Annotated in this window: 53 protein-coding genes and 3 tRNA genes (2 of these 56 running past the window's edge); 19 read left to right on the top strand and 37 right to left on the bottom strand. The window is 65.8% G+C overall.

Going from position 1 to position 56,526, the window contains the following annotated elements; translation table 11 throughout:
• From U858_RS0127000 to polA, 3 genes are all read right to left on the bottom strand, one after another.
• Positions 1–93: the start of a dienelactone hydrolase family protein gene (locus U858_RS0127000; RefSeq protein WP_025140239.1), read on the bottom strand. It extends 696 nt beyond the left edge of the window; the window shows 93 of its 789 coding nt (coding positions 1–93); the start codon lies at positions 91–93; its stop codon lies off the left edge, out of view.
• A gap of 116 nt (positions 94–209) precedes the next feature.
• Positions 210–1,049, bottom strand: a complete 840-nt coding sequence (locus U858_RS0126995) for a ZIP family metal transporter (RefSeq protein WP_025140238.1) — start codon at positions 1,047–1,049, stop codon at positions 210–212.
• A gap of 89 nt (positions 1,050–1,138) precedes the next feature.
• Positions 1,139–3,856: a DNA polymerase I gene (polA, locus tag U858_RS0126990; protein ID WP_029954350.1), complete on the bottom strand. Its 2,718-nt coding sequence runs from the start codon at positions 3,854–3,856 to the stop codon at positions 1,139–1,141.
• An 88-nt stretch (positions 3,857–3,944) separates the two neighbouring features.
• Between polA and U858_RS0126985 the strand changes: the two genes are divergently transcribed.
• Positions 3,945–4,571 (top strand): TIGR00730 family Rossman fold protein, encoded by a 627-nt coding sequence (locus U858_RS0126985; protein WP_025140236.1) that lies wholly within the window; start codon positions 3,945–3,947, stop codon positions 4,569–4,571.
• A 52-nt stretch (positions 4,572–4,623) separates the two neighbouring features.
• Here the strand turns inward: U858_RS0126985 and U858_RS0126980 are convergent, their stop codons facing one another.
• On the bottom strand, positions 4,624–6,048 hold the full coding sequence (locus tag U858_RS0126980) for a M20 family metallopeptidase (protein ID WP_025140235.1): 1,425 nt from the start codon (positions 6,046–6,048) through the stop codon (positions 4,624–4,626).
• A gap of 61 nt (positions 6,049–6,109) precedes the next feature.
• A complete protein-coding gene (locus U858_RS0126975; protein WP_025140234.1) occupies positions 6,110–7,093 on the bottom strand; it encodes a tripartite tricarboxylate transporter substrate binding protein in 984 nt (327 codons plus the stop codon).
• Positions 7,094–7,220: 127 nt separating this feature from the next.
• On the opposite strand from U858_RS0126975, the gene U858_RS0126970 reads away from it, so the two are divergent.
• The gene (locus U858_RS0126970; RefSeq protein ID WP_025140233.1) at positions 7,221–8,156 is read left to right on the top strand and encodes a LysR family transcriptional regulator; all 936 of its coding nucleotides are present in this window, start codon (positions 7,221–7,223) and stop codon (positions 8,154–8,156) included.
• Positions 8,157–8,162: 6 nt separating this feature from the next.
• Here U858_RS0126970 and U858_RS0126965 read toward each other — a convergent pair whose 3' ends face one another.
• Complete coding sequence (locus tag U858_RS0126965; protein ID WP_025140232.1) at positions 8,163–9,023, bottom strand: LysR family transcriptional regulator; 861 nt, start codon at positions 9,021–9,023, stop codon at positions 8,163–8,165.
• Positions 9,024–9,129: 106 nt separating this feature from the next.
• On the opposite strand from U858_RS0126965, the gene U858_RS0126960 reads away from it, so the two are divergent.
• Positions 9,130–9,522 (top strand): 4-oxalocrotonate tautomerase, encoded by a 393-nt coding sequence (locus U858_RS0126960; RefSeq protein WP_025140231.1) that lies wholly within the window; start codon positions 9,130–9,132, stop codon positions 9,520–9,522.
• A 117-nt stretch (positions 9,523–9,639) separates the two neighbouring features.
• On the opposite strand, the gene typA is transcribed toward U858_RS0126960, so the two are convergent.
• The 8 genes from typA to scpB form a co-directional block, all read right to left on the bottom strand.
• A complete protein-coding gene (gene typA / locus U858_RS0126955; protein ID WP_025140230.1) occupies positions 9,640–11,463 on the bottom strand; it encodes a translational GTPase TypA in 1,824 nt (607 codons plus the stop codon).
• The gene (gene truB / locus U858_RS0126950) at positions 11,460–12,212 is read right to left on the bottom strand and encodes a tRNA pseudouridine(55) synthase TruB (RefSeq protein ID WP_025140229.1); all 753 of its coding nucleotides are present in this window, start codon (positions 12,210–12,212) and stop codon (positions 11,460–11,462) included. The genes typA and truB overlap by 4 nt, the downstream gene beginning before the upstream one ends.
• Positions 12,213–12,251: 39 nt before the next feature.
• Positions 12,252–12,653 carry a 30S ribosome-binding factor RbfA gene (rbfA, locus tag U858_RS0126945; RefSeq protein WP_025140228.1) on the bottom strand — a complete coding sequence of 134 codons (402 nt, stop codon included), beginning with the start codon at positions 12,651–12,653 and terminating at the stop codon, positions 12,252–12,254.
• A 23-nt stretch (positions 12,654–12,676) separates the two neighbouring features.
• The gene (gene infB, locus U858_RS0126940) at positions 12,677–15,736 is read right to left on the bottom strand and encodes a translation initiation factor IF-2 (protein ID WP_025140227.1); all 3,060 of its coding nucleotides are present in this window, start codon (positions 15,734–15,736) and stop codon (positions 12,677–12,679) included.
• 91 nt (positions 15,737–15,827) lie between these two features.
• Positions 15,828–17,306: a transcription termination factor NusA gene (nusA, locus tag U858_RS0126935; protein ID WP_025140226.1), complete on the bottom strand. Its 1,479-nt coding sequence runs from the start codon at positions 17,304–17,306 to the stop codon at positions 15,828–15,830.
• On the bottom strand, positions 17,303–17,806 hold the full coding sequence (gene rimP / locus U858_RS0126930; protein ID WP_025140225.1) for a ribosome maturation factor RimP: 504 nt from the start codon (positions 17,804–17,806) through the stop codon (positions 17,303–17,305). Before rimP ends, nusA begins: the two co-directional genes overlap by 4 nt.
• A gap of 324 nt (positions 17,807–18,130) precedes the next feature.
• The gene (gene rluB / locus U858_RS0126925) at positions 18,131–19,939 is read right to left on the bottom strand and encodes a 23S rRNA pseudouridine(2605) synthase RluB (protein WP_051593697.1); all 1,809 of its coding nucleotides are present in this window, start codon (positions 19,937–19,939) and stop codon (positions 18,131–18,133) included.
• 35 nt (positions 19,940–19,974) lie between these two features.
• Positions 19,975–21,186 (bottom strand): SMC-Scp complex subunit ScpB, encoded by a 1,212-nt coding sequence (gene scpB / locus U858_RS0126920; protein ID WP_025140223.1) that lies wholly within the window; start codon positions 21,184–21,186, stop codon positions 19,975–19,977.
• 66 nt (positions 21,187–21,252) lie between these two features.
• Between scpB and U858_RS0126915 the strand changes: the two genes are divergently transcribed.
• Positions 21,253–21,329, top strand: a tRNA-Met gene (locus U858_RS0126915).
• Between the two features lie 745 nt (positions 21,330–22,074).
• Here the strand turns inward: U858_RS0126915 and U858_RS0126910 are convergent.
• From U858_RS0126910 to U858_RS0126895, 4 genes are all read right to left on the bottom strand, one after another.
• Positions 22,075–22,974: a LysR family transcriptional regulator gene (locus U858_RS0126910; RefSeq protein ID WP_025140222.1), complete on the bottom strand. Its 900-nt coding sequence runs from the start codon at positions 22,972–22,974 to the stop codon at positions 22,075–22,077.
• A 122-nt stretch (positions 22,975–23,096) separates the two neighbouring features.
• Positions 23,097–24,104 (bottom strand): GTP-binding protein, encoded by a 1,008-nt coding sequence (locus U858_RS0126905; protein ID WP_029954348.1) that lies wholly within the window; start codon positions 24,102–24,104, stop codon positions 23,097–23,099.
• Positions 24,105–24,133: 29 nt separating this feature from the next.
• Positions 24,134–25,360 (bottom strand): zinc metallochaperone GTPase ZigA, encoded by a 1,227-nt coding sequence (gene zigA / locus U858_RS0126900; protein WP_025140220.1) that lies wholly within the window; start codon positions 25,358–25,360, stop codon positions 24,134–24,136.
• A gap of 126 nt (positions 25,361–25,486) precedes the next feature.
• Positions 25,487–25,562 (bottom strand) — tRNA-Asn (locus tag U858_RS0126895).
• Positions 25,563–25,775: 213 nt separating this feature from the next.
• Between U858_RS0126895 and U858_RS0126890 the strand changes: the two genes are divergently transcribed.
• The 4 genes from U858_RS0126890 (at position 25,776) to U858_RS0126875 (ending at position 29,520) form a co-directional block, all read left to right on the top strand.
• A tRNA-Thr gene (locus U858_RS0126890) sits at positions 25,776–25,851 on the top strand.
• 138 nt (positions 25,852–25,989) lie between these two features.
• Complete coding sequence (locus tag U858_RS0126885) at positions 25,990–26,649, top strand: response regulator transcription factor (protein ID WP_025140219.1); 660 nt, start codon at positions 25,990–25,992, stop codon at positions 26,647–26,649.
• The gene (locus U858_RS0126880) at positions 26,646–28,010 is read left to right on the top strand and encodes an ATP-binding protein (RefSeq protein WP_025140218.1); all 1,365 of its coding nucleotides are present in this window, start codon (positions 26,646–26,648) and stop codon (positions 28,008–28,010) included. The genes U858_RS0126885 and U858_RS0126880 overlap by 4 nt, the downstream gene beginning before the upstream one ends.
• A gap of 64 nt (positions 28,011–28,074) precedes the next feature.
• Positions 28,075–29,520 carry a DegQ family serine endoprotease gene (locus U858_RS0126875; protein ID WP_025140217.1) on the top strand — a complete coding sequence of 482 codons (1,446 nt, stop codon included), beginning with the start codon at positions 28,075–28,077 and terminating at the stop codon, positions 29,518–29,520.
• A gap of 109 nt (positions 29,521–29,629) precedes the next feature.
• On the opposite strand, the gene maiA is transcribed toward U858_RS0126875, so the two are convergent.
• From maiA to U858_RS0126860, 3 genes are all read right to left on the bottom strand, one after another.
• The gene (gene maiA / locus U858_RS0126870; protein WP_025140216.1) at positions 29,630–30,274 is read right to left on the bottom strand and encodes a maleylacetoacetate isomerase; all 645 of its coding nucleotides are present in this window, start codon (positions 30,272–30,274) and stop codon (positions 29,630–29,632) included.
• Positions 30,275–30,352: 78 nt separating this feature from the next.
• Positions 30,353–31,330 carry a 4-hydroxy-3-methylbut-2-enyl diphosphate reductase gene (ispH, locus tag U858_RS0126865; RefSeq protein WP_025140215.1) on the bottom strand — a complete coding sequence of 326 codons (978 nt, stop codon included), beginning with the start codon at positions 31,328–31,330 and terminating at the stop codon, positions 30,353–30,355.
• On the bottom strand, positions 31,330–31,806 hold the full coding sequence (locus U858_RS0126860; RefSeq protein WP_025140214.1) for a peptidylprolyl isomerase: 477 nt from the start codon (positions 31,804–31,806) through the stop codon (positions 31,330–31,332). Before U858_RS0126860 ends, ispH begins: the two co-directional genes overlap by 1 nt.
• Positions 31,807–31,857: 51 nt before the next feature.
• Between U858_RS0126860 and radC the strand changes: the two genes are divergently transcribed.
• The 6 genes from radC (at position 31,858) to U858_RS0126830 (ending at position 38,079) form a co-directional block, all read left to right on the top strand.
• Positions 31,858–32,535 carry a DNA repair protein RadC gene (radC, locus tag U858_RS0126855; RefSeq protein WP_025140213.1) on the top strand — a complete coding sequence of 226 codons (678 nt, stop codon included), beginning with the start codon at positions 31,858–31,860 and terminating at the stop codon, positions 32,533–32,535.
• A gap of 104 nt (positions 32,536–32,639) precedes the next feature.
• Positions 32,640–33,269, top strand: coding sequence for an arylformamidase (gene kynB, locus U858_RS0126850; protein ID WP_025140212.1), 630 nt, complete (start codon positions 32,640–32,642; stop codon positions 33,267–33,269).
• Positions 33,270–33,485: 216 nt separating this feature from the next.
• Entirely contained in the window at positions 33,486–34,334 is an 849-nt protein-coding gene (gene kynA, locus U858_RS0126845) for a tryptophan 2,3-dioxygenase (RefSeq protein ID WP_025140211.1), read from the top strand.
• Between the two features lie 226 nt (positions 34,335–34,560).
• Positions 34,561–34,827, top strand: a complete 267-nt coding sequence (locus U858_RS0126840; RefSeq protein ID WP_025140210.1) for a type B 50S ribosomal protein L31 — start codon at positions 34,561–34,563, stop codon at positions 34,825–34,827.
• Positions 34,828–34,951: 124 nt separating this feature from the next.
• Entirely contained in the window at positions 34,952–36,682 is a 1,731-nt protein-coding gene (locus U858_RS0126835) for a glycosyltransferase family 39 protein (protein ID WP_025140209.1), read from the top strand.
• Positions 36,679–38,079, top strand: a complete 1,401-nt coding sequence (locus U858_RS0126830; RefSeq protein WP_025140208.1) for an MATE family efflux transporter — start codon at positions 36,679–36,681, stop codon at positions 38,077–38,079. Before U858_RS0126835 ends, U858_RS0126830 begins: the two co-directional genes overlap by 4 nt.
• Positions 38,080–38,175: 96 nt before the next feature.
• Here U858_RS0126830 and paaK read toward each other — a convergent pair whose 3' ends face one another.
• From paaK to paaA, 9 genes are all read right to left on the bottom strand, one after another.
• A complete protein-coding gene (paaK, locus tag U858_RS0126825; RefSeq protein WP_025140207.1) occupies positions 38,176–39,492 on the bottom strand; it encodes a phenylacetate--CoA ligase PaaK in 1,317 nt (438 codons plus the stop codon).
• Between the two features lie 102 nt (positions 39,493–39,594).
• Positions 39,595–40,065, bottom strand: coding sequence for a hydroxyphenylacetyl-CoA thioesterase PaaI (gene paaI / locus U858_RS0126820; protein WP_025140206.1), 471 nt, complete (start codon positions 40,063–40,065; stop codon positions 39,595–39,597).
• Positions 40,065–40,853, bottom strand: coding sequence for a 2-(1,2-epoxy-1,2-dihydrophenyl)acetyl-CoA isomerase PaaG (gene paaG / locus U858_RS0126815; RefSeq protein WP_025140205.1), 789 nt, complete (start codon positions 40,851–40,853; stop codon positions 40,065–40,067). Before paaG ends, paaI begins: the two co-directional genes overlap by 1 nt.
• A 15-nt stretch (positions 40,854–40,868) precedes the next feature.
• Entirely contained in the window at positions 40,869–42,533 is a 1,665-nt protein-coding gene (paaN, locus tag U858_RS0126810) for a phenylacetic acid degradation protein PaaN (protein ID WP_025140204.1), read from the bottom strand.
• A 72-nt stretch (positions 42,534–42,605) separates the two neighbouring features.
• Positions 42,606–43,694: a 1,2-phenylacetyl-CoA epoxidase subunit PaaE gene (gene paaE / locus U858_RS0126805; protein ID WP_025140203.1), complete on the bottom strand. Its 1,089-nt coding sequence runs from the start codon at positions 43,692–43,694 to the stop codon at positions 42,606–42,608.
• A gap of 12 nt (positions 43,695–43,706) precedes the next feature.
• The gene (gene paaD, locus U858_RS0126800; RefSeq protein ID WP_025140202.1) at positions 43,707–44,213 is read right to left on the bottom strand and encodes a 1,2-phenylacetyl-CoA epoxidase subunit PaaD; all 507 of its coding nucleotides are present in this window, start codon (positions 44,211–44,213) and stop codon (positions 43,707–43,709) included.
• A complete protein-coding gene (paaC, locus tag U858_RS0126795; protein WP_025140201.1) occupies positions 44,210–44,974 on the bottom strand; it encodes a 1,2-phenylacetyl-CoA epoxidase subunit PaaC in 765 nt (254 codons plus the stop codon). The genes paaD and paaC overlap by 4 nt, the downstream gene beginning before the upstream one ends.
• Positions 44,975–44,989: 15 nt before the next feature.
• On the bottom strand, positions 44,990–45,274 hold the full coding sequence (paaB, locus tag U858_RS0126790; protein WP_025140200.1) for a 1,2-phenylacetyl-CoA epoxidase subunit PaaB: 285 nt from the start codon (positions 45,272–45,274) through the stop codon (positions 44,990–44,992).
• Positions 45,275–45,360: 86 nt separating this feature from the next.
• On the bottom strand, positions 45,361–46,350 hold the full coding sequence (gene paaA / locus U858_RS0126785) for a 1,2-phenylacetyl-CoA epoxidase subunit PaaA (RefSeq protein ID WP_025140199.1): 990 nt from the start codon (positions 46,348–46,350) through the stop codon (positions 45,361–45,363).
• Positions 46,351–46,522: 172 nt separating this feature from the next.
• On the opposite strand from paaA, the gene paaX reads away from it, so the two are divergent.
• Positions 46,523–47,458 carry a phenylacetic acid degradation operon negative regulatory protein PaaX gene (gene paaX / locus U858_RS0126780; protein ID WP_025140198.1) on the top strand — a complete coding sequence of 312 codons (936 nt, stop codon included), beginning with the start codon at positions 46,523–46,525 and terminating at the stop codon, positions 47,456–47,458.
• Positions 47,459–47,482: 24 nt separating this feature from the next.
• On the opposite strand, the gene U858_RS0126775 is transcribed toward paaX, so the two are convergent.
• Positions 47,483–48,115, bottom strand: a complete 633-nt coding sequence (locus tag U858_RS0126775; protein ID WP_025140197.1) for an NAD(P)H-hydrate epimerase — start codon at positions 48,113–48,115, stop codon at positions 47,483–47,485.
• 5 nt (positions 48,116–48,120) lie between these two features.
• Positions 48,121–48,666 (bottom strand): oligoribonuclease, encoded by a 546-nt coding sequence (gene orn, locus U858_RS0126770; protein WP_025140196.1) that lies wholly within the window; start codon positions 48,664–48,666, stop codon positions 48,121–48,123.
• A 61-nt stretch (positions 48,667–48,727) separates the two neighbouring features.
• On the opposite strand from orn, the gene U858_RS0126765 reads away from it, so the two are divergent.
• A complete protein-coding gene (locus tag U858_RS0126765; RefSeq protein ID WP_025140195.1) occupies positions 48,728–49,978 on the top strand; it encodes a M48 family metallopeptidase in 1,251 nt (416 codons plus the stop codon).
• Positions 49,975–50,937, top strand: a complete 963-nt coding sequence (rsgA, locus tag U858_RS0126760; protein WP_025140194.1) for a ribosome small subunit-dependent GTPase A — start codon at positions 49,975–49,977, stop codon at positions 50,935–50,937. Before U858_RS0126765 ends, rsgA begins: the two co-directional genes overlap by 4 nt.
• Positions 50,938–50,940: 3 nt before the next feature.
• Here rsgA and U858_RS0126755 read toward each other — a convergent pair whose 3' ends face one another.
• Entirely contained in the window at positions 50,941–51,672 is a 732-nt protein-coding gene (locus U858_RS0126755) for a CoA pyrophosphatase (protein ID WP_025140193.1), read from the bottom strand.
• A 123-nt stretch (positions 51,673–51,795) separates the two neighbouring features.
• Positions 51,796–52,176 carry a 50S ribosomal protein L19 gene (gene rplS / locus U858_RS0126750; protein WP_006218237.1) on the bottom strand — a complete coding sequence of 127 codons (381 nt, stop codon included), beginning with the start codon at positions 52,174–52,176 and terminating at the stop codon, positions 51,796–51,798.
• A gap of 255 nt (positions 52,177–52,431) precedes the next feature.
• Between rplS and U858_RS0126745 the strand changes: the two genes are divergently transcribed.
• Positions 52,432–53,304 (top strand): DMT family transporter, encoded by an 873-nt coding sequence (locus U858_RS0126745; RefSeq protein ID WP_025140192.1) that lies wholly within the window; start codon positions 52,432–52,434, stop codon positions 53,302–53,304.
• A gap of 12 nt (positions 53,305–53,316) precedes the next feature.
• On the opposite strand, the gene U858_RS0126740 is transcribed toward U858_RS0126745, so the two are convergent.
• Both U858_RS0126740 and U858_RS0126735 read right to left on the bottom strand, forming a co-directional pair.
• Positions 53,317–53,781 (bottom strand): hypothetical protein, encoded by a 465-nt coding sequence (locus U858_RS0126740; protein WP_025140191.1) that lies wholly within the window; start codon positions 53,779–53,781, stop codon positions 53,317–53,319.
• Between the two features lie 111 nt (positions 53,782–53,892).
• Complete coding sequence (locus tag U858_RS0126735; protein WP_025140190.1) at positions 53,893–55,263, bottom strand: PA0069 family radical SAM protein; 1,371 nt, start codon at positions 55,261–55,263, stop codon at positions 53,893–53,895.
• Here U858_RS0126735 and U858_RS35765 point away from each other — a divergent pair.
• Positions 55,262–55,507 (top strand): hypothetical protein, encoded by a 246-nt coding sequence (locus U858_RS35765; protein WP_157838861.1) that lies wholly within the window; start codon positions 55,262–55,264, stop codon positions 55,505–55,507. The genes U858_RS0126735 and U858_RS35765 overlap by 2 nt on opposite strands.
• Here the strand turns inward: U858_RS35765 and U858_RS0126730 are convergent.
• Positions 55,477–56,526, bottom strand: the 3' portion of a protein-coding gene (locus U858_RS0126730) for a sulfate adenylyltransferase subunit 1 (protein ID WP_025140189.1). The gene runs 249 nt beyond the window's last position; the window shows 1,050 of its 1,299 coding nt (coding positions 250–1,299); its start codon lies beyond the right edge, outside the window; it ends in the stop codon at positions 55,477–55,479. The genes U858_RS35765 and U858_RS0126730 overlap by 31 nt on opposite strands.

Here is a 56,526-nt window from a genome sequence, read left to right as displayed (position 1 = left end):
CACGGGCAGCTGGAAATCCCCGTGGACCAGCCCCTGCGTATCCGTGTGGATCACGGTGGGGGCGACGTTGCCTGCGGCGGCGGAAAAACTCATGGCGAACTCCTGTGTAGGGATCAACGCGGGACCGGCGTCCCGCGATTCGCCAACGAGGCATGCGCGACACGACCGGCCAGGATCAGGACAAAGCCGGGTATCGCGAACGCCGCGCCTCAGTGCGTGTGGACGTGCTCCGTGCGCGCCGCGCCGTGGCCGGCATCATGCTCGTGCTCGTGCCCGTGGTGCATCAGCGTCGTCACGCTGTAGATCAGCGCCACGCCCACGCCCACCAGCAACAGCTGCGGCACCGCATCGGCCAGGGATACCCGTTCGTGCATCTGCGGCATCAGGTCGGCCACCGAAATGTAGAGGAAGCTGCTCGCGGCAACCACCAGTACGTACGGCACCCAGCCCTGCGCTTGCTGCAGCACGAAGTAGCCTATTATGCCGCCCACGGCTGAACACAAGCTGGTGAAGAGGATCAGCGCAAACGCCCGGCGGCGCGCCAGGCCCGCGTTCAGCAACACGACGAAATCGCCCAGCTTGTGCGGCACTTCGTGCACGATGATCGAGGCCGCCGTCAGCACGCCCAGAAGCGGATCGGTCAGGAACGCCGCCGCCACCAGCACCCCGTCGCACAGGTTGTGCAACGAACTGCCGATCAGGATCAGCACCCCGCCGCGGCCCGCCTCGTGGCGGTCGTGGCCCGAATGGTGATGGTGCCCGTCGCCTTCGTGATGATGGCTGTGGCGCAGCAGCGCGATCTTTTCCAGCACGAAGAAACCGATCAGCGATGCCAGCATCAGCCCGAACAGCACGTGGGCGTCGCCCACCGCGCCCTCGAACGCCTCGGGCAACAGGTGCAGCAGCGCCACCGACAGCAGCACGCCCACCGACAGGCTCACCATGTGGTGCAGGTATTGGGCGAACACCTTGTAGGCCAGCCAGCTGGCGACAAGGACGGCAATGAGGCCACCGGTGACGGTAGCAAGCAGGACCCAGAGCAGCAACATTTGGGGGACGGTTTATTGGCGGGGGAAGCGCAACATTATATTGTTGCAACCGCAAAAGCGGAAATGGGCCGCCCTCGGCGGCCCCGCGCTCAGTGCGCCTGTTCCCAGTTCTTGCCTACGCCCACTTCGGCCACCAGCGGCACGCGCAGCTCGGCCACATTGCACATCAGGCGCGGCAGCGCTTCCTTGACCCGTTCCAGTTCAGCGTCCGGCGCTTCCAGCACCAGTTCATCGTGCACCTGCATGATCATGCGCGTCTGCAGCTTTTCGGCTTCCAGCCAGTCCTGCACCGCCACCATGGCCATCTTGATCAGGTCGGCCGCGGTGCCCTGCATGGGCGCGTTGATCGCCGCACGCTCGGCGCCCTGGCGGCGCGGCCCGGAGGCGCCCCGGATTTCCGGCAATTGCAGGCGGCGTCCGAACACGGTTTCCACGTAGCCCTGTTCGCGGGCCACGCGGCGGGTGTTTTCCATGTACATCGCCACGCCGGGATAGCGGGCGAAGTAACGGTCGATGTAGGCCTGCGCGGCATCGCGCGTGATGCCCAGGTTGGACGCCAGGCCGAACACCCCCATGCCGTAGATCAGGCCGAAGTTGATGGCCTTGGCCGCGCGGCGCTGCTCGGACGAGACGTCCTGCAATGACACACCGAACACTTCCGAAGCGGTGGCGCGGTGGATGTCTTCGCCGGCCGCAAACGCGCGTTGCAGATTGGCGTCGTCCGACACGTGCGCCATGATGCGCAGCTCGATCTGCGAATAGTCGGCCGACAGCAGCAGGCCCTGCTCGGCGATGAAAGCCTCGCGCACCCGGCGTCCGGCTTCGGTGCGCACGGGAATGTTCTGCAGGTTGGGATCGGACGAGGCCAGGCGGCCGGTGATCACCGCGGCCTGCGAATAGCGCGTGTGCACGCGGCCCGTATCGGGGTTGATCATGCGCGGCAGCTTGTCCGTGTAGGTGGACTTCAGCTTGGACAGCCCGCGGTATTCCAGCAGCACCTGCGGCAGCGGGTAGTCCTGCGCCAGCTTGCTCAGCACTTCCTCGTCGGTGGACGGCGCGCCGCCCGCGGTCTTGCGCACCACCGGCAACTGCATGCGGCCGAACAGGATCTCGCCCAGTTGCTTGGGCGAATTCAGGTTGAACGGCTGCCCGGCCAGTTCGTAGGCCTTTTGCTCGAGCTGCAGCATTTCCTGGCCCAGCTTGTGGCTCTGGCGGCCCAGCTCGGCCGCGTCCACCTTGACGCCGTTGCGTTCGATGGTGGTCAGCACGGCGGACACCTGCATTTCCAGCAGGTAGATGCGTTCCAGCCCGGCATCGGCGGCCACCTGCGGGCGCAGCACCTGGTGCAGTTGCAGCGTGAAGTCGGCGTCTTCCGCCGCATAGTGGCCGGCCTTGTCCACCGCCACTTCGTCAAAGCCGATCTGCTTGGCGCCCTTGCCGCACAGGTCCTCGTACGACACGCCGCTGCGGCCCAGGTAACGCTGCGCCAGGTCGTTCAGGCCGACCCGGTTATGCGATTCCAGCACGTAGGCCTGCAGCATCGTGTCATCGGTGATGCCGGCCAGGCGGATGCCTTCGTTGGCGAATACGTGTGCGTCGTACTTGGCATGGTGCAGCAGCTTGGCGCGCGAAGCGTCCTGCAGCCAGGGGCGCAGGCGTTCCAGCACTTCGGCCTTGGGCAATTGCGTGGCGTTGTCCGGGCCGCGGTGCGCCACCGGGATGTAGCAGGCCACGCCCGGCGCCACCGCCATCGACAGGCCCACCAGCCTGGCCTGCATCTCGTCCAGCGAAGTGGTCTCGGTGTCCAGCGCCACCCGCTCGGCGGATTGCAGCTTTTCCAGCCAGGCATCGAACGCGGGCCAGTCGGCAATGATCTGGTAGTCCAGTTCCGTGGGGGCAACCGGCACTTCGACCGCCACGCGGGCATCGCCCGCCGGCACGCGCTCGGCATCGCCGGTCAGGTCGCGCAGCCAGGTGCGGAAACCATAGCGTTCGTAGAGTTCGGTCAACGTCGCTTCATCGCGGCCGCGCGGCGTCAGGTCGTCGACGCTGTCCACGTGGCCGGTCAGGTCGCAATCGCATTTCACGGTGAGCAACTGGCGGGTCAGCGGGAAATTGGGAATGGCTTCGCGCAGGTTGCTGCCCGCCACGCCCTTGATGCCCTCGGCGCCTTCGACCAGCTTGTCGATCGAGCCGAATTCCGAGATCCATTTGGCGGCCGTCTTGGGGCCCACCTTGGTCACGCCCGGCACGTTGTCGACCGTGTCGCCGACCAGCATCAGGTAGTCCACGATGCGGTCCGGCGGCACGCCGAACTTGTTGACCACGCCCGCTTCGTCCAGCACTTCGCCGCTCATGGTGTTGACCAGCGTGACGTGGCTGTTGACCAGCTGTGCCAGGTCCTTGTCGCCGGTGGACACGATGGTGTGCACGTCGCGCTCGGCAGCACGGCAGGCCAGCGTGCCGATCACGTCGTCGGCTTCGACGCCTTCGATGGCCAGCACCGGCCAGCCCAGCGCGCGCACGGCGCGGTGGATGGGTTCGATCTGGGCCGCCAGGTCTTCGGGCATGGGCGGACGATGCGACTTGTATTCCGGGTACAGATCGTCGCGGAAGGTCTTGCCGCGCGCGTCGAAAATACATGCGGCATACTCTGCCTTATAGTCGGCTACCAGCTTGCGCAGCATATTGACCACGCCGTACAGCGCCCCGGTGGGTTCGCCTTGCGCGTTGCGCAAATCAGGCATAGCGTGGAAAGCGCGGTACAGGTAGCTTGAACCGTCGACCAGCAATAGGGTTTTTTTCATGGTTACAAAGGCAGATATGGCAACAACTGCGGCAAATACGGCGGCAACGACGGCGGAAACGCCCGCCAACAAGCAAATTCCGCTGATTATGTCAGAGATACGGACGGCGGCAGACAAGCTCGCCCATATCGGGCCCGCAGTCAGCGTCTTTGGCAGTGCGCGCGTCAGCCGCAACTCGCCGCACTACGAAACCACCGTCGCGATTTCGGCCGCCCTGGCCGAGGCGGGTTTCGCGGTCATCGCGGGCGGCGGCCCCGGCATCATGGAAGCGGCCAACAAGGGCGCTTTCGAAACCGGCGGCACCAGCATCGGGCTGAACATCAGCCTGCCGCACGAAGCGCACAACAACGAATACCAGACTATAAGCCTGTCGTTCGAATATTTCTTTTCGCGCAAAGCCACCTTCTTCATGCACAGCTTCGCCTATGTGGCGATGCCGGGCGGCTTCGGCACCCTGGACGAGCTCTTCGAAGCGTTGACGCTGATCCAGACCGGCAAGGTCCCGCCCGCGCCCATCGTGCTGGTGGGCAGCGAATACTGGTCGGGCCTGGTCGAATGGCTGGGCGGCCAGGTGCTGGCCAATGGCATGATCGGCGCGCACGACCTGGATCTTTTCATCATCGAAGACGATCCCCGCAAAGTCGTGCGCAAGGTGGTCGAATTCCACCAGAAGGTCAACTCCGACGCGCAATACGCGCCGTCGCTGCCGGCCTGACAGGAAACGGGGCCAAAGCCCCGGCGGCCCCAGGCGGGGCCGCCGTCCTGCCCTACTTGCGCATGAAAGACGGCAGCACGTCCGCCGGAATCGGGCAGACGTAAGGCTGGCCGCGGCGCATGTCCAGCAGCTCTTGCTTGGCGCGCGCCAGCGCCTCGGGCTGGCGGTACAGGTCCGCGGCGGTCGCGGCGATGATCTTCGCGGCGTGCACCATGCCCTTGTGGGCCAGCGACAGCTTGCCCTGCGCCACCATCTGCCACGAATGGAATGGCGTGCCGTAGGCATAGCAGGCGCCCCAGCACTGCGCCGTGGGCGTAACCCAGCTAACGTCGCCGACGTCGGTCGAACCGTAGCTGATCTCGGTCTTGCCCGGCTCAAAGGGCGCCACGCCGCTGAACAGCGGCGTCGGGTTGCGCAGCACCGCGCCCAGGTTCTTGCCCGCATTGTCGATATCGTCGGGGGAAATCGCATCCCACATCCGGCGTGCGGCCTGCTGTTCGCCTTCCGTGTAGGACGGCCCCTGCAGCGCCTGCATATTGGCGTACATGACCTCGTTCAACACCCCATTGGGGATGTAGTTCGAGCAGGCCTTGTCGAAGACGATTTCCAGCTCGCAGCCGGTCATCAGCGCCGCCCCGCGAGCCACGTTCTTGACGCGCTCGTACAGCTCGGCCGCCTGCGAATTGATGGGCGCGCGCACCAGGTACAGCACCTCGGCGCGGGCCTGCACCACGTTGGGCGAAATGCCGCCGCTGTTGGTCACCGCGTAATGCACCCGCGCATCGGGCACCATGTGCTCGCGCAGGTAGTTCACGCCCACGTTCATCAGTTCCACCGCGTCCAGCGCGCTGCGGCCCAGGTGCGGCGAGTTGGCCGCATGCGCCGCCACGCCGCGAAAGCGGAAATAGGCCTGGATATTGGCCAGGGAAGAATGGTGAAAAATGCCTGTGTGCGAGGCCGGGTGCCAGGTCAGCGCCGCATCCAGGTCATCGAACAGCCCGGCGCGCGCCATGAAGGTCTTGCCCGAGCCGCCCTCTTCGGCCGGACAGCCATAGAAGCGGATGGTGCCGGGCAAGCCGTTGTCCTGCAGGAATTCCTTGACCGCCACCGCGGCGAAATGCGCGGCCGTGCCCAGCAGATGGTGGCCGCAGCCGTGGCCGTTGCCGTTGGGCGTTTCCGGCGACGGCTGGCAGGCGAAGGCGCCACTTTCCTGGCTCAGCCCCGACAGGGCGTCGTATTCACCCAGAATGCCGATTACCGGGCCGCCGCTGCCCGCCTCGGCCACGAAGGCCGTGGGAATGCCGGCCGCGTCGCGGGTGACGCGAAAGCCCGCGTCTTGCAACATGGCAATGTGCAGTTCGGCCGATTTGTGCTCGTCGTAGCGCAGTTCGGCCAGGCTCCAGATGCGGTCGCTCAGTTCCGCATAGCGTTCGCTGCGCGCGTCGATGAACGGCGCAAGTTTGTCAATGGCTCCCATCGCGTCTCCAGTGGCGGGTCTATAGGGTCTACCCCCGCTTTCGCGGGCGGCGTAAAACCGTTTACTCGTCCAGCTTGATGCCGGCAGTTTCAATGATTTTTCGGTTGGCGGCCAGCGTCTGCGCAATGCGTTCGCCAAAGGCCTGCGGCGTGCCGGTCAGCGGCTCGGCGCCCAGGCCCGCCAGGCGCTGCACCAGCGCCGGGTCCGCCAGCGCACGCTGTGCCGCGCCATTGACGGCCTGCACCACCGCATCCGGCGTGCCGGCCGGCGCGACCAGGCCAAACCAGGTCTGGCCCAGCGCGTTCAATTGCGGATAACCCAATTCGGCCAGCGTCGGCAATTGCGGCAGGCCGGCCAGCCGCGTGGGCGCCGACACGGCGATCGGGCGCAGCTTGCCCGCCTTGATCAGCGACTGGGCCGAGGCGTACTGGTCCTGCTGCACTTGCACCTCGCCGCCCACGGCCGCCGTCAGCGCCGGCCCCATGCCGCGATAAGGCACGTGCAGCACCTCAACCTTCAGGTCGGCATTCATGGCGGCCAGATTCAAATGGCCCAACGAACCGACGCCGGGCGACCCAAACGAATACTTGCCCGGATGGGCCCGCAGTTCGGCCAGGAATTGCGCGAAATCAGTCGCCGGAAACGCCGGGTTCACCATCCACACCACCGGCACGGTCGCCACCGCGCCCACCGGCGTCAGCTGGGTCGCCGGATCCACCCGCCTGGTGCCGTACAGCAGCGGGTTCACGGCCATCGTGCTGACCGTAGCCATGCCCAGGGTGTAGCCATCCGGCTCGGCCCGCGCCACGGCCTCGGTGCCGATCAGCCCGCCTGCGCCGGCGCGGTTTTCCACCACCACGCTCTGGCCCAGTTCCTTGCGCAGCCCGTCGGCCACCGCTCGCGCCAGCACATCGGTCGAGCCGCCGGGGGCGAATGGCACGATCAGGCGCACCGGCTGGGTGGGATAGGCGCCCGCTGCCAGGGCCCCGGCAGAAACGCCGGCGGCGACGGCACAGACGACAGCATGCAATAGGCGGAACGTCATGGAACAGCCCCTCCTGGGCGTGATCACGTGAAAAGCGTCATTCTGGGCAGGGCATATCCTTATTTCAAATACATTAATGCGTCGATATATTCGAAATTTGAATAGCTAAAACACCCCTGCCCCTGCCATGGACGTCGCTCCCGCCACCCTGCTGTCCCGCCTCCTGGCCAAGGGCCGCCTGCGCCACCTGCAACTGCTGGCGGGCGTGGCCGACCTGGGCAGCGTGCAGCAGGCCGCGGCCCAGATCGGCATGAGCCAACCCGCCGCCACCCATGCCCTGGCCGATATCGAAGCCCTGCTGGGCGTCCGCCTGTTCGAACGCCACGCACGCGGCATGCGCACTACCCGCAGCGGACAATTGATGGCGGAATGCGCCCGCGGCATGCTCACCACGCTGCGGGCCTCGACCAATTCGGTCGCGGCGCTGCGCGACGGCGCCGCGGGCAGCCTGCGCCTGGGCGCCATTCCCGCGGCCAGCGGCGGCCTGCTGGCCGAGCGCCTGCCGGCCTACATGCTGGCCCACCCCGACCTGCACGTGGAAGTCCAGGAAGGCAGCCGCGAACAACTGCTGCCACTGGCGGCGGCGGGCAACCTGGACATGCTGCTGTGCCGGCGCCCGGAAGCCATGCCCGCCGGCCTGGAATTCGTGCCGTTGCAGCAGGACACGGCCGTCATCGTCGGCACCGAAGGCCATCCGCTGCTGGCCGGCCCTACCCCGCCCACGCTCGCCCAGGTCGCCTCGCAGTTGTGGATCGAACCACGCCCCGAGCTGGCGATCCACGCCGTCTTCAGCGCCTTTTTCGAGCGCGCCGGCATCGTTCCCCGACTGTGCCGGCTGGCCAGCGCCGCACCGCCCATGCCTTTGCTGATCGCCGTGATGCAGGCGCAGCAGGCGCTGGCCATGGTGCCGCTGACGCTGGCCGACTGGTACCTGCGCCATGGCCACTTCCAGCGCATACGGATCGATTCGCCTGGCGCCTTCCAGCCCATCGGCGCCGTCGTGCGCGAAGACGGGCCCGGCCGGGAGTTCCTGGACTGGCTGATGGCGGCGCCCCACCCCTAGCCGATATCAGCGCATCGCCCGCACGATGGCCTCGCGCGCCAGTTCGATGAAGCGGTCTTCGCCCGGCCGTGGCGGCAGCAGGCGGAATTCAACCTCGGGCAGCGGCGGCAAGCCCGGCCACTGCGCGCGGGTGATGCCTGGCGCCAACGCCGACTCGTTCAGGCAAGCCACACCCAGCCCCGCCGCAATCGCCAGTTGCAGGCCCGCCACGCCAGACGCCACGTGCGCCACCGCATACGGTACGCTGCGCCGCGACAGCAGGCGCTCGGCATATTGGCGCAGCGCGCAGGTTTCCGGCAGCGCCAACAGCGGCAACGCTCCGCGCGTTGCCTGGGCGCCATCCGCCGCCATCCACAAGAGCGACTCGCGCCGCAGCACCGGCCCTTGCGGGCGGCCTTTGCCTGCGCCGCGTTCCAGGATGACCATCGAGATACCCACGTCGATCTCGCCGCGTTCATAGGCCGCTTCGATCGCGCCGCTTTTCATGATGGTGACGTGCATGCGCACCTGCGGATACTGCTCGTTCAAGCGCCGCAGCATGCCCGCCACATCACCCGGGCGAAAGTAGTCGGTGATGCACAGGCGCAGTTCGCCCTGCAACGCCACGCCGCGCAAGTCGCGATAGGCCTCTTCGCTCAGCGCCAGGATCGCGCGCGCATGCGCCAGCAGCCGCTCACCGGCCGGCGTGGCGGACACGCCCGATTTGCCGCGAATCAGCAGCGCCTGCCCCGCGCGTTCCTCCAGCTTGCGCATCTGCTCGCTCACCGACGATTGCGACAGGAACACCTTGGGCGCCGCCGCCGTCAGGCTGCCCGCATCCAGCACGGCGACCAGCGTACGCAACTGGTCCAGGTCGAATCCAGACATGGTCTATCCAACGGTTTATTCGATGGTTGAAATCGTAAATTCCCGCTTTTCCGATGTCAATCGGCTTCCTACACTGGCTCCATACCATCACCCACTGGAGCCTTCCATGCCTCACATCGTCGTCCATGTTTCCGGCCAATCCGATGCCCGCGTCAACCGCCGCATCGTCGACGCCGTCGCCGGCCTGACCCAGACCGTTCTGGGCAAGAAGCTGCCGGTCATCGCGATCACCTTGCAGCACATTCCGCATGATCTCTGGTTCATCGGTGCACAGCCCCTGTCCGAAGTCGGCAAGAACGCCTTTCACCTGGACATCAGCGTCACGGACGAAACCAACACCAAGGCCGAAAAAGCGCGCTTCATCCAGGAGATCTACGCGGCGTTCCGAGAGATCCTGGGCGAGCTGCACGAATGCTCGTACGTGCATGTGATCGATGCTCGCGCGGCGGCGTATGGCTACGGCGGCAAGACGCAGGAATATCGCCATCAGCATGCCTGAACCGAAGGCAACGTGATCCCGCCGCGCCGCGTCGGGACGTAAAAAAAAGGCCGTACACCCTTGGGGCGTACGGCCTTTTCGCTGCTTTGGCAGGCGGGGCAATGCCCCGCTTGGCGCTTAGACGGCGGATTCGCGCGCGGCGCGCTTGCGCTCGTTTTCCAGCAGGTAGCGCTTGCGCAGACGGATCGACTTGGGCGTGATTTCGACCAGTTCGTCGTCGTCGATGAATTCCACGGCGTATTCCAGCGACATCTGAATCGGCGGAACCAGGCGCACGGCTTCGTCGGTGCCCGAGGCGCGCACGTTGGTCAGCTGCTTGCCCTTGATGGGGTTCACGACCAGGTCGTTGTCACGGCTGTGGATGCCGATGATCATGCCTTCGTACAGCGCATCGCCCGGATTGACGAACATGCGGCCGCGATCCTGCAGCTTCCACAGGGCGTAGGCCACGGCGTCGCCGTTGTCCTGGCTGATCAGCACGCCGTTGCGGCGCTCGCCGATCGAGCCTTCCTTGACGGGCGCGTATTCGTGGAAGATGTGGCTCATCAGGCCCGTGCCGCGCGTCAGCGTCAGGAACTCGTTCTGGAAGCCGATCAGGCCACGGGCCGGAATCAGGTATTCCAGGCGGGTGCGGCCACGGCCGTCCGGCTGCATGTCCTGCAGGTCGCCCTTGCGGCGGCCCAGTTCTTCCATCACGCCGCCCTGGTGGGCGTCTTCCACGTCGATGGTCAGGGATTCAAACGGCTCGCACTTCACGCCGTCGATGTCCTTGAACACCACGCGCGGACGCGACACGGCCAGCTCGTAGCCTTCGCGGCGCATCGTTTCCAGCAGAATCGTCAGGTGCAGTTCACCGCGGCCCGACACTTCGAACACCGTGTCGTCGCCCGTATCACGCACACGCAGCGCCACGTTGGACTTCAGTTCGCGATCCAGGCGGTCGCGCACTTGGCGGCTGGTCACGAACTTGCCTTCGCGGCCGGCCAGCGGCGACGTGTTCACCATGAAGTTCATGGTCAGGGTCGGTTCGTCGATGCGCAGCATCGGCAGGGCTTCCTGCGTGGCCACGTCGGTCACGGTGCAGCCAATGCCCAGTTCTTCGATGCCGTTGATCAGCACGATGTCGCCGGCTTCGGCTTCGTCCACCACGACGCGCTCCAGGCCGTGGAACTTCAGGACCTGGTTGATGCGGCCGCGGCCGCCCTGGCCGTCAGGACCGAACTTGTAGGCCACTTCCATTCCGGGGCGCATGCGGCCGCGGTTGATGCGGCCCACGCCGATCTTGCCGACGTAGCTGTTGTAGTCCAGCGAGATGATCTGCATCTGCAGCGGGCCGTTGGGATCGTCGTCACGTTGCGGCACGTGTTCGAGAATGGCTTCGAACAGCGGACGCATATTGCCTTCACGCACGTCCGGGGTCAGGCCGGCGTAGCCCGACAGGCCCGAGGCGTACACCACCGGGAAGTCCAGCTGCTCTTCGGTCGCGCCCAGCTTGTCGAACAGGTCGAACGTGGCGTTGATGACGAAGTCGGTACGGGCGCCCGGACGGTCCACCTTGTTGACCACGACGATCGGCTTCAGGCCCAGGGCCAGCGCCTTGCGGGTCACGAAAATGGTCTGCGGCATCGGGCCTTCAACGGCGTCGACCAGCAGCAGCACGCCGTCAACCATGGACAGCACGCGTTCGACTTCGCCGCCGAAGTCCGCGTGACCCGGGGTGTCGACGATGTTGATGTGCGTGCCTTCGTATTCAACGGCACAGTTCTTGGCCAGAATCGTGATGCCGCGTTCTTTTTCCAGATCGTTCGAGTCCATGACCCGTTCGGTCAGCGCCTGGTTTTCGCGGAAGGTGCCGGATTGGCGCAGCAGCTGGTCGACCAGGGTGGTTTTACCGTGGTCCACGTGGGCGATGATGGCGACGTTGCGCAAGGCGCGAGTCATAGCGAGTCCTTTAAGGTCAGGGTGGAGGGCAGCAAGCCCTCCGGCAATTCGTTCAGTGCAAGCAATGCCTGCTTGGGGTCTGGCATCGCCTGCAAGGCATCCAGCGCAACGGCGCGTTCCAGAGAAAAAGGCCCGACGTGCGTGCGCCGCAGCGCCGCCAGGTGGGCGTAACAGCCCAGCGCGCGCCCGATGTCCTGGGCCAGCGTCCGGATGTATGTGCCTTTACTGCAAGCCACATCGATCTCTGCCTGCGTCCCGTTCAGGGACAGCAGCTCGATGCGGTAAATCGTAATCTGCCGCGGCGCGCGTTCCAGCTCGATGCCGGCCCGGGCGTATTCGTACAGCGGCTTGCCGTCGCGCTTGAGCGCCGAATACATGGGCGGAATCTGCTCGATCGTGCCCGAGAAACGTGACAGCGCTTCGCGCAGAGCCTGTTCGTCGACCACGAAGCCAGGCTCGGCGGTGGACACCACGTTCCCGGTCAGGTCGCCGGAATCGGTTTCTTCGCCAAATTGAAGCGTAGCGCGATACGCCTTGTCGGCGTTGAGCATCGCGCCGGAAATCTTGGTCGCCCGGCCCATGCAGCACACCAGCAAGCCGGTGGCAAAGGGGTCCAGGGTACCGGTATGGCCGGCTTTCGCCGCATCCATGGCACGTTTTGCGCGCTGCAAGGCGTGGTTGCTCGACAAACCTACGGGTTTGTCGAGCAACAGCACACCGTCGAGCGCAAGCCCGCGTCGTTTAGCCATCGTCGGAATCCGGAAATTAAAGCAGTGACGACAGCCCGATCAGGACTGGTCTTCAGGTTCGTCGGGCACGCCCGAGTGCGGGCCGGGCCGATTTGCGCGGTCGATGAGGATCGACATCTCGATACCACGGGCGATCTGCTCGTCGTGGAAGAAGCGCAAAGTGGGGACAGTGTGAATGTGCAGCAGCTTGTACAGCTGGGAGTGCAGCCAGCCGGCCTTCTCGTTCAGCAAGGTGGTCGCGGCTTCGGGCTCGGCGCCCAAAACCGTGAAATACACCTTGGCATGCGCGTAGTCGGTCGACAGTTCCACACCAGAGAGCGTGATCAGTCCCGCGCGAGTCGTATCGATCTCGCGCTGGATGATCCCGGCCAGATCCTTCTGGATCTGGTCGGCCAGTCGCAGATTGCGACCGGGGATGGCTTTGGACTTGTGACGGCTCATTAGCAATAATGCCTCGCGACGCTTTACAGCGTGCGCGCGATTTCCTTGATTTCAAAGACTTCCAGCTGGTCGCCCACCTGGATGTCGTTGTTGCCGCGCAGCGTAAGACCGCAATCGAAGCCCGACTTGACTTCCTTGACGTCGTCCTTGAAGCGGCGCAGCGATTCGAGATGCCCCGTCCAGTGAACCACGTTGTTGCGCAGCAGGCGTACCTGGGAATCGCGGCGCACGATGCCATCGAGCACCATACAACCGGCGATGTTGCCGAGACGCGAGATGCTGTAGACCTCGCGGATCTCGACCAGGCCGATGATCTCTTCTTTCTTCTCGGGCGCCAGCATGCCCGACATGGCTGCCTTCACTTCATCCACGGCGTCATAGATGATGTTGTAGTAGCGCACGTCGATGCCGTTGTTCTCGGCCAGCTTCTTGGCGCTGGCTTCGGCACGCACGTTGAACCCGATGACGACCGCGTTCGAGGCGATAGCCAGGTTGATGTCGGTTTCCGAGATGCCGCCCACGGCCGCGTGCACCACTTGCACACGGACTTCGTCGGTCGACAGCTTGACCAGCGACTGCACCAGCGCTTCCTGCGAACCCTGCACGTCGGTCTTGACGATAAGCGTGAGGGTCTGCGTGCCTTCGCCCAGGTTGTCGAACATGGACTCGAGCTTGGCGGCCTGCTGGCGGGCCAGCTTGACGTCGCGGAACTTGCCTTGGCGGAACAGCGCGATTTCGCGCGCCTTGCGCTCATCGGACAGCGCCATCAGTTCGTCACCGGCGGCCGGCACTTCGGTCAGGCCCTGGATTTCGACGGGGATGGACGGGCCGGCCGACTGGATCGGCTTGCCGTTTTCGTCCAGCATGGCGCGCACGCGGCCAAAGCTCGCGCCGGCCAGCACCACGTCGCCGCGCTTGAGCGTACCGCTCTGCACCAGGATCGTGGCGACCGGGCCGCGGCCCTTGTCCAGGCGGGCTTCGATGACCAGGCCCTTGGCGGGTGCGTCTTCGGGCGCCTTCAGTTCCAGCACTTCGGCTTGCAGCAGCACGTTTTCGAGCAGCGCGTCGATGCCTTCGCCGCTCTTGGCGGACACACCCACGAACGGCACATCGCCGCCGTATTCTTCCGGCACCACTTGCTCGGCAACCAGTTCCTGCTTCACGCGGTCGGGGTTGGCCGAGGGCTTGTCGATCTTGGTGATGGCAACCACCATGGGCACGCCGGCAGCCTTCGCATGGTGGATGGCTTCGCGCGTTTGCGGCATCACGCCGTCGTCGGCGGCCACCACCAGGATGACGATGTCGGTGGCCTTGGCGCCGCGGGCACGCATGGCGGTGAACGCCTCGTGGCCCGGGGTGTCAAGGAAGGTCACCATGCCGCGCTCGGTCTGAACGTGGTAGGCGCCGATGTGCTGCGTAATGCCGCCGGCTTCGCCTGCGGCAACCTTGGCGCGGCGGATGTAGTCCAGCAGCGAGGTCTTGCCGTGGTCGACGTGGCCCATGACGGTCACGACCGGGGCGCGCGGCAGCTGTTCGGCTTCCGACACGCTGGCGGTTTCGTCCAGGAAGGCTTCCGGGTCGTCCAGCTTGGCGGCGATGGCCACGTGGCCCAGTTCCTCGACCACGATCATGGCCGTTTCCTGGTCCAGCACCTGGTTGATGGTGACCATCTGGCCCAGCTTCATCAATTGCTTGATGACCTCGGCGGCCTTGACGGACATCTTGTGGGCCAGGTCGGCCACGCTGATGGTTTCCGGCACGTGGACTTCCCGTGCGATGAATTCCTGCGGCGCGGGCTCGTTGCGGCGATCGTTCTGCTGGTTGCGGCCACCGCGGCCGCCACTCTTGCCACCGCCCTTGCCACCTGCACGCCAGCCGTCACGGCTGGCGGGCGCTGCCGGCTTGTCGGCCGGCTTCTTGCGCGAGGCGTCGTCGGACCAGGTCGAGGCCACTTCGGCCGTCTTGATGGTCTTCTTGGTGCCGGGTGCGGCGGGCTTGGCGTCCTTCTTGGCGCCAGGCGCGGCGCCGGGCTTGCCGGCGGGCTTGTGCAGCGTGCCCGAGATCGGGGCTGCCGGTGCGGCGGCGGGCGCTTCGGGTTCCGGCGCACGCAGCACCTTGCGGGGACGGTTCAGCATCTCGCGCAGGGCAGCGGCTTCGGCCTCGGCGGCACGGCGCGCTTCGTCGCGGCCAGCGCCAGTGGCGGAGGCGGCAAGCGGAGGGCCGGCGCGGCGATTGTCGGCGCGGTTACCCACCCTGGCGGCGGGTGCAGCGGCTTCGACCGGCTTGGCGGCGGATTTGACGGATTCGGACTTCGCGGCAGGCTGGGCCTGGGCGACAGGCGCGGCGGCCTGGGGGGAAGATGGTTCGGACGTATTAGCTAGCACAACGGGTTCCGGCTTGGCTTCTTCAGCCTTGGGCTCGGTGGATTCAGTCTTGACTTCGGGCTTGGCCACATCGGCCACGGGCTCGGCAGGAGCGGGCGCCGGCGTCGGTTCCGGTTCAGGCTGGGCCTGGACTTCGGGGGCTTGCGCCTCGACGGGGGCGGGCACTTCGGCCGCGACGGATTCAACAGGCGCGGGCGCTTCTACCGGCGCGGGCGCTTCTACTGCAGCGGGCGTTTCCGCCACAGCCGAGGCCGAAGCCTCTGCCTGGACGGGCGCGGTTTCGCGCGGCTCGACCGGGGCGGGCGCCTCGGTCACGGCCGGCGCGGACACCTGCTGCGATTCTTCGACGGCCGCTTCGTCTTCGGCGCGAGCGCCTGCGGCCTGCTCCAGGGCGATTTCGGAGGGATCACGCTTGACGAACACGCGCTTCTTGCGAACCTCGACCTGGATGGTGCGCGAGCGGCCGGTGGCGTCAGCCTGCCGGATCTCGGAGGTTTGGCGGCGCGTCAGGGTGATCTTCTTGCCTTCGGTCGCGCCATGAGCGCGACGCAGCGATTCGAGCAATTTCGCCTTGTCGCTGTCGGTGACGGAATCGTCAACCGATTTGAGGTCAACGCCAGCCGAGCGCAGCTGATCCAGCAGCACATTGGCAGGCATTTTCAGCTCGGTAGCGAACTGGGCGACGGTGTTACTCGACATTAGGCTCTCTCTTCCCTATATGCAGCTATTACAAACAACGTGAACTTGCGGCGGACATGACGGCATCCGCCGCAGACCCGTGTCCTTATGGTTATTCTTCGTCGAACCAATGGGCGCGGGCACGCATGATGAGGTCGCTGGCTTCCTGCTCGGTCAGGCCGGCGATTTCCGCCAGCTCGTCCGTTGCCAATTCGGCCAGATCATCACGCGTATGCACTTGACGCTCGGCCAGCTTGGCAGCCAGTTCCTGCGTCATGCCTTCGAGTTCCAGCAAATCCTGTGCCGTTTCAAGACGCTCTTCCTGGGCGATGGCCTCGGTCAGGAGCGCATTGCGGGCACGGGCGCGCAACTCGTTGATGGTGTCTTCGTCAAACGCCTCGATTTCCAGCAGTTCCTGCATGGGCACGTAGGCGATTTCCTCGATACCGGTGAAACCTTCGTCGATCAGGATGTCGGCGACTTCCTCGTCGACGTCCAGCTTGCTCATGAACGTGGCGCGTAGGCCCGAACGCTCGACTTCCTGGCGATTCAGGCTTTCTTCCGGCGTCATGATGTTGATCTGCCAGCCGGTCAGCTCGGACGCCAGGCGCACGTTCTGCCCCTTGGCGCCAATGGCCTTGGGCAGGTTTTCTTCGTCGACCACGACGTCCATCGCGTGCTTGTCTTCGTCCACCACGATGGACTCGACGTTGGCGGGCGCCAGGGCGCCGATGACGAACTGCGCGGGGTCTTCCGACCAGAGCACGATATCGACCTGTTCGCCGCCCAGCTCGTTGCGCACGGCGGTCACGCGCGAACCGCGCATGCCCACGCAGGTACCGATCGGGTCGATGCGCTTATCGTATGCCACCACGGCGATCTTCGCACGCACGCCGGCATCACGGGCAGCCGCCTTGATCTCGAGCAGGCCCTGTTCGATTTCGGGCACTTCGTTCTCGAACAGCTGGCGGATGAACTCGGGCGAGGTACGCGACAGGATGACCTGCTGGCCACGGGCCGCGTGGTCGACGCGCAACACGAAAGCGCGGACACGGTCGGCGACCCGGAGGTTTTCCTTCGGGATCATTTCGGAACGCGGCAGGCGCGCTTCGATCTTGCCCGTTTCAATGATGGCGTCGCCCTTGTCCATGCGCTTGATCGTGCCGGACACGATGGTTTCGCCACGGTCCAGGAAGTCGTTCAGCACCTGTTCGCGCTCGGCGTCGCGGATCTTCTGCAGGATGGCCTGCTTGGCAGCCTGGGCGCCGATGCGGCCGAATTCGATGGGCTCGAGCGGCTCTTCGATGTATTCGCCTTCCTTGATGCCAGGCACGATCTCGACCGCGTCCGACAGCATTTCCTGCTTGTCGGGTTCTTGCAGGCCGGCTTCGTCCGGCACCACCAGCCAGCGGCGGAAACCTTCGTGGTCACCGGTTTCACGATCGATGGCAACACGAATGTCCGCATCATCCTTGAAGCGCTTTTTCATGGCCGAGGCCAGCGCGCTTTCAAGCGCTCCGAACACGACATCACGCGTGACGTTCTTTTCACGCGCCAAGGCATCGACCAACAGAAGAATTTCGCGACTCATCGCTTTTTGCCCTTGAAATCCAGAACGGGATCCAGTTTTGCACGCTCGATATCATCGACCGTGAAATTCAACACCTGGACTTCGTTCTTTTTTGCCTCAAATTCGAGACCGAACACGGTCTTGTGCATACCCGCCGCGGCATCCGGGGCTGCGGGCTCGCCCTCGGGCACGGTCAACGTGCCGGAGAAGACTTTGCGCCCGTCCAACGCCTCGCGCAGCTTGATCTCGATGCGCTCGCCTGCGAAGCGACGGAATTCGGTCTCGTTGCGCAGCGGGCGGTCAATGCCCGGCGAACCGACTTCCAGCCGCTTGTAGTCGACATTCTCGACCTCGTACACCCGCGACAATTGGCGGGACACCTGCTCGCAGTCTTCGATGCGCACACCGCCGACCCGATCGATCGTGACGCGCAAAAGGCCCAGCGCGGCACGCTCGACGTCGACGAGTTCGACATCCATGCCGGCAAGAGCCTCTTCGGTCAATGCGAATAAATCAGCCATATACTCAAAAAAAATGGGCTGTACGCCCAGCCCACCGTATTGCACAGTGCCCAGCCGCCACCCTACTGCACGTAAGGAGCAATGCTGGGCAGTGCCCTATATTGCGACCTAAATTTCGGCTTGCACCGCCACTTGCGGCGCACCAGCCCGCCCCACGCAACCCTTCCGCGGCCAAAAGCCAAGGCGCGAAAGCAAGAACGCGAAGCCATGAAAACCATTGATTTTACCAGATAAACTGGAAAAACGCCTGATTCGTCACGGGCTTACGTTTATGTGGGACACATCCGACAGGCGACGCCACCCTGGCGCCGCCCGGCAGGCGGCTCAGCGCCCTCTTCCACCTCGACCGCCCATCACACCCAGGCGGGATTCGTGGGCCGACGCGCCACGGGGCTGCCAGTCATCGCCCCGCGGCGAAGACGACGTATTGCGCGGTGCGCGCGGCTTGCCGCCGGCGCCCGGACCCTTATTGTTACCGCCACCAGCGTTACCGCCACCGGCGCGCGAGCCTTCGGCCTTGTTGCCGCCGCGACCCGCGCCCGCGGGCTTGGCGCCCCGGCCCGCATTGCCGCCACGAGCACCCGCCGGCTTGCCGCCCGGCTTGCCACCGCCAGCCGGCTTGCGACCGGCGCCAGCCGGCGCCTCGGCCACATTGCCGGCCGCCGTATTGGCCACGGGACCGTTGGCGGCGGCTGCGCGCGGACCGCGCGGCTTGCCACCGGCCTTGCCGCCACTGCGGCCGCCCGGCTTGCCGCCGGCGGCGCCTGCGCCCCGGCCACCCGCGGGCTTGCCGCCCTTGCGGTTGCCGTTGCCACTGCTATTGCCATTGGCCTCGCCGGCCAGCGGATGGCCGTTGGCGTAACCACCGGCGATCATCAGGCCGGTGCCAAAGGGATCGGACGGACACGCCGCCGCCTGGCCGGCGCTACCCGCGCGGCCACCCTGGATCTTGCCGCGGCGGCCGATACGGGCGCCGTTCATGCCGTTGCGGTCCAGCGTGCCAAAGCCCGGAGGCAAGGCGCTGTCGTGCGACTGGGGCTGCTTGGAACGGCGGCGGTTGCCACCGGCATCGTCGTCTTCGCGCAACAGTCCCAGCTGCACCATCAAGGCGGTGACCAGCGAGGCGTCCAATTCTTCCCAGCGGCCACGGCGCAGCGTGCGCGGCAGCACCACGTCGCCAAAACGGGTGCGGATCAGGCGGCTGACCGTGACGCCGACCGCTTCGAACATGCGGCGCACTTCGCGGTTGCGGCCTTCCTGCAGGGTCACGCGGTACCAGCGGTTGCTGCCGTCGCCGCCCAGGTAGTCCAGGGCGCCGAAAGCGGCCACGCCGTCTTCCAATTCGATGCCGTCGACCAGCGACTGGCGTTGGGCTTCGTCCATCTCACCCAGCACGCGCACGGCGTACTCGCGTTCGGTGCCGTAACGCGGATGCATGATCCGGTTGGCCATGTCGCCCGACGTGGTGAATATCAGCAGGCCTTCGGTGTTCAGGTCCAGCCGGCCGACCGACAGCCACTTGCCGGTACGCAGCTTGGGCAGGCGCGCGAACACGCTGGCACGGCCGCCCGGATCGTCATGGCTGACGATTTCGCCCGAGGGCTTGTGATACAGGATCACGCGCGGCGGCTTCTTGGTGTTGGTCCGCATGATGGGCTTGCCATTGACGCGGACCTGGTCGTTCGGGGCCACGCGCTGGCCGATATGGGCCGGCTCGCCGTTGACCGACACGCGGCCGGCGACGATCAGCTCTTCCATTTCGCGGCGCGAGCCGATGCCGGCATCGGCCAGCACCTTGTGCAGCTTGGGCATGACCACATCGCTGTTCAGGTACTTGCCCAGCCGCTGCTCCATACGGTCGGCGGTATCCAGGTACGACAATGCCTGCTCGGCTTCCTGCTCGCCGCCACGGGTATCGGCCGTATCAGCGACGGCCGCGGGGGCCTGCGCATCGGCGGCGGCAGCGGGCGCCTGCTCGGCGGCGGGGGCATCGCCACGGCGGCGGCGGAACGGCGTGCGCAGCTTGCGGCCACGGCCTCGGGCTTCGCCTTCGGCGGCCGGCTCGCGGGTGGCAGAGGCTTCCGGCTGGCCGTTGGAAACGGCATCATCCGGACGGGGATTATCGTCCTGCATTGCTGTATTCGTTGTCACTGGGACAGCTCCGAATTTCAAACTTGGGTAGGCTTGCCGGGGGCAGGCGCATCATCATCTGGGGACGCCGGTTCGCGATCAGCCTCGGGCTGATCGGAATCCGGCTCGGCAGGCTCCGCCATGGCGGAGCCGGTATCGGGCTCGAACGCGTCGGCGCCAGGCGCCAGGGGTTCGGCCTTTTCTATCGGTTCGGTCGGTTTCGCGCTTTCCGCGTGCTCGACACGCTCATTCACGGCGCCAGGGTCGGCGGCCGCATCGGAACGGTCAGTTTCAGCAGGATTTTCGGACAACCCGCCATGCGCCTCTTGGGCGGCATCCCCGTCCGGCGCCTCGGCTTGATCGAAGCGCCCGGCATCCTCGATGCCCACGGATGGCGCATCGGGCAAGCTTTCGGCTTGCGCCCGGACGGTGGAATCGTCTGCGGGAATCGCGTCTTCTTCTGGGCGCGAAAGCGGGGATTCTACGCTATCGCCCGCACCTATGGTTGCATCGTCGTCCGAAACAGACAATTCCGCAACCGGGATACTCCCTTGCTCGCCGGCCGGGCCTGCGCCAGCGTCGACCGCCGCTTCAGCATCCGCCACGGCGATTTCATGCTGCGCCTGGCCTTCTGCGGCAGCCGTGGCATCCTGCGCCTCAGCCTCGGCGGCCTCGGCCAGTTGCTGGACTTCGCCCAGATCCAGGCCGGCCAGGGCGGCGGCCGCATGCGCGGACTCCAGCGCCGGCAGCTCGTCCAGGGCACGCAGCCCCAGGTCATCGAGAAACTGGCGGGTGGTGCCGAACAACGCCGGCCGACCCGGGGCGTCGCGATGGCCGATCACCTCGATCCAGCCGCGGTCTTCCAGCGCCTTGACGATATTGGACGATACGGTGACGCCACGGATGTCTTCGATGTCGCCCCGCGTGACCGGCTGGCGCCAGGCCACGATGGCCAGCGTTTCCATCACCGCGCGCGAATACTTCGGCGGCTTCTCAGGATTCAGCCGCTCCAGGTAGCGCTGCATGTGCGGCCGGCTCTGGAACCGCCAGCCCGTGGCCAGCTGCACCAGTTCCAGGCCGCCATCGGCCCAGTTGCCCTGCAGGGTCTCCAGCAACGTGCGCAAGGCACTGTTGTCGAACTGCTCATCGTCACCGAACAGCTTGCGCATTTCGGACAGTTGCATCGGCTGCACCGCGCATAGCAGCGCGGTTTCCAGCACGAGTATCGCCTCGCTATCGTTCATCGACATTCAAATTCAATAAAAAGGGGCTAACTTGCGTTAGGGTGAAAATAAGGTTAATATTCTTTTCTCAGACGCGGGGTGGAGCAGTCTGGCAGCTCGTCGGGCTCATAACCCGAAGGTCGTAGGTTCAAATCCTGCCCCCGCAACCAAATTGATCAAGGCCTGGCGATTGCGCCGGGCCTTTTTCATTTGTGCTCGCGATTGCAAAATCAGGGATTGCGACAGATTCAAACCGGCAGCGAAATCGACAGCAATACCGGCGGCAATACCGGCAAGACCCGACACGCCACCCGATACCGATACGCCACCCCACGCAGCCGCCCGAACCCACCGCTGGGCGGTACGGCGACAGACTGCGCGGGTTTGCGAATTTCTCACGAGAATCCTGTGTTTACTGACAACCGCCGCGGGCTCGGGCCGCAGGGTTCGCGCCATGCAAGATGGGCTGAACGCATACCCCGGCCATCGGCGGGGCAATGTTTTAAGCAAAATCCGGAAAAGCTGGCATAACAAGCCAACAAGCCTGCGAAGCGCGCCGAGTCCGGCACTGTTTTCGCGGCAATCGATATTGCGCCAATCGAGATCAAAGGACCTGAATCGTCAGGCACCGGCCACCAGCGCGGCCGTTGCCGCCTGCCGAAGACCCTGGTGCGCCTCCCCTCGAGCATCCGGAGCCCCTGCCCCACGATGCCGCGGCTTATTAAGCCGGAATTACGATTCTTAGATGTTTTTCTAAGACTACATGCTTGCGGACATTGGCAAAAGCCCTGCGGTTCAGCGCCAAGCCAACCGGGAAAGCACGCAAATTATACCGCTATATACCCGTCCCTCAACCGGCGGCACCCCCAGGAGCGGCACTTCAAACACCCCAAACCCCTGATGCTGCGCCGTGCGTTAGGGCGCATCCCAGGGCGTGGACCCCAACCGCTCGACCAGGAAATCCAGCATCGAACGCAGGATCAGCGGCATCTGGCGGCGTGACACATAGACCCCGTAAATGCCCAGCTCCTGCGGCTTGGCCTGGGGCAGAATCACCTTCAGACGGCCTTCGGCCACATATTCTGTGGCGTAGTAAGTCGGCAACATGGCCACCCCCGCCCCCTCCAGCGCAGCCTGCACCAGCACTGACACCTCGTTGGCGCTGATATTGCCGCTGACCGGCACGTCCACCGGCACGCCGTCGCGCTCGAAGCGCCACAGGCTTTTGCCAAAGTAGGAGTGGGTCAGGCAATTGCGCAGGGACAGGTCTTCGATTCGGGCGGGCTCGCCTTCGCGCTGCAGGTAGTCCGGCGACGCGCAGACCACCGACCGGCACACGGCCAGCTTGCGGGCGATCAGGTTGGGGTCCAGGTCATTGGTGATGCGTACGGCCAGGTCGACCCGTTCCTCGACCAGGTTCACGGCACGGTCGACCAGCATCAGGTCGACCGACGTGCCGGGGTGCTGCTTGACGTAATCGGTAATCACCCGCGCCAGGTGACGCGAGCCGAACGACATGCTGGTGGTCATGCGCAGCAGGCCGCGCGGCGTGTCTTCGGGGGTGGACACGGCGCTACGCAGATCGCCCACCATATCCAGCATCTGCCGGCAGCGCGGCAGGGTTTCGGCGCCGGCCGGCGTGAGGCTCAGGCGCCGGGTCGTGCGATGCAACAACCGCACCCCGACCCACTGCTCCATTTCCGCCAGGTAGCGCGACACCATGGCCCGGGACATATCCAGATGAACCGCCGCCGCCGACAGACTGCCCCTGTCAGCGACCTCCACGAACACCTGCATCGCTTTCAAACGGTCCATGATTGTCTCGATTTGTGCACCAGACTTTACGGGTTATACCGTATTTCCGTGCATTTTCAGCATCTGAAATGACGCACACGCCACCGGCAGGCCGCCCCGCCCGCCTGGAATCGAAACGAACGCTACGCGGGAAACTGCCCCAAGGCGGCGCAGGCCGCCGCCCGCACGTCGACCGGATCCGCGCCCCTGACGATATAGACCAATTGCGACAAACGATCATCGCCCGGCCACTGGACCAAGGGGCGGATGGGATACAACTCGCCATGCACGCCATGCACCTCGCATGGCAGAGCCTCGCCCTCGAAACAGACCAGGCCCTTCATCCGCAGCAGCGCCGGCCCGTATTGTTCCTGCACACGAGAAACCCCCGCCAGGAAGGCGGCGCGGCCGATCGGGGCGACCAGCGTGATGGAAAAGCTGGCCACCTGCGCATGTCGCGCCGCCATCGGCTTTGAAAATGCCTGCAGCCAGCCTGCCAGCTCGACCCCATCGCGCCGCGACTGCGGATCCGGACCTTCCAGCAACACGCCCGCCAAAGGCGCATCGCCCCGCTGCACGCAGCGCCGGGCACCGGGATTGATTTCGGCCACGGCCCGCTCCACCTCGCGCAACTGCGCGGTATCGGCCAGGTCGGATTTGCTGAACACCACCGTGTCGGCCAGCGCCAACTGGCGCAGCGCTTCCGGCTGCGATTCCAGCTGTTGCGGCCCTTGCCGCACGTCCACCACCACCACTGCACCCTGGTAGACATAGCGCTCGGCCAGAAAGCGGTCATGCTTGAGCGTGAAGAGCACCGGGGCCGGGTCCGCCAACCCGCTGGTTTCGATCAGCACCCGCCGAAACGGCTTGATGCGCCGGCTGAGCGCCAGCATGAACAGATCGCGCAAGGTATCGGCTACCGCCCCGCTGACCACGCAGCACAGGCAGCCGCCTTCGATCAATACGATGTTGTCCGGCGCCAGGCGCACCAGATGATGGTCCACGCCGATATCGCCGTATTCATTGACGATGACGACGGCGTCGGCATAGGCGGGCTCGCGCAGCAGGCGATTGAGCAAGGTGGTCTTGCCGCTGCCCAGAAAACCTGAAATCACCGTTACGCCGATGCGTTTGTCGTCTTGCACGCCCATCACGTCGCGAGGCCTTGCCCCGCCCTCCCCTAGTGCGCCGCACCCCAGATGGGGAACGGATCCGGGATCGTAGCCAATTCCATCGCCGGACGGGTCATTTCTTCCTGCGTCATCAGGCAGGCCGTCAACCGCGCACGCAAGGCGGGCTCATCCATGCCGATGCCGATCAGCACCAATTCCTGGCAGCGGTCGCCATAGACCGGGTCCCACTCAGCGACGATGCGGGCGCGCGATTCGGGATCCTCGGGCCAGCGCTCAGCTGGCAGCGCGGCCCACCAATAACCCGCCGCGCCGTAGCGCGTCACCGGCCCGGCCTGCGACCAGGATGCCGCAATCGCCGGTCGCGTTGCCAGCCAGAAATAGCCCTTGGACCGCACCACGCCGGGCCATTCCTCGTGGACCCAATCCCACAGCCGCCGCGGATGGAACGGCCGGCGGGCGCGAAACACGAAACTGCCGATGCCGTATTCCTCGCTTTCGGGCACGTGGTCGCCGCGCAGTTCCTTGAGCCAGGCGGGCGCCTGCGCCGCCTCGTCGAAATCGAAGCGTCCGGTATCGAGCACGCGCGCCAAGGGCACGCGGCCGAATTCGCCGCGCACGATATCAGCGCGCGGATTCAGCTTGCGCAGGATGGCCTCGAGCCGCGCCAGATCATGCGCTGCCACCAGATCGGTCTTGTTCAACACCATGACGTCGCAAAATTCGACCTGCTCGATCAGCAAGTCCACCACCGTGCGCCCGTCCTGCTCATCCAGCGCCTGGCCGCGCGCGGCCAGGTTGTCGTGACTGGCGTAATCGCGCAGGAAATTGAATGCATCTACGACCGTCACCATCGTATCCAGTCGCGCGATATCGGACAGGCTGGACCCATCTTCGTCTCGGAACGTGAAGGTTTCGGCAACCGGCAGCGGCTCGGAGATGCCCGTGGACTCGATCAGCAGATAGTCGAACCGCCCCGCTTCGGCCAACTGGCGAATCTCGATCAACAGGTCTTCGCGCAACGTACAGCAGATGCAGCCATTGCTCATCTCGACCAGTTTCTCGTCGGCCCGCGACAGAGCCGCGCCGCCTTCGCGCACCAGCCGGGCATCGATGTTGACCTCGGACATGTCATTGACGATGACCGCGACGCGCCGGCCCTCGCGATTGTTCAGCACGTGATTGAGCAACGTGGTCTTGCCGGCGCCCAGGAATCCGGACAACACCGTCACGGGCAGGCGCCCGTCTTGCGGCCGTGCCGCGCTTTCTGTCTGCATGATGACCCACCCAGTGAAAAATGGAATGTTATTACATAACACCAACCTTTCACCAGAATGCCAAGATTCAAACCGAAAACCCAAACCAAAAGGGCCATTCACTTGCGTGAATGGCCCTGAATTCTTTGGCTCCCCGAGCTGGGCTCGAACCAGCGACCTGCGGATTAACAGTCCGTCGCTCTACCGACTGAGCTATCGGGGAACTGCTAAGAAACGAGATTATGAACGAAAATTTTGAAGTGTGCAAATCACGAAGTTTTTGTGGAAAGTTGCATCGCACGTTTCCCATCACCAAAAAACTCTGATATGATTTCGGTCTTTCCAGATCAGGCCCCATAAAAAGGCGCTGAATTGGGAAGAAAAAGATGTTTTGCTTGTCTCTTCTGGCATGTCCGGAAACAAAGCAAATGGTCTTGCCGGCATAGCTCAGTTGGTAGAGCAGCGCATTCGTAATGCGAAGGTCGTAGGTTCGACTCCTATTGCCGGCACCAGAATTCAAAAAGCAGCCCTCTCGGGCTGCTTTTTTCATTTCCGCGCACGGCAAGCCCTGCGCTGCGCCACCCGCCCGGGAACTCCCGCCCCGCCTCACGCATCCAACCTGCTGGAACCCCCATCAGGCTGGAACAACCATGCGCATCCTTCTTGTCGAAGACGACATCATGATCGGTGAAAGCGTGTTGGATTGCCTGCGCGCCGAGCACTACGCCGTTGACTGGGTCAAAGATGGCCAGGCCGCCGAACTGGCGCTGCGCACCGACCCCTACGATCTTGTCCTGCTGGACCTGGGCCTGCCCAAGCGCGATGGCCTGGCGCTACTGCGCGACCTGCGCGGCCGCAAGGACCGCACCCCGGTGCTGATCGCCACGGCGCGCGACGCCGTCAGCGATCGCATCGCGGGCCTGGACGCCGGCGCGGACGACTACATCGTCAAACCCTACGACGTCGATGAACTGCTGGCCCGCATGCGCGCCCTGATCCGCCGCAGCGCGGGGCGCGCCGAACCGATCTTCGAACACGACGGCGTCACCATCGACCCGCAGTCGCACGCCGCGACGGTCAATGGCATGCCCGTACCGCTGACCGCTCGTGAATGGGCGGTGCTGGAGCCCCTGATCGCCCGCCCCGGCATGATCTTCTCGCGCGCACAGCTGGAAGAAAAGCTGTACAGCTGGAAGGACAGCGTCAGCAGCAACGCGGTTGAGGTTTATATTCATGGCCTGCGCAAGAAACTGGGTCAGGACCTGATCCAGAACGTCAGGGGCGTCGGCTATGTCATTCCCAAAACATGAGCATTCCGCTTAGCTATTCGCTGCGGGCTCGCTTGCTGTTGTTCCTGCTCGCCGCCATTGCGGTGGGCGCGCTGGTGCAAGGCGCCATCGCCTACCGCAGCACGCTGCAGCAGGCCGACGACATTTTTGATTCGCTGCTGCAACGCACCGCGCTGTCGCTGGGTACCGGCGATGGGCTGTTGCGGATGGGTCCGGCCCACGCCAAGGGCAGCGCCACCCCCGTCGCCGACGACCTGATCATCCAGATCTGGACGCCGGACGGCGTACGCGTCTTCAATTCGCGTTCGCGCCGCCCCCTGCCCGACCAGATCATCCTGGGCTTTGCCGACGCCCAGGTCGAAGGCAGCACCTACCGCGTCTATTCACTGGCCACGCCTTTCCAGGTGATCCAGGTGGCGCAGGACATGAACGTGCGCAAGCGCATGGCCAGCGCCCTGGCCTGGCGCACGATCGCGCCGATCGCCGCGGCCGCGCCGCTGCTGATGCTGATCGTCTGGTGCGTAGTCAGCTGGTCGCTGCGGCCGGTCAAGCGCGCACGCGCCCAGGTGGCCGACCGACGGCCGGAAGACCTGTCGCCGATCGACGTGCCCGACCTGCCCGACGAGATCCGGCCATTGATGCAGGAGTTGAATCTGCTGCTGGAACGCATGCGCGGGGCCTTCGCACTGCAAAAACAGTTCGTCGGCGACGCGGCCCACGAACTGCGCTCGCCCCTGGCGGCGCTGAACCTGCAATTGCAATCCCTGCGCCGCGCAGGCGACGAAGACAGCCGGCGCGTGGCAGAACAGCGCCTGGCGGCCGGCATCGAGCGTGCCACGCGGCTGGTCGAGCAATTGCTGTCCATGGCACGCCACGAAGACACCGCCGAGCAGCCGCCCGCCGCCCCGGTGGACCTGGGCGACGTGCTGCGCCTGGCCCTGTCCGAGACTCTGGCGGCCGCCAATGCCAAGCAGATCGAGGTGGACCGGCAAGGCGCCCCCGAGGCCTGGGTGACCGGACATCGCGATGCGCTGGTCCTGCTGGCGCGCAACCTGCTGGACAACGCCATCAAATACACGCCCGCCGGCGGTCACATCGATATCCGCCTGGATGCGCAGGCGGGCCGCGCGATCCTGCTGATCGACGACAACGGCCCCGGCATTGCCGCCGCCGAACGCGAGCGGGTGTTCGACCGCTTCTATCGCGTGGAAGGCAACACCCAGCACGGCAGCGGCCTGGGCCTGGCGATTGCGCGCGCCATCGCCGACCGCCACGGCGCCGCCATCACGCTGGAAGACGCCCCTGGCGGCCAGGGCCTGCGGGCCAAGGTCGACTTTCCGCTGGGCAATGCGCCGACTTCGCAGTCCCACCCGCCAACTTAAGTTTCACCTAAGTGTCAGGCCCGAAGATAGCGCCATGTCCTCAAACATGAACGCAGGAGCCGACATGAAGACCTCGCAAATGACCCCCTCGCGCCTGGTGCTGGCGCTGCTGGCCGCCGGCGCGATTGGCGGCGCGGGCGCCACCGCCGCGTTTGGCGGCGTGTCGATGGCCGCCAATGCGCCGTCGCCCGTGGCCGCTGCCGCCCCCGCGATCAGCCCGACCAGCGCGCCCAATTTCGTACAGATCACGCACGACTACGGTCCTGCCGTGGTCAACATCAGCATCAGCGGCACGCGCAAGGTGTCCGATGACGACGATGATCCGTTCGCGCAGTTCTTCGGCCAGATTCCGGGCGCGCGCGGCGGCATGCCGTCGCGCGAGGTGCCGATCCGCGGCGAAGGCTCCGGCTTCATCGTCAGCAGCGACGGCATCATCCTGACCAATGCCCACGTGGTGCAAGGCGCCAAGGAAGTGACGGTCAAGCTGACCGACCGCCGCGAGTACCGCGCCAAGGTGCTGGGCGCCGACACGCAGACCGATGTGGCCGTCATCAAGATCGACGCCAAAAACCTGCCGGTGGTGAAGGTGGGCGACGTGAACCAGCTGCAGGTGGGCGAATGGGTGCTGGCCATCGGCTCGCCCTACGGCCTGGAAAACACCGCCACGGCGGGCATCGTCAGCGCCAAGGGCCGTTCGTTGCCGGACGACACCTCGGTGCCGTTCATCCAGACCGACGTGGCCGTGAACCCCGGCAACTCGGGCGGCCCCTTGTTCAACGACCGCGGTGAAGTGGTCGGCATCAATTCGCAGATCTATAGCCGCACGGGCGGCTTCCAGGGCCTGTCGTTCTCGATTCCGATCGACGTGGCGTACAAGATCAAGGACCAGATCCTGGAGCATGGCAAGGTGCAGCATGCGCGCCTGGGCGTGACGGTGCAGGAAGTGAACCAGGACCTGGCCAACTCCTTCAAGCTGGATACGCCGTCCGGCGCGCTGGTGTCCAGCGTGGAAAAAGGCAGCGCCGCCGAAAAGGCCGGCCTGCAGCCGGGCGACGTGGTGCGCAAGATCAACGGCAAGACCATCGTGTCCTCCGGTGACCTGGCTTCGCTGATCACGCTGGCCACGCCGGGCGAAAAGATCACGCTGGACCTCTGGCGCAACGGCGGGGCCAAGGAAGTGGTGGCCACCCTGGGCGGCATTCCCAAGGACCGCACGCAGGCCTCGGGCGAAAGCCGCGAAGTGCAGAAGGGTCAGCTTGGCCTGGCGCTGCGCCCGCTGTCGCCGCAAGAGCAGGAAGCGTCGGGCACGCAAGGGCTGTTGATCGAGCAGTCGGCCGGGCCGGCCGCCAAGGCAGGCATCCAGCCGGGGGACGTACTGTTGTCGCTGAACGGCGTGCCGGTGCACAACGTCGCCCAGGTCAAGGATGCCTTGTCCAAGGCCGGCAAGACCGTGGCGCTGCTGGTGCAACGCGGTGAAGACAAGATCTTCGTGCCGGTGCAGTTGGGTTGAACCGCGGGGGTTGAACCCCGGGACTGAACCGCTGATTTGAGCCGCAGCGCTGCACCGCGGCGTCACACCGACCGGCCGGGACTCCCTCTGGAACCCGGCCGGTTTGGCTTTATTCGGCGTCCGGCTGTTTGCCCGGCGCGGCCGCGTCGAAGGCGGCCAATTCGCGGCAGGCGGCGTCGATGCGCACCACCGTGGGCATGGCGCTCAGGTCGCATTCCAGGCGGCGCGCGTTGGCCACCTGCGGCACGAGACAAAGATCGGCAATGGTGGGCGTATCGCCATGGCAGAACTTGCCGGTGGCTTGGGAGCCCGTCAATTGCGCTTCCAGGGCTTGCAGCCCCTGATCCACCCAGTGCCGGTACCAGGCGTTCTTGGCGGCTTCGTCCACGCCCAGCGTGTGCTTCAGGTATTTCAGCACCCGCAGGTTGTTCAAGGGATGCGTGTCGCAGGCAATGCCCAACGCCAGGTCGCGCACCCGCGCGCGGCCGATCGGGTCCGCCGGCAACAGCGGCACCTGCGGATGGGTTTCTTCCAGGTACTCGATGATGGCCAGCGACTGGCCGATGACGGCGTCGCCGTCGATCAGCGTGGGCACCAGGCCCGTCGGATTGACCTTGCGGTAGCCGGGCGACAACTGCTGCCCGCCATCCTTCAATAGATGCACAGCCAGGTATTCGTACGGCAGGCCTTTCAGGTTCAAGGCAATGCGCACCCGGTACGCGGCCGAGCTGCGGAAATAGCTGTACAACTGCATGAAGTCTCCTTGGTTCTTGTCGCGCGCAACGCCCGCCGGGCGTTGCGCTTATCGAGGGGGCGCCGGAACGCCTGGCGCCTATTCCAGCGATTCGGTCTGCGCGACCTTGCGCGACAGGCCCTTGGGCAGCGGAAACGCCACGTTTTCTTCCAGGCCCGGCATGGTGCGTACCGACACCGCGCCCAATTCCTTGACGCGGGCAATCACCTGCTGCACCAGGATCTCCGGCGCCGAGGCCCCGGCAGTGACGCCGATGCGCTTGCGCCCGACCAGCCAGGCCGGATCGATGGATTGCGCGCCGTCGATCAGGTACGACGCCACGCCCATGCGGTCGGCGACCTCACGCAGGCGATTGGAATTGGAGCTGTTGGGGCTGCCCACCACCAGCACCAGGTCACACTCGGGCGACAGCACCTTGACCGCGTCCTGGCGGTTCTGGGTGGCATAGCAGATGTCGCTTTTCTTGGGCTCGACGATGCTGGGAAAGCGCGCCTTGAGCGCCTTGGAGACAGCCGCGGCGTCGTCCACCGACAGCGTGGTCTGCGTGACGTAGGCCAGGTTGTCGGGATTGGTGACTTCCAGGCCGGCCACGTCTTCGACGGTCTCGACCAGGTACATGCCGCCCTGGGCCTGGCCCAGCGTGCCCTCGACTTCCGGATGGCCCTTGTGGCCGATCATGATGATCTCGCGGCCGGCCGCGCGCATGCGGGCGACCTCGATATGGACCTTGGTGACCAGCGGGCAGGTGGCATCGAACACTTGCAAGCCGCGGGCGTCGGCCTCGGCGCGGACCGCCTTGGACACGCCATGGGCCGAGAAGACGACGATCGCGCCCGCGGGCGCATCTTCGAGTTCGTCGATGAAGATGGCGCCCTTGGCGCGCAGGTCTTCGACCACGTAGCGGTTGTGCACGATTTCGTGGCGCACGTAGATCGGCGCGCCGTGAAGTTCGAGCGCGCGCTCGACGATGTCGATGGCGCGATCGACGCCGGCACAGAAGCCGCGCGGCTGCGCCAGCAGGACTTCGGCGTCGGCGGCGGTGACGACCTGGCTCATCAGAGAACTCCCAACAGCGCCACGTCGACTCGCAACCGGACGCCCGCAAGCGGGTGATTGAAATCGAACAGCGCCGATTCCTCGTTGATTTCCTTGAGCACGCCCGAATAGCGCCCGCCGTTGGGCGCGGCGAATTCGACCAGGTCACCCGGCTCGAAGGTGGCGTCGGCGCCGGCATGTTCGGCCAGCATCTTGCGCGTGACGCGCTGGATCAGTTCGGGGTTGCGGTCGCCGTAGGCGTCAGCCGGTTCGATGGTGACGCTGAAGCGGTCGCCCTCGGCCTTGCCCAGCAAGGCGGTTTCCAGGCCCGGCGCCCATTGGCCGCTACCCATCTGCAGCGTGGCCGGACGGCCGTCGAAGGTGTCGGTGAACACCGAATCCTGGCCCGGCCCGGAGGCCAGCGTAATGCGGTAGTGCAGCGTCAGGTAGGAGTCCGGACGGACCAAAACGTTCACTTCATTAGAGGCGATGCTCACGATCTGCCACCGTGTTTAAACAGTAAGTAAACCCTGATTTTAGAGCCTCTTATGAAATTGTCTGTGCGGGTGTCCAAACAAGAGCGTCCCCGAGAGCGTCTGCTGCGTCACGGGGCCGCCGCGTTACAAAATGCCGAGCTGCTCGCCATCGGCCTGCGCACCGGGGTGCCGGGCCTGAACGTGCTGGACCTGTCGGGCCGGCTGCTCGAACGCTTTTCCGGGCTGCGCGGGCTGTTGGGGGCCACGCCGGAAGAATTGCTGGCCGTGCCCGGCCTGGGCACCGCCAAGGCCTGCTCCCTGGCAGCGGTGCTGGAACTGGCCAAACGCGCCGTCGAAGAAGAACTCACCCGTGACAGCACGCTGGACCACCCTGCCCGGGTGAAACAATATTGCAAGGTCACGCTGGCACACCGCCGCGTCGAACACTGCATCGCCCTCTACCTGGATAGCCAGTTGCGGCTGATCGCCAGCGGCGAACTGGCGCGCGGCACGCTGTCGCAGGCATCCGTCTACCCCCGCGAGGTCGTGCGCGAGGCGCTGCGGCACCACGCGGCGGCCCTGATCGTGGCGCACAACCATCCATCGGGCCTGGCCGAACCCAGCGCGGCCGACCAGGCCTTCACCCGGCACCTGAAGCAGGCGTTGGCGCTGGTGGACGTTTCGCTGGTGGACCACCTGATCGTCGCGGGCGACGAAGTGGCATCCATGGCGGAACTGGGCCGCTTGTGACGGCGCCCCCAGGGGGCTGCGTCCCGACCGGGATTTCGTTAGACTACGGCCCGAGATTGTTTTAGGCTTAACCTAATTTCCGCTTTCGCGATCCAGCGACTTCCATGAAACGCCTGTGGGACATTTCCCCGCCCGTCTCCACGGCTTCGCCCGTGTTTCCGGGCGACACGCCGTACCGCCAGCAATGGAAGTGGTCGCTCGCGCCCGGCTGTCCGGTCAACGTCAGCGAAATCACGCTGTCGCCGCACGTGGGCGCGCATGCCGATGCGCCGCTGCATTACCAGAACGGCGCCGCCGCCATCGGCACGGTGTCGCTCGAGCCTTTCCTGGGCCCTTGCCGCGTCATCCACGCGATCGACTGCGGCTCGCTCATCACCCCCGAACATCTGCTGCACGCGGCGGCCAACCTGCCCCCGCGCATCCTGGTGCGCACGGCCAAGCACGCCGCCCAGGAATGGTGGACCGACGACTTCTCGGCCTACGCGCCCCAAACCATCGAATGGCTGGCCGAACGCGGCGTCATGCTGATCGGGTTGGACACCCCCAGCATCGACCCCGCGTCCAGCAAGACCCTGGACAGCCATCACACCATCTTGCGCCACGACATGCGGGTTCTCGAGAACCTGGTGCTCGATGACGTACCGGAAGGCGATTACGAACTGATCGCCCTGCCGCTGGCTCTGGTCCAGGCTGACGCCAGCCCGGTGCGCGCCGTCTTGCGCGAACTGGGCTGAAACACCGGCCGTCGGGCAGGCCGGGCGCAACCAGCATTGCGGCGCGGCAAGCGCGCCCGTGCCTTGCGCCAGCCGCCCGCTTTGTGAAAGAAGCACGACCATGACACACCTATCCGATCCGCGCATGGCGCTTGCCTGCGCCTGCCTGCCGTTCTGCGGCTGGCGCAGCCTGCCCGCGTCCGCCCGCCGCGCCGCCCCGCCCTGCGGAGGCCAAGCATGAGCCGCCCCGAACGCCCCGAAGACATCGTCCGCGAAGAAAAGGCGCAGCTGGACTTCGCGCGCGACATGACCTACGGCGACTACCTGCACCTGGATGCGCTGCTGGGCGCCCAGCACCCACTGTCGCCCGAGCACAATGAAATGCTGTTCATCGTGCAGCACCAGACCAGCGAGCTCTGGATGAAGCTGATGCTGCACGAGCTGCGCGCGGCCATCGCCAACGTGGCCGCGGACCGCCTGCAGCCCGCCTTCAAGATGCTAGCCCGCGTCAGCAAGATCATGGAACAGCTGGTGCACGCCTGGGACGTGCTGGCGACCATGACCCCGCCCGAGTATTCCGCCCTGCGCCCCTACCTGGCGCGATCCAGCGGCTTTCAGAGCTACCAGTACCGCCAGATCGAATTCCTGCTGGGCAACAAGAACGCGGCCATGCTCAAGCCACACGCGCATCGCGAAGACCTGCTTGCCCAGGTGCGCCAGGCCTACGAAGCGCCGTCGCTGTATGACGAATCGCTGCGCCTGCTGGCCCGCCATGGCGTCTCGGTGCCGGCCGACCACCTGGAGCGCGACTGGACCCAGCCCTACCAGGCGTCGGACGGCGTCGAGCAGGCCTGGCTGACGGTCTACCGCGACACGGACCGCTACTGGGACCTGTACCAACTGGGCGAAAAGCTGACCGACCTGGAAGACGCCTTCCGCCTGTGGCGTTTCCGCCACGTCACCACGGTCGAACGCGTCATCGGCTTCAAGCGCGGCACCGGCGGCACCTCGGGCGTGGACTACCTGCGGCGCATGCTGGAAGTGGTGCTGTTCCCCGAGATCTGGAAGCTGCGCACGGAACTCTGATCGCCGGTGGTCCTGTCCCCATATAGAGGAGCCCGGGCGGCGCTGCGCAGCGCCGCCCGTAACCCCTGGCCGATCCAGCCGATCCCATGCTAGAATTCGCAGTTACTTTTCGGATACGTGGCAAGAACAGCGGCAGTCCATTGTGGCAACCCCAGTGGCACCCCGCGCGATCCTGCTGGCGACCCTAACTTTTGAACGGCTCTTGTCTGAGCCCTAGGAAAGCACCATGAAAGAAGGCATTCACCCCGAATACCGCGAAGTCGTCTTCGCCGACCTGCAAACGGGCAACAAGTTCATCACCCGTTCGACGGTCCACACGCGCGAATCCATCGAACTCGATGGCAAGACGTACCCGCTCTTCAAGTGCGACGTGACCTCCGAATCGCACCCGTTCTACACGGGCGCCCAGACGCGTATCGTCGAAACCGGCCGCGTGGAAAAGTTCCGCGCCCGTTTCGCCCGTACGGCCGGCACGGTCAAGTCCGCTTCCTGATCCTGTCGCTCCTACGGGAGTCACAGCAAAAAGGCAGCCTTCGGGCTGCTTTTTTTTCCCCGGGCCCTGCTCATCGTCACACCAGGGGCTGGCGCTTCCCGATCACTCGGTTACATTAACGCCCGTGTCCCCACTTTCTATTTCCACTCCGGCCCGGCTCACGTCGGTTGCCACCGCAAAGCTGCCCAGGCTGATTCTGCTTGGGCTGGCACTGGCCTATATCGTGGCGGGCCTGTTCATGCGCGACCCGTGGAAAACGGATGACGCGGTCGGCCTGGCCACGATGATCACCGCCATTCGCGAAGGCGGCATCACCTGGCTGCTGCCGCAAGTGGGGCACCTGGCCCATGCCGAGGAAGGCCCGCTGATCACCTGGGTGGGCGCGGTATCGATCTGGTTGTTCGGCCCGTTCATCGGCGACATCACCGCCGGCCGTCTGCCGAACCTGCTGTGGTTCGGCATTACCGCCATGAGCGTCTGGTACGGCACCTACCTGCTGGGCCGCCGCAGCGAAGCCCAGCCGTTGGCCCTGCCGTTTGGCGGCGAACCCGAACCACGCGACTACGGCCGCATGCTGGCCGACGCCGCGCTGCTGCTGCTGCTGGCGACCGTCGGCATCCTGCAGCGCACCCATGAAACCACCGTCGTGCCGGCCATCATGGCGTGCCAGGCCCTGGCGTTCTATTCCATGGCGCGCACGGTGGATCGCCCGATCTCCGGCGCCACCACGCTGGGGATCGCGGTCGCGGCCAGTTTCCTCACCCGAGGCTGGATCGGCGCCTTGCCGGTCATGGTCGCCGCCCTGCTCGCCTTCTATCCGCGTGGCCCCTTGTGGAAGCACAAGCGTTGGCTGCCCTGGGCCGCGCTGGTCGCCGCCGCGCTGATCCTGGCCTGGTGGATACCGGCAAGCCATAGCAGCGAATACTGGATCCGCAACTGGAAGAGCTGGAACCTGTCGTCGTTCGCGGTGCCCCCGTGGCGCGACGTGGGCCGCACCCTGCGCGATCTGCCGTGGTACCTGTGGCCCACCTGGCCACTGGCGCTCGTGGCCATCTGGCGCTGGCGCGCCTGGATCTACGCCCCGCATATCTGGCTGCCGCTGATGCTGCTGATCTGCGCGGCGCTGGTGCTGTTCGGGCTGGACGAAGCCAGCGATTCCGAATACGTGCTGATGGCCGTGCCGTGCGCGGTGCTGGGCGCATTCTCGCTGCCGACCCTGCGGCGCGGCGTGGTCAATACGCTGGACTGGTTTGCGGTGATGTGTTTTTCGCTCACGGCCGCCACCGCCTGGCTGGGCTGGATTGCCCTGCACTTCCAATGGCCTGCCCAGATTTCGCGCAACATCGGCCGCCAGACGACCGGCTACGAGCCGGTGATTTCCTGGGGCGCGTTTGCCCTGGCGGTCGTGTTCACCCTCAGCTGGATCGCGCTAGTGGTCTGGCGCCTGCGGGTCAAGCCGCAAGCCCTGTGGCGCGGCACCGTGCTGTCGGCCGGCGGCCTGACCGTGACCTGGATCCTGCTGGTGCTGCTGTGGCAGCCCGCGGTCGACTACGCCCGCAGCTATCGCACGGTATCGGGAGAGCTCGCCCAGGCCGTGGCGCAGAACACCCGTCCTGGCGAATGCGTGCGCGGACTCAGCCTGGGCAGCGGCCAGCGTGCGTCGTTCCTGATTTTCAATAACCTGACGTTCACCTTCGACTCCAAGTGCACGCTGGTGCTGCAGCAGACCACCAACCAGAGCCTGCGCGACAACACCGCCGCTTATAGCGACAGCGCGGACGTGCTGTGGCAGGGCGGACGTCGCGCCGACCGCCAGGAGGTGTTCCGCCTGCTGCGCGTCGGCCCCAACCGATGACCCCTTCCCTCGCGGCGCCGATCTCTTTCGGTGCCACCCTGCGCGGCATCGCCAAACAGGCCTGGCCGGTGCTGATCAGCCAATGGGCCGGCATCTCGTTCGGCGTGCTGGACACCGCCATGACCGGCCACGCCAGCGCCACCGACCTGGCGGCGATGGCGCTGTCCGCCTCTATCTACATCACCATTTTCGTGGGCCTGATGGGCGTCGTACACGCGCTCATTCCCATCCTGGCGCAGCACTTCGGCGCGGGCAACAACCTGGAAGTCGGCCGCAGCTGGGGCCAGGGCGTCTGGCTGGCGCTGGGCCTGTCGGTGGTGGGCGCCATCCTGATGCTGTTCCCGGACCTGTGGCTGTCCATGTCGGGCAATGTCGACCCCGCCGTGCGCGACCGCATCGCGTCGTACCTGCGCGCACTGGTGCTGGCGCTGCCCGCCGCCCTGGTGTTTCGCACCATCTACGCGCTGGGCACATCGGTGTCGCGGCCCAAGCTGGTCATGGCGATCAACCTGACCGCCATCGGCTTCAAGGCCTTCTTCAATTGGCTGTTCATCTACGGCAACCTGGGCCTGCCCGCCATGGGCGCCACTGGCGCCGGGCTGGCCACCGCGCTCGTCTCGTGGATGAGCCTGGGGCTGGGCCTGTGGGTCGTCACCCACGACCGCTACTACCGCCGCTTCCACTTGCACGTGGGCCGACCCGACTGGAAATCGCTCAAGGAACTGCTGCGCCTGGGCATCCCGATGGGCGGTTCGTACCTGGTGGAAGTGTCCGCTTTCACCTTCATGGCGCTGCTGGTCGCTCGAGAAGGCACGTACGTCACCGGCGGCCACCAGATCATGTCGAACCTGGCGGCGCTGTGCTACATGATGCCGATGGCGCTGGGCGTGGCCACCGCCGCGCTGACGGCGCAGGCGATCGGCGCCGGCAACCTGGCGCACGCGCATCGTACCGGCATGGCCGGCCTGGTATTGGGGCTGATGGGTGCGCTATTGACCGCCGTGGTGCTGCTGGCGGGCCGGCCGCTGATCCTGGCCGCCTACACGGGCGATCCCCAGGTCGCCGCGGTCGCCACCACGCTGCTGGCGGTGCTGCCGTTGTTTCACCTGTTCGACTCGATGCAATGCATCAACTCGTACTTGCTGCGAGCCTACAAAGTGGCCGTGGTGCCGCTGCTGCTGCAGACGGTGGCCCTGGCCGGGGTGGGCCTGGTCGGCGGCTGGTGGTTTGGCTTCGGCCCGGGACGCGGCGGCCTGGACGGGCTGCGCAACGTCCTGGTACCGGGATCACCGCAAGGCGCCGGCAGCATGTGGCTGATGGCGATGGTGGGGTTGGCGCTGTCCGCGGCGCTGCTGCACTTCTGGTACCGGCACATCGTGCGCACCGTCGCGAAATAGGCAGGACCCGCCAGAAAAAAAGGCAGCCGATGGCTGCCTTTTTCCATTGCGCATCAGCGCCGCTGTGCCGCCTGTGCGCGGGGCGCTGCGCCCGCCTCAGCCCTTGGGCCGCTTGTCGATCACGCGGCGGGCCTTGCCCGTCAAGGTGCGTTCGACGTGGCCCGATTCCGACACCTGGATGCGGGCGCTGACGCCGATGTGCGTCTTGACCGCATGCTGCAATTGCTTGCCCAGGGCGGCGCGTTCCGCATCCGACAGGGTCGAGAATTCGGCGCGCACTTCGGTCAGGATCTCGAGCTCGTCCATATTGCCCGAGCGTGACAGCACCAGTTGGTAGTGCGGGGCCAGTTGCGCGATCTTCAGGACCAGTTCTTCGACCTGCGTCGGGAACATGTTCACGCCGCGCACGATCAGCATGTCGTCGCTGCGGCCGGTGATCTTGCCGATGCGGCGCATGCTGCGCGCGGTGGGCGGCAACAGGCGCGTCAGGTCGCGGGTGCGGTAGCGGATGATCGGCATCGCTTCCTTGGTCAGCGACGTGAACACCAGTTCGCCCGGCTCGCCGTCCGCGACGGGCTCGCCCGTGTCCGGATTGATGATCTCGGCGTAGAAATGGTCTTCCCAGACGACCGGGCCGTCCTTGGTCTCGACGCACTCGCTGGCCACGCCGGGGCCCATCACTTCGGACAGGCCGTAGATGTCGACGGCGTCGATGCCGGCTTCGGCTTCGATGTCGGCGCGCATCTGGCCGGTCCAGGGCTCGGCGCCGAAGATGCCGATGCGCAGCGAACTTTGACGCGGATCAATGCCCTGGCGACGCTGTTCTTCGAGAATATTGCAGAAATAGGAGGGCGTGACCATGATGATGTCCGGACGGAAATCGTTGATCAGCTGCACCTGCTTTTCAGTCTGTCCACCCGACATCGGGATGACCGTACATCCCAGCCGCTCGGCGCCGTAATGCGCGCCCAGGCCGCCCGTGAACAGGCCGTAGCCGTAGGCCACGTGCACCGTGTCGCCGGGCTTGCCGCCGGCCGCACGGATCGAGCGCGCCACCAGGTTGGCCCAGTTGTCCAGGTCACTCTTGGTGTAGCCGACCACCGTGGGCTTGCCGGTCGTGCCGCTGGACGCGTGGATGCGCGAGATGCGCTCGCGCGGCACGGCGAACATGCCAAACGGATAGTTCTCGCGCAGTTCTTTCTTGGTGGTGAACGGGAACTTGGCAATGTCGGACAGCTGCTTCAGGTCGTCCGGATGCACGCCGGCCTCGTCGAAGGCCGTCTTGTAGTGCGGCACATTGTCGTAGGCATGCTTGACCGACCACTTCAGGCGTTGCAGCTGCAGCGCCCGCAGCTCGTCCTGGCTGGCATGCTCGATGGGGTCCAGCCCCGGCTTGCTCATGGTGTTGGACATGGTTATCTCTCTCCTGGAATTCTCTTTACGCCGGTCCGGGCGACGCGGATTCGCTCCGCGCGCGCCTCGTCCGGCGGCCTTGTCTTGGGGGGATGGGCGGGTTCAGCCTTCAGCCGGCGTGCCGACGATCTGCCCCTTGATCCGGTACGAACGGCCGCGGAACAACGCCACGTTGCGGCCATCCTGGTTGGTCACGGTGACGTCGTAGACGCCGGTGCGGCCGGCCAGCGAACGCTCTTGCGCCACCGCCGTCAGCAGGTCGCCTTCGAAGCCGGGCGCCAGGTAGTCGATGGTGCAGCCCGAGGCCACGGTGCTGACGTTGCGCGAATTGCAGGAAAAGGCAAAGGCGCTGTCGGCCAGGGCGAAGATGAAACCGCCGTGGCAGGTCTTGTGGCCGTTGAGCATGTCGGGACGCACCCGCATGGTCAGGCGGGCGTAGCCCGGTGCCATTTCCTCGACCTTCATGTCCAGGCCTTGCGACGCAGCGTCGCCGGCATACATCACCGTGCCCACGGCCTGCGCCAGTTCCTGGGGATCGGCCGGCGCCTCGACGGGCGGAACGTGCGTGCTCATCATTGCCCTTTGAACTGCGGTTCGCGTTTGCCCAGGAAGGCCGCCACGCCTTCGGCGTAATCGGCGCTGCGGCCCAGTTCGCGCATCATGTCGCGTTCCAGGTCCAGCTGGGTCGCCAGGTCGTTGCCCAGGCTGGCCTGCAAGGCCCGCTTGGTGAAGGCCAGGCCCTTGGTCGGGGCGCGCGAGAAATGCTGCGCCAGTTGATCGAGCGTGGCGTCGAATGCGTCGTCGGCCACGCATTGCCAGATCAGGCCCCAGGCTTCGGCCTGGCGCGCGCTGAGCTTGTCGCCCAGCATTGCCAGCCCCATCGCGCGGGCACGTCCCACCAGGCGCGGCAAAACGAACGTGCCGCCCGTGTCGGGGATCAGGCCCAGCTTGCAGAACGACTGGATGAAGTTGGCCGATTCCTTGGCGATGACGATGTCGCCCGCGAATGCCAGGTTGGCGCCCGCCCCCGCCGCCACGCCGTTGACCCCCACCACCACGGGCAAGGGCAAGGCGTTCAGGCGGCGCACCAACGGGCCGTAGAACTTGTCGACGGTCTCGCCCAGGTCGGGCGGCGTGCCGTCCGGCGCGGGCTTGCGCTCGCTCAGGTCCTGGCCGGCGCAAAAGCCACGGCCGGCGCCGGTCAGCACCAGCACGCGCGCGCCTTCCGTTTCGACGCGCGTCAGGGCGTGGGCGACTTCGCCGTGCATGTTGGCGGTGAAGCTGTTGAGCTTGTCCGGGCGGTTCAGCGTCAGGCGCGCAATGCCGTTGGCAAGTTCGAACTGGATGTCTTGATAGTTCATGTCCGGGTCCGCCGCTTAGATGTGACGGCGGGTCTGCACCACGCGGAAGCGGTTCGACACGAAGGCCGTGTCGGACAGCGCCGCATTGGCGGCCGGGTTGGCGCCGGTGCCGTGGAAATCGCTGAAGGCGGCCGTCTGGTTGACGAAGACCGCGCCCGTCAGGTTCAACGACAGCGACACGCCGGATTCTTCGGCGGCGTCCTGCACCTGTTCAGCCACCTCGTTGTTGGTGGTGTAGGCCGACAGCGACAAGGCGCCGTGCTGGATCACGCTGTCGCGCGCCAGCTGGATGCTGTGCGCGGTGGAATCCGTGGCCACCACGAAGGCGATCGGGCCGAACCATTCCTGGCTGATGGCCGCGTTACCGGCTTCGGTGCGCAACACCAGCGGCGTGCGCACGCGGGCATTCTCGAACTGCGGGTGTACCAGCGTGCGGCTGTCGGCCACCACGGGCATGCCCAGCGCACGGGCCTTTTCGATGCGTTCCACGATGCCTTCGTTCTGGATCGCACCGGTCAGTTCCACAGCCTTGGCGGCGTCGGCGCCCAGCTTGTCGACCGCGGCGCCCAGGGCGGCGGCGACCTCATCGAAGCTGACCCGGCCTTCGGGCGTCTGGATGCCGTCGCGCGGCACGTAGATGTTCTGCGGCGCCGTGCACATCTGGCCCGAATACAGGGCCAGCGAGAACGCCAGGTTGCGCGCCACGCCCTTCAGGTCGGCGGCGGAGTCGATGATGACCTGGTTGACGCCGGCCTTCTCGGTGTAGACCAGCGCCTGGCGGGCGTTGTTCTCGAGCCAGTCGCCGTTGGCGGTGCTGCCGGTGAAGTCGATGATCTTGACGGCCGGGTCCAGTGCCAGTTGACGGGCGGTGTCTTCGTCGGCGGCATGCGCGGCCAGTTGCACCACGTCGGGATCGAAACCAGCTTCCTGCAGCACTTCGCGCGCCACCTTCACGGTGAGCGCCAGCGGCAGGATCGCGCCCGGGTGCGGCTTGACGATGACGGTGTTGCCGGTGGCCAGGCTGGCGAACAGGCCGGGGTAGCCGTTCCAGGTCGGGAAGGTCGAGCAGCCGATCACCAGGGCCACGCCGCGCGGCACCACGGTGAAGTGCTTTTCCATGCGGATCGGGTCGTTCTTGCCCTGCGGCTTTTCCCAGATGGCCACGCCGGGAATGCGCGACATTTCCTGCCAGGCATACGCCACGGCTTCAAAGCCGCGATCCTGCGCGTGCGGGCCGCCGGCCTGGAAGGCCATCATGAAGCCCTGGCCGGTGGTGTGCTGCACCGCGTAGGCCATCTCGAAGCTGAGCTTGTTCAGGCGGGCCAGGATCTCGAGCGACACGCCCACCCAGGCCTGCGGGCCGGCACGGCGCCAATCGGCCAGCGCACGCTTGGCGGCGGAAACCAGCTTGGGGGCCGGCACGTGGGGATAGGTGATGCCCAGGTCGAAACCATAGGGGGACTTTTCGCTGCCCACGGTGCCGTCGGCATCGTGCTGCGTCAGCGGAAACGGCTTGCCCTGCAACGCTTCGAAGGCGGCGCGGCCGTCATCGTTGGCGGTTTCGCCGTAGTTGCGGGGGCTGGGGGATTCGGCAAACGGGCTCCAGTAGCCGCGCAGCGAGGCGGCGGCCAGGGCCTGTTCCAGCAGGGCTTGATGGCGTTCGAAGAATTTCTGGGACACTGCGTCTCTCCAAATATTGAATATTCTCTGCCCGGCCAGACCGGCCGGAACCGATGACTTGTCTCGCGGCGGTCAGGTTTCCTGGTCGAAATCGATGACCAGGCGGTCGCTGACCGGAAAGCTCTGGCAGCTCAGGATGAAACCCCGGGCCACCTCGTAATCTTCGAGGGCGAAGTTGGCATCCATGTCGACTTCGCCTTCCACCACCTTGCAGCGGCAGGTGGAACACACCCCGCCCTTGCACGAATACGGCAGCTCGATGCCTTGCGCCAGCGCCGAATCCAGCACGCTGTCCTTGTTCTTGTCGATGACGAACTTGCGGCTGTGGCCGTCCTGCACCACGGTCACCTCGCATTGCCCCTTGCCGGGGGCCTGGCGGGCTTCCTGCCCGGTGCGCAGCGCCCGCGGGCCCTTGGGCGCGCCGAACAGTTCGAACTTGATGTTCGTCTTCGGGATACCGCGAGCCTGTAGACGTTCGACCACGCTTTCGGTCATGGTCTGCGGACCGCACACAAAAGCGTAATCGATATCCTCGGGGCTCATCCAGGCCGACATCAGCTGGTCGACCTTGTCGCCATCCAGGCGGCCGTTGAACAGTTCGATGTCCTGGGTTTCGCGGCTCATCACATAGACCAGCGAGAACCGTTCCATGTACAGGTTCTTCAGGTCTTCGATTTCTTCGCGGAACAGCACGGCCGACGACGCGCGGTTGCCGAAGAACAGCGTGAACTTGCTGTCGGGCTCGGTCGACAGCGCGGTCTTGACCAGCGAGAACACCGGCGTGATGCCGCTGCCCACCGCGAAGGCCACGTAGTGGCGCGCGTTCTCGGGCGAAAAGTCGATGGTGAAATTGCCCGCCGGCGCCATCACTTCCAGTGTCTGGCCCGGTTGCAGTTCATGATTAGCCCAGCTGGAAAACGCGCCTTCGTCGACCTTCTTGATGGCCACGCGCAAGAGCTTGTCGCGCGGCGCCGAACAGATCGAATACGAGCGGCGCAGTTCTTCGCCGTTCAACTGCGTGCGCAGCGTCAGGTATTGCCCGGGCAGGAAGGCGAATTCATCGGCCAGCGTGTCGGGCAGGTCAAAGGTGACGACCACCGCGTCGCGCGTGTTGCGCGCCACCGAGGCCACCTTCAGGGAATGGAATTGGTTCAGGCTCATGGGAAACCACGCTCAGTGAGTCTTGAAATAATCGAAGGGCTCGCGGCAGGCGACGCAGCGATACAGCGCCTTGCACGACGTCGAGCCGAAATTGCTGACCAGGCGCGTATCGCGCGAACCGCAGCGCGGGCACTCGATGGCCGGGCCGGCGGCGCGCCGGCTGATGCCCGAGATATCGATGGCCTGCTGCGCGGGCGCGGCGATGCCGTAGCCCTTGAGCGCGGCGCGCCCTTTTTCGCTCATCCAGTCGGTGGTCCAGGCAGGCGACAGGCGGGTCTGCACGTGGACTTCGCCAATGCCATGGCGCGCCAGGACCTGGCGGATGTCTTCGGTGATCTCGCGCATCGCGGGGCAGCCTGAATAGGTAGGCGTGATGACGACCACACAGGCCTGCCCGTCCCAGGACACCTCGCGCACCACGCCCAGGTCGACCACCGACAGCACGGGGATCTCCGGATCGGGGACCTCCTGCAGCCAGGCGTAGACCTGGTCGATGGACACGGGCGCCAACGCGTTCACCAGGTGGCTCCCGGATAGGCGCGCGGCAGGAACTGCATCTCGGCCAGCACGTAGCCCAGCTCCTCGGTGTGCTTGCCTTGCCGGCCGCCGCGATACGCCAGGTGGTCCGCGGCCGCGGCATCGGGCACCGTCAGGGTGGCTTCCTGCAGCACTTCGCGCACATGCTGGTCCCAGGGGCCGCGCAGGGCGGCCAGTTCACAGCCGATGCCGCGCGCGGCCATGTCCTGGTCGATCGCATCGTCGGCGAACAATTCGCCGGTGAAGCGCCAGGCGTCATCGATGGCCGCCTGCATACGCGCATGGCTGACCTCGGTGCCGTCGCCCAGGCGCACCACCATGTCGGACGAGCGCCGCACGTGGTAGGTAACCTCTTTGATCGACTTGGCGGCAATGGCGGCCACGCGCTCGTCGGACGATTCGGCCAGGCGCTGCAGCAGGAAGTAATGCCACACGTCGAACAGGAACTGGCGCGCCATGGTGTCGGCGTAGTTGCCGTTGGGCCGTTCGACCAGCAGCGGGTTGTGGAACTGGTGGGCGTCGCGCAGGTAGGCCAGCGCGTCTTCGTCGCGGCCGGCGCCTTCGACTTCGCCGGCCAGCGTCAGCCACATGCGGGCCTGGCCCAGCAGGTCCAGCGCGGTATTGGTCAGCGCCAGGTCTTCTTCCAGGATGGGGCCGTGCCCGGTCCAGGCGCCCAGGCGCTGCGACAAAATCAGCGAGCTGTCGCCCAGGCGCAGCAGGTATTCAAAGAAAGTCTTGTCCATGTCTCCCCCGCCGTCTTACATGTGCTTGATTTCTTCGGGCATCGGGAAAAACGTCGGATGCCGGTAGACCTTGCTGTTGGCCGGCTCGAACAACGGGTCCTTGTCGCCGGGGCTGCTGGCCGAGATGTCGGCGGCACGCACGACCCAGATGCTCAGGCCTTCATTGCGGCGCGTGTAGACATCACGGGCGTGGTTGATCGCCATTTCCGCATCGGAGGCATGCAGGCTGCCCACGTGCTTGTGCGCCAGGCCGTGCTGGCTGCGGATGAACACTTCCCACAGAGGCCAGTCTTTGCTCATGATGGATATCCTCGAATGCCGGGCGCGCGGCGCCCGGGTATGAATAAGTGATGGAGTGGCAGTGCCGGGCCGGGGCCCGGCCAGGTTCAGGCAGCCTTGCGTTCGGCCTGCTTGTCGGCGTAGGCGACCAGCGCGTCGCGCACCCAGGCGCCGTCTTCGTGCGCCTTGACGCGCGCGGCCAGGCGCTCGCGGTTGCAGGGGCCGTGGCCCTTGAGCACCGCATAGAACTCGGACCAGTCGATTTCGCCGAAGTCGTAGTGGCCGCGTTCGGCGTTCCACTTCAGTTCGGGATCCGGCACGGTCAGGCCCAGGAATTCGGCCTGCGGCACGGTCTGGTCGACCATCTTCTGGCGCAGTTCGTCGTTGGAGAAGAGCTTGATCTTCCACGCCATCGACTGGGCGCTGTTGGGCGAGTCGGCATCAGAGGGGCCGAACATCATCAGCGCCGGCCACCACCAGCGGTTCAGGGAGTCCTGCACCATCGCCTTCTGTTCGGGCGTGCCGTGCAGGCACATCTGCATCAGCAGGTCGTAGCCCTGGCGCTGATGGAAGGACTCTTCCTTACAGACGCGCACCATGGCCCGCGCGTACGGGCCGTACGAACAGCGGCACAGCGGAATCTGGTTGATGATGGCCGAACCGTCGACCAGCCAGCCGATCATGCCGATGTCGGCCCAGCTGAGCGTGGGGTAATTGAAGATGCTGGAGTATTTGGCGCGGCCGGCATGCAGATCGTCGATCAGGTCGTCGCGCGACACGCCCAGGGTTTCGGCGGCGCTGTACAGGTACAGCCCGTGGCCGGCTTCGTCCTGCACCTTGGCCAGGAGGATGGCCTTGCGCTTGAGCGACGGCGCACGGGTGATCCAGTTGCCTTCGGGCAGCATGCCGACGATTTCAGAGTGCGCGTGCTGCGAGATCTGGCGCACCAGCGTCTTGCGGTAGGCCTCGGGCATCCAGTCCTTGGCCTCGATCCGCACGCCATCGTCGATGCGGCGCTGGAACGTCTGTTCCGGGCCTTCGAGCTGGTCCGCGGTCTTGACCTGCTTGACGCCGGTTTCGACGAGTTGAGCGTACATGGTTGTCTCCTTGAGACGGTTTGCGCAAACGCAAAGCAAACGTCGCGCAGTGCCGTCATGTCATAGGTGGATTATTTAATACAAAAAAACCATTGTCAAACCCAAATCTGTATCACATTGGATTTATGTATCATATCGAGGATCCCGATACCGGCCGTCCCCGGCCCCCCTTATGGCAAACCCTCAGTCGCCCCTGGACCGTTACCTGTCACGCCTGATCAAGAACGATCCGCCGCGGGCCAAATCCCTGTGCGTGAGCCTGCTGGGAGACGCCCTGACGCTGCATGGCGGCGCCATCTGGCTGGGCGACCTGATCGAGCTGCTGGCCCCCCTGGGGATCAACGAGCGCCTGCTGCGCACCAGCGTGTTCCGGCTGGTGGCGCAGAACTGGCTGCAATCCGAACGCCACGGCCGGCGCAGCCTCTACCTGATTTCCGAACACGGCGCGCGCCATACCGCGCACGCCTCGCAACGCATCTACGAGGGCGCGCCGCGCGACTGGAACGGGGAATGGACGCTGGTGGCCCTGCCGCGCACCGGCAACGGCCTGGCCGAGCGCGCCGAGCTGCGCCGTGAACTGGTCTGGGAAGGCTTCGGCATGATCGCGCCGGGCCTGTTCGCCCATCCGCACACCGAAGCGCGCGCCGCCCACGAAATCCTGGAAAAGCTGGGCATCCCCGACCGTGCCCTGGTGCTGTCGGCGCGGGACCTGGCCGGCGCGGGCGGCCTGCCCATCGCCAGCCTGGCCTCGCAATGCTGGAACCTGGACGATGTGGCCGAGCAATACCGGCAATTCATCAAGAATTTCGGTCCGCTGGAAAAATTGCTGGAAGACGCCCCGGCGCCCGCCGAGGCGTTCATCGCCCGGGTGCTGCTGCTGCACAGCTGGCGCCGCATCGTGCTGCACGACCCTCAATTGCCCACGCCCATGCTGCCGGACAACTGGCCGGGCCACGCGGCGCGTGAGTTGTGCGGGCGCATCTACTGGCGGGTCTTCGATGCCTCGGAAGCGCACCTGGACGCCCTGGCGGGCAAGGACAACGACCGCTATACGCCGTTGACGGCCGAAGGCGAGTCGCGCTTCGGCGGACGGCCGCCTGCCGCCTGACTGGCGCACCCAGGCAGCAACGGGTCAGTCCGTGGCCGCGGGCGGCGGCATCGCCACGCCCAGGTCATGCACATGGCATTCACCGGCCGCGTCGTGGCCCGCCCCCGGCGCCTCCAGCCCCCGCGCCATCGCAATGAAACTCAGCGTCCAGCGAGCGCGCACGGGGCGGCCCAGCGCCTGGCCGGTATCTGCGTCGATGCCGCTGGGCACGTCCAGCGCCAGCACCGGCGCGGCGCCGCTGTTGAGGCGGTCGATCAGGACCTGCCAGGGGGCTTCCAGGGGACGATTCAGGCCGATACCGAACAGGCCGTCGATGACAACAGCGTAACCGTCGAGGTCAGGCAGGGCGGCAAGCGAAGCGCCGCCCGCCTCATGCCAGCGCAGCCAGGCGCGGGAGGCATCGGGCGGCAATGCTTCGGACCCGGACGGCAGATAGAGGTCGACCGCGTAGCCAAGCGCCTTGAGCCGCGTGGCCGCGGTGAGCGCATCGCCGCCGTTGTTGCCCGGGCCGGCCACGGCCAGCACCCGGGCGGGCGGCGCAAACCGCGACGCGATGAAATCGGCTGCGGCGGCGCCCGCGATCGGCATCAGTTCCCGCCCCTGCGCCAAGGCCAGCCGTTCGGCCTGGCGTATCTGGGTAACGGGAAAGGACGCCATGGCGCTTACACCTTGAGGAAGTGCTCGCGGTAGTACTTGAGTTCGTCGATGGATTCGTAGATGTCGGCCAGCGCTTCGTGGCGGCTTTTCTTCTCGAAGCCCTTGTATACCGCGGGAGCCCAGCGACGCGCCAATTCCTTCAGCGTGCTGACGTCCAGGTTGCGGTAATGGAAGAACTGTTCCAGGCGCGGCATGTAAGCAAACATGAACCGGCGGTCCTGGCTGATGGTATTGCCGCACAGCGGCGATTTGCCCGCCGGCACGTGCTGCGCAAGAAACGCCAACAGCGTATCCTCTGCTTGCGATTCGGAAATCGTCGATGCGCGCACCTTGTCGATCAGGCCGCTCTTGCCGTGGGTGGACTTGTTCCAGTTGTCCATGGCGTCAAGCTGGCTGTCGGACTGGTGCACCACCAGCACGGGGCCTTCGGCGACCACGGTCAGGTCGGCCTCGGTCACCACCACGGCGACCTCGATGATGCGTTCTTTTTCAGGGTCCAGGCCGGTCATTTCCATGTCGAGCCAGACCAGGCGGTTTTCGTTCACAGCCATATAATTTGCCTATAAAACACGCGATTTTCGCACATACCTACTTGAGCCTGCCGCATTGCCCATGTTCACACTGCTGTTCGTTGCCTTCCTGCTGACCGATATCGCCGTGCGCATGTGGCTGGCCACCCGGCAGATCCGCCACGTGGCCCGCAACCGCGACCAGGTACCGCCCGAATTCTCGCATCGTATCGGCCTGGCCAGCCACCAGCGGGCGGCCGACTACACGGTGGCGCGCGTCAAGCTGGGCATGCTCGAACGCACCTACGACGCCATCCTGCTGGTGTGCCTGACGCTGATGGGCGGATTGCAGGCGATCGATCTGCTGGTAGGCCAGCTTACCAGCAATGATTTCCTGCGCCAGATGCTGTTGCTGGTCGCCGTGGCGCTGCTGCTCGGCCTGCTGGGCCTGCCCTTCACGTTGTGGCGGCAGTTCAAGCTCGAAGCCCGTTTCGGCTTTAACCGCATGACGCCCGAACTGTTCCTGTCCGACGCCTTCAAGGGCCTGCTGGTCGCCGCCGCGCTGGGCCTGCCGCTGGCCGCCGCGGTGCTCTGGCTGATGGGTAGCGCCGGCCAATACTGGTGGGTCTGGGCCTGGGCGCTCTGGACCGCCTTCAACCTTGCACTGCTGATCATCTACCCGATGTTCATCGCGCCGCTGTTCAATAAGTTCACGCCGCTGTCCGACCCCGAACTGGCCGGACGCATCCAGCGCCTGGCGCAGCGCTGCGGCTTTGCGCTGAACGGCCTGTTCGTCATGGACGGCTCACGCCGCTCGGCGCATGGCAATGCCTACTTCACCGGCTTTGGCCGCTCGCGCCGCATCGTGTTCTTCGACACTTTGCTGGCCCGCCTGAACGCCGACGAAATCGAAGCCGTGCTGGCCCACGAACTGGGCCATTTCGCCAAGCGCCACATCATCAAGCGCATCCTGTTCAGCTTTGCCGCCGCACTGGGCTTTTTCGCCATCCTGGGCTGGGTCGCGCAGCAACCGTGGTTCTACGAAGGGCTGGGCGTGCTGCCGCAATTGGGCGGGCGCAACGATGCCATGGCGCTGTTGCTGTTCTTTTTGGCCATCCCGGTCTTCACCTTCATCTTCACGCCGCTGGCCAGCTGGTATTCGCGCCGCGACGAATTCGAAGCCGACCGCTACGCGGCCGAACAAAGCTCGCCCGACCGCCTGGTATCCGCCCTGGTCAAGCTCTACGACGACAACGCCGCCACCCTGACACCCGATCCCGTGCACTCTGCCTTCTACGATAGCCATCCCCCCGCCGCCGTGCGCATCCGCCACCTGATGGCGCCCGCGGCATGAGTCTGTCCGACCGCTCCAAGGCCACCTTCGCCAACGCGCCGCAAGACAGCGCGCCTGCCAATGCCGCCAACGAAGGCCGCATCATCGCGGCCCACGGCCGCCACTACACGGTAGAACTGGCCGACGGCAGCCTGCGCAAGTGCTTCCCGCGGGGCAAGAAGGCCGGCGCGGCCGTCGGCGACCGGGTCCGCATCACGCCCCAGGGCCAGGACGAAGGCGCCATCGACGCCATCCTGCCGCGGCGCAACCTGCTGTACCGGTCAGACGAAATGCGCTCCAAGCAGTTTGCGTCCAATGTCGACCAGCTGCTGATCGTCGTCGCGGTGCAGCCCACGTTCTCCGACGACCTGACCGGCCGGGCGCTGGCCGGCGCCTGGAGCGCCGGCATCGCGCCGCTGATCATCCTGAACAAGACCGACCTCGTCGACGCCCTGCCCGCCGCCCGCGCGCGGCTGGCGCCCATCGCCGCGCTGGGCGTGGACATCGTCGAACTGAGCGCGCTGGAACCCGAAAAGGTGCATACCGTGCTGGCCCCGCGCCTGGCGGGCCGCACCAACCTGCTGCTGGGGCAAAGCGGCATGGGCAAGTCCACGCTGCTGAACGCCCTGATCCCCGACGCCCTGGCGGCCACGCGCGAACACTCCACGGCGCTGGACATGGGCAAGCACACCACCACCAGCACCCGCCTGTATCACCTGCCGGCGCCCGGTGGCGACCTGATCGATTCGCCCGGGTTCCAGGCCTTTGGGCTGCAGCACCTGACCCGCGAAGACATCATCCGCGGCTTTCCCGAATTCACCCTGCCGATCGAGTCCTGCCGCTTCTACAACTGCACCCACCGCCATGAGCCGGGCTGCGGCGTGGTTGCGGCATTGCAAGCGGGCAAGATCGACCCGGCCCGCTACGCGCTGTATCAGCGCATCCTGGAGGAAAACCTGGCGGGCCAGCAGCGGTACTAGGAATCAGCGCGGCTGAAAGCCGTTGCGCAGCAGGTGGTATAGGTTGCGCAGCATGCCGGCCGTGGCGCCCCAGATGAAGTGCCGGCCGTAGGGCATGCCGTAGTAGTGGCGTACCCGGCCATCGTCCAGCCGCGCCTCGTACAGGCGGTGGTTGGACGGGTCCATCAGGAACGACAGCGGCACTTCGAACACCTCGGCCACCTCGAACGCGTCGGGCGCCAGCTGGAAGCCGGGCGTGACCAGCGACACCACCGGAATGATCGAAAAACCCGTGGCCGTCAGATAGGGCGGCATGCTGCCCAGCACCTCGACGTGATTGGCCGGCAAGCCGGTTTCTTCCTGCGCCTCGCGCAGCGCCGCGGCAATCGGCGTGGCATCGCTGGTTTCGATGCGGCCACCGGGAAAGCTGACCTGCCCCGCATGGTCGTGCAGATGCGCGGCGCGCTGGGTCAGCATGATGTGCACGCCATCGGTGCGCGTCACCAGTGGAATCAGCACGGCTGCCGGCACCGGCACGCCTTCGCGGCCGGGATAGCGCAGATCGTTGTCGCGCGACAGTTCCAGCGTCCAGGTGGACGGCTGGCTGAGCGTGCCGCGCAGCAAGTCGGGCGTCAGCAGATTGGCGGGCACCGCCGGCAGGGAATCGTTGGCGACAACCCATGGCTGCGACGCCGGATCGAATCCGGGACGCGCCAGCGGCCGCCTGGGCCGAGCAGAAGACGAGGAATCAGACATTCGGCTTTTCAAAAAGAAAAAGGCACCCTCGCAGGTGCCTTTTTAACCCGGAAACCCGTGCCGAACGAAAACGCTGGATGGCGTGTGCGTCCGACACTGGTAGGGCCGTGTGCCGATAAGCGATCAAGCCGCCGAGGCTTGCTTGCTGACCAGCTTTTCCTTGATACGTGCCGACTTGCCCGAGCGGTTGCGCAGGTAGTACAGCTTGGCGCGGCGCACGTCGCCGCGGCGCTTGACTTCGATGCCGGCGATTTGCGGCGAGTACAGCTGGAACGTACGTTCCACGGCTTCACCCGACGAAATCTTGCGCACGGTGAACGCGGAGTTCAGGCCGCGGTTGCGCTTGGCGATCACGACGCCTTCGAAGGCCTGCACGCGCTTGCGGGTGCCTTCAACGACGTTCACGCTCACGATGACGGTGTCACCGGGAGCAAATTCAGGCTTGGCTTGGCCGCCGGTCAGGCGGGCAATCTCTTCCTGTTCCAGGATAGCGATAAGGTTCATGAGAACTCCTAGATCATCGTGCCTTGCGGACTAAAAACGCTTTGCCAGTCAATGTCGTTTTAGTGTTGATCGGGTCGTTGGAATCCTGTTGGAACCCATTGACCATGTACCGCAAGCAGAGGATGAGATTTGGCAAACCGATGATTCTACACCAAAATTTGCCCGGAGCGTCAGGTAACATGGCGGCCTGCCCACCGCTTTGCGGTACCCTAGCAGTTCCTGTAACAAACACGTCACAAGACGCTGTCTTTCCCCATGTCGTATTCGTCCCTGATATTGGTCGTCCTGGCGGCGATGGCCCACGCCACGTGGAATCTCCTCGCCAAGCGCGCGGCCATGGTGGGCGCTCCCTTCGTGTTTGCCTACGGGCTGTGCGCCTCGGTGCTGTATGCCCCCTGGGTGATCTGGGTGCTGCTGCACGACGGCATGACATGGACCTGGCCCGTGGTGGCGGCGATCCTGACGTCCAGCCTGTTGCACCTGGGCTACAGCCTGTGCCTGCAACGCGGCTACCAGGTGGCGGACCTGTCGGTGGTGTACCCCATTGCCCGGGGTACCGGCCCCCTGCTCTCGACCACCGGCGCCTTTCTGCTGCTGCGAGAACCCGCCACCGGCACCGGCATTGCCGGCATGCTGTGCGTGGTGATCGGGGTGCTGCTGATTGCCACCCAGGGACGGCTGTCGATTTTCCGCAACGCCCAGGCGTGGGTGGGCGTGCGCTGGGGCATGGTGATCGGCCTGTTCATCGCCGCCTACACCGTGGTGGACGCCTACGGCGTGAAGGTACTGTTGATCAGCCCGGTGCTGTTCGACTGGTTCACCTGCGTGACCCGCACCACCATGATGACGCCCCACATGCTGCGCCGACGCACCCAGGCCTGGGAATCCATGCGCGGCCACTGGCACCTGGCGCTGGCGGTAGGCCTGCTGTCGCCGCTGGGGTACATCCTGGTGCTGTATGCCTTGCGCAACGGCGCGCCGCTCAGCCTCGTGGCCCCCGCTCGGGAAATGTCGATGATGCTCGGCACCCTGGCCGGCATGTTCCTCTTGCGCGAGAAAGTGGGCCCGGGCCGGCTGGCCGGTTGCCTGGCGATTCTGGCCGGCGTGGTGCTACTGGGGTCGACCTGACCCCGGCGGGGATCAGAATCCGCCGGCCGCGCCCAACCACATCAGCGCGGGGATCATGGCGCCCCACGCCAGCACCAGCACCACATCCACCACCATGCTCTTGACGCTGACCTGATCGGATACGGGTTCGACCGTGGCGTTGCCCAGGCTGCGCTCGCGCGGGCCGCGCACGACGTTGCCGGCAGCGGGCGCCGTCACCTCGGCCGCGGCCGGCGGAAACGGCCATTTGCCCGGCAAGGTGCCGGAGCGGCTGCCCTTGCCGGTATCGGCCGCGGCCGTCCCGGCCGACGCGACGCCGCCCGCCCCCAACGTCAGGTCCATCGCCCGCCCCCGCGCCTCGGGCGCTGCCGTCCAGGGCATGGCCAGTTCGCTGAAACGGGTGCCGAACGTGCGGACACGTTGCACGGCGCGGCGCAGCGGGGTCAGCGATACGGCGGCAAGATCGTCCGGCAGGACGGAGAGTTGAGCGGTGTTCATAGGAACTCCTTGGTAGCGCGGTAAAAACGACAGTCAGAATCGACGGGCAACAACAACGGACTCGGGCGAACAAGGTCGGGCGAACGACAAGGGCCGTCCGGCGCCATGGCGTCAGTCAAACAAGGACAACTGCCCGGCAGCCACGGCGCGCCATTGGCGTTCGCCGCGCCCGAAGGTGCCGACCGCCGGTGAGCGGCTGGGCGTGGCACCGGACGGGGTGCCGGAAAAAGGGACCCCTGAAGACGCTTTCGCGCCAACCGGGGATAGGGAAACGGGGGCCGCCTCTGCGGCCGTTGCAAACAAGGCGCCGGCGCCACCGGCCGCCAAGGGCGGCTGGAAACGGTCGGCATCCAGCGCCAGGCGATGGCGATTCAGGCCCAGCTTGCGCGTGGCCACCGCGAACCGCTGGCGCAGCAGGTCGGCCCAGATGCCGGTGCCACGCATGCGCGAGCCGAAGTTGGGATCGTTGCGGCGGCCATTACGCAGGTCTTCGATGCGATGCAGCACGCGCTGGGCGCGATCCGGGTAGTGGGCGTTGAGCCAGTCTTCGAACAGGGTTTTGACTTCCCAGGGCAACCGGATGACGGTGTAGCTGGCATAGTGCGCGCCGGCCGCCTTGGATTCCTGCAGGATGTGTTCCATGGCGTCGTCGTTGATGAACGGGATCACGGGTGCCACCAGCACCCCTACAGGCACCCCGGCGGCCGTGAGGTTGCGCACGGCCTCCAGGCGGCGCCAGGGCGCGGCGGCGCGCGGTTCCAGCGTGCGGGCCATGCCAGCATCCAGCGTGGTGATGCTCATGTAGACCACCACCAGCTTCTGCTCGGCCAGCGCGGCCAGGAGATCCAGGTCGCGGGCGACCAGGGCGTTCTTGGTGACGATGGTGACCGGGTGCCGGGTTTCCAGCATCAGTTCGAGCATGCCGCGCGTCAGGCGCCAGTCGCGTTCGATGGGCTGGTAGGCGTCGGTGGCCGACCCGATATTGATGGGCGACGGCTTGTAGCCCGGGCGGCTGATTTCGGCCCGCAACGCCTCTACCGCATTGGCCTTGGCGACCAGGCGGGTTTCGAAGTCCAGCCCGGGGGAATAGCCCAGGTAGGAATGCGTGGGCCGGGCGTAGCAGTAGACGCAGCCGTGTTCGCATCCCCGGTACGGGTTGACCGCCACATCGAAGGGAATGTCGGGCGAATCGTTGCGCGACAGGATCTTGCGGGCTTCTTCGGCCGTGACGGTCGTCTTGGGGGCCGCGGGCGCCAGTCGGGCGTCGGGCAGGATGGGAATGACTTTGGGGGAAATATCGGGGACAGCATCGACGAAATCAGCCGGGAGACCCGAAGCGGACCAGCCGTCGTCGACCTGCACGCGGTCATCGCGCTGAAAGCGATGCCGAACATTAGTAACCGCACCCCGACCGCGCAAGGCGGCGGGGGCGGCAGCCGGGGACCCAGAACCGGCGGGAAAAGAATGATCGGTGCGTGCCATGAAAACTACTGTACAAAAACACAGTGGTTTTGACAAGCACCAAAAGCCTTTTCGTAAGACAGCCCCACTTTACCGCAAGACGAAGACGCCGTCCGGACAATTCGATTTCATCTTGCGATATCACCCGGAAACCCGCACCAGCATTGGGTTTGGAATAAAAACAACACCCCTTTTCGGGGCTGCAGGGGTGTTGTTTCCCGGCCCGCTTGCGGTTTACCGAAGCATGCCCGCCGCCGCCGTCTGATGCGTGGCCTCGTCGATCAAAATGAAGGCGCCAGTGGCCGCGACATCGTCGTACCGATCGACCGCCAACGCTTCGCGCGTGGTGAACGTGACGCGGCCGATGTCGTTCATGCGCAGCGTGCCTTCCGTGTTCTGCACTTCCTGCAGCTCGTGGATATCACGATGCGACAGCACCGCGCGGATCTTCGCCGACGTCAGTCGCGTGCCGTGCTTGAGCAAGTACTTGCGCGCCGGGTTCAGCGGTTGCGCGTCAAGCCAGCACAGCTCGGCTTCGAACTCGCGCGCGACTTGCGCTTGCGCGGCTGCGTGCACGATCACATCGCCGCGCGACACGTCGACATCGCGATCCAGCACCAGCGTGACCGAATCGCCCGCCACCGCTTCATCCAGCACGCGGTCGAACACGCGCACTTCGCGCACGCGCGCCGACACGCCCGACGGCTGCACCGTGACCTCGTCACCCGGGCGCAGCACGCCGCTGGCGATGCGGCCGGCATAGCCGCGGAAGTCTTCCTTGCGATCACCGTCGTGGCGCGCCACCCATTGCACCGGAAAGCGTAGCGGGCCGCTGCGGCCATCGCCGGACAGGTCCAGCGATTCCAGCAGCGTCAGCAGCGGCTGCCCCGTGTACCAGGGCGTCTTGTCCGACAGCGTCACCACGTTGTCGCCGTTCAGCGCCGACAGCGGCAGCGCGTCGAAGTGCGCGATGCCCAGCTTGCCCGCCAGGTCGGCATAGGCGTCGCGGATGCGTTCGAACACCGCGCGGTCCCAGTCCACCAGGTCCATCTTGTTGACCGCCACCACGATGTGGCGGATACCGAGCAGGCGAGCGATGGTGCTGTGACGCTTGGTCTGCGGCAAGAGCTTGCCATCGGCAGCGCGGGTGGCGTCGATCAGGATCACGGCCACGTCCGCGGTGGACGCGCCGGTCACCATGTTGCGCGTGTACTGCTCGTGGCCCGGCGCGTCGGCGATGATGAACTTGCGCGCCGGTGTTGAAAAGTAGCGGTACGCCACGTC

The organism is Achromobacter sp. DH1f (assembly GCF_000633435.1).
Taxonomy (GTDB): domain Bacteria; phylum Pseudomonadota; class Gammaproteobacteria; order Burkholderiales; family Burkholderiaceae_B; genus Achromobacter; species Achromobacter deleyi.
This window is presented reverse-complemented; position numbering and strand designations above follow the sequence as displayed.

Coding starts and splice junctions, on each gene's coding strand:
- rluB (WP_051593697.1), bottom strand. CDS start 19,939: ATGCAGGACGATAATCCCCGTCCGGATGATGCCGTTTCCAACGGCCAG.
- paaA (WP_025140199.1), bottom strand. CDS start 46,350: ATGTACGCTCAACTCGTCGAAACCGGCGTCAAGCAGGTCAAGACCGCG.
- U858_RS0126735 (WP_025140190.1), bottom strand. CDS start 55,263: ATGGCACGCACCGATCATTCTTTTCCCGCCGGTTCTGGGTCCCCGGCT.
- paaK (WP_025140207.1), bottom strand. CDS start 39,492: ATGTCCAACACCATGAGCAAGCCGGGGCTGGACCCCATCGAGCATGCC.
- paaX (WP_025140198.1), top strand. CDS start 46,523: ATGGCAAACCCTCAGTCGCCCCTGGACCGTTACCTGTCACGCCTGATC.
- U858_RS0126755 (WP_025140193.1), bottom strand. CDS start 51,672: ATGTCTGATTCCTCGTCTTCTGCTCGGCCCAGGCGGCCGCTGGCGCGT.
- U858_RS0126885 (WP_025140219.1), top strand. CDS start 25,990: ATGCGCATCCTTCTTGTCGAAGACGACATCATGATCGGTGAAAGCGTG.
- U858_RS0126970 (WP_025140233.1), top strand. CDS start 7,221: ATGGACGTCGCTCCCGCCACCCTGCTGTCCCGCCTCCTGGCCAAGGGC.
- U858_RS0126995 (WP_025140238.1), bottom strand. CDS start 1,049: ATGTTGCTGCTCTGGGTCCTGCTTGCTACCGTCACCGGTGGCCTCATT.
- U858_RS0126905 (WP_029954348.1), bottom strand. CDS start 24,104: ATGGGCGTGCAAGACGACAAACGCATCGGCGTAACGGTGATTTCAGGT.
- U858_RS0126980 (WP_025140235.1), bottom strand. CDS start 6,048: ATGGGAGCCATTGACAAACTTGCGCCGTTCATCGACGCGCGCAGCGAA.
- U858_RS0126745 (WP_025140192.1), top strand. CDS start 52,432: ATGTCGTATTCGTCCCTGATATTGGTCGTCCTGGCGGCGATGGCCCAC.
- U858_RS0126740 (WP_025140191.1), bottom strand. CDS start 53,781: ATGAACACCGCTCAACTCTCCGTCCTGCCGGACGATCTTGCCGCCGTA.
- kynA (WP_025140211.1), top strand. CDS start 33,486: ATGAGCCGCCCCGAACGCCCCGAAGACATCGTCCGCGAAGAAAAGGCG.
- maiA (WP_025140216.1), bottom strand. CDS start 30,274: ATGCAGTTGTACAGCTATTTCCGCAGCTCGGCCGCGTACCGGGTGCGC.
- scpB (WP_025140223.1), bottom strand. CDS start 21,186: ATGTCGATGAACGATAGCGAGGCGATACTCGTGCTGGAAACCGCGCTG.
- U858_RS0126975 (WP_025140234.1), bottom strand. CDS start 7,093: ATGACGTTCCGCCTATTGCATGCTGTCGTCTGTGCCGTCGCCGCCGGC.
- rsgA (WP_025140194.1), top strand. CDS start 49,975: ATGAGTCTGTCCGACCGCTCCAAGGCCACCTTCGCCAACGCGCCGCAA.
- nusA (WP_025140226.1), bottom strand. CDS start 17,306: ATGAGTCGCGAAATTCTTCTGTTGGTCGATGCCTTGGCGCGTGAAAAG.
- polA (WP_029954350.1), bottom strand. CDS start 3,856: ATGAAAAAAACCCTATTGCTGGTCGACGGTTCAAGCTACCTGTACCGC.
- rbfA (WP_025140228.1), bottom strand. CDS start 12,653: ATGAGCCGTCACAAGTCCAAAGCCATCCCCGGTCGCAATCTGCGACTG.
- U858_RS0126875 (WP_025140217.1), top strand. CDS start 28,075: ATGAAGACCTCGCAAATGACCCCCTCGCGCCTGGTGCTGGCGCTGCTG.
- U858_RS0126830 (WP_025140208.1), top strand. CDS start 36,679: ATGACCCCTTCCCTCGCGGCGCCGATCTCTTTCGGTGCCACCCTGCGC.
- kynB (WP_025140212.1), top strand. CDS start 32,640: ATGAAACGCCTGTGGGACATTTCCCCGCCCGTCTCCACGGCTTCGCCC.
- U858_RS0126910 (WP_025140222.1), bottom strand. CDS start 22,974: ATGGACCGTTTGAAAGCGATGCAGGTGTTCGTGGAGGTCGCTGACAGG.
- orn (WP_025140196.1), bottom strand. CDS start 48,666: ATGGCTGTGAACGAAAACCGCCTGGTCTGGCTCGACATGGAAATGACC.
- infB (WP_025140227.1), bottom strand. CDS start 15,736: ATGTCGAGTAACACCGTCGCCCAGTTCGCTACCGAGCTGAAAATGCCT.
- U858_RS35765 (WP_157838861.1), top strand. CDS start 55,262: ATGAAAACTACTGTACAAAAACACAGTGGTTTTGACAAGCACCAAAAG.
- rplS (WP_006218237.1), bottom strand. CDS start 52,176: ATGAACCTTATCGCTATCCTGGAACAGGAAGAGATTGCCCGCCTGACC.
- truB (WP_025140229.1), bottom strand. CDS start 12,212: ATGGCTAAACGACGCGGGCTTGCGCTCGACGGTGTGCTGTTGCTCGAC.
- U858_RS0126840 (WP_025140210.1), top strand. CDS start 34,561: ATGAAAGAAGGCATTCACCCCGAATACCGCGAAGTCGTCTTCGCCGAC.
- paaB (WP_025140200.1), bottom strand. CDS start 45,274: ATGAGCAAAGACTGGCCTCTGTGGGAAGTGTTCATCCGCAGCCAGCAC.
- paaC (WP_025140201.1), bottom strand. CDS start 44,974: ATGGACAAGACTTTCTTTGAATACCTGCTGCGCCTGGGCGACAGCTCG.
- U858_RS0126880 (WP_025140218.1), top strand. CDS start 26,646: ATGAGCATTCCGCTTAGCTATTCGCTGCGGGCTCGCTTGCTGTTGTTC.
- U858_RS0126985 (WP_025140236.1), top strand. CDS start 3,945: ATGTCAGAGATACGGACGGCGGCAGACAAGCTCGCCCATATCGGGCCC.
- paaE (WP_025140203.1), bottom strand. CDS start 43,694: ATGAGCCTGAACCAATTCCATTCCCTGAAGGTGGCCTCGGTGGCGCGC.
- U858_RS0126775 (WP_025140197.1), bottom strand. CDS start 48,115: ATGGCGTCCTTTCCCGTTACCCAGATACGCCAGGCCGAACGGCTGGCC.
- paaI (WP_025140206.1), bottom strand. CDS start 40,065: ATGAGCACGCACGTTCCGCCCGTCGAGGCGCCGGCCGATCCCCAGGAA.
- U858_RS0126960 (WP_025140231.1), top strand. CDS start 9,130: ATGCCTCACATCGTCGTCCATGTTTCCGGCCAATCCGATGCCCGCGTC.
- zigA (WP_025140220.1), bottom strand. CDS start 25,360: ATGCAGACAGAAAGCGCGGCACGGCCGCAAGACGGGCGCCTGCCCGTG.
- U858_RS0126765 (WP_025140195.1), top strand. CDS start 48,728: ATGTTCACACTGCTGTTCGTTGCCTTCCTGCTGACCGATATCGCCGTG.
- paaG (WP_025140205.1), bottom strand. CDS start 40,853: ATGAACTATCAAGACATCCAGTTCGAACTTGCCAACGGCATTGCGCGC.
- U858_RS0126965 (WP_025140232.1), bottom strand. CDS start 9,023: ATGTCTGGATTCGACCTGGACCAGTTGCGTACGCTGGTCGCCGTGCTG.
- rimP (WP_025140225.1), bottom strand. CDS start 17,806: ATGGCTGATTTATTCGCATTGACCGAAGAGGCTCTTGCCGGCATGGAT.
- ispH (WP_025140215.1), bottom strand. CDS start 31,330: ATGAGCCAGGTCGTCACCGCCGCCGACGCCGAAGTCCTGCTGGCGCAG.
- typA (WP_025140230.1), bottom strand. CDS start 11,463: ATGACTCGCGCCTTGCGCAACGTCGCCATCATCGCCCACGTGGACCAC.
- radC (WP_025140213.1), top strand. CDS start 31,858: ATGAAATTGTCTGTGCGGGTGTCCAAACAAGAGCGTCCCCGAGAGCGT.